We start from the raw sequence: 46474 nt of genomic DNA on the forward strand, positions 1-46474 counted from the left end.
CGGGCGTGTGGCCTGGCCGGACGGCCACTTCCAGGGTGGTCGTGTGGCCCGGCGATTTGCCCGGGCGTCATGCGGGATCCGCTCGGGGCGCGCAGCGGCCGTCCTGCGGGCGTGGGCTTTGGCCCCCCATGTCCGCTTACGGGTGCTGGCGCACGCAGAACACGGTGCCCTGCGGATCGGCCAGGGTTGTCCGGGGCGCGTCGCCGTCCCAGCATCGGCGACCCTCGGGCAGGCGGCGCGCGCCGGCGGCCTCCAGGCGCGCGACCTCGTCGGGCAGGTCGCGGTCGGGGCCGGTCACGACATCGAGGTGGACGCGCGCCGCACTCGCGGTGTGGTCGGGGACCTCGAGCAGCTCGAACCAGGTCGTCGGCTGGCGCGCGTGGCGCAGGGCCGCGTACCCGTCGCTGTAGCGCAGCGCCGGCCAGGCCGTGGCCTTGATCCAGAAGTTGGCGAGCGCGATCGCATCCGAGCAGTCGACCAGGACCGCGGCGATCGGTCCGGCCTCGACGTAGTCCTGGCGCGGATCCAGCACGCACAGCTCGTTGCCGTCGGGGTCGGCCATCACCACCCACGGTGTCGCCTCCTGGCCGATGTCGACCCGGCGGGCGCCGAGAGCCTGCAGCCGTTCCACGGTGGCCCGCTGGTCGGCGAGGGTCGCGGAAGCCAGGTCGAGGTGGAGGCCGTTCTTGGCGGACTTGGGCGTGGTCGCCGCCAGGAAGACCAGCCGTACGGGGCCGCCGTCGCCCCACACGTCGGCGCCTGGCACACCGACGGTGACCGAGCCGGGCTGCTCGTCGAGCATCGACCAGCCGAGGGCGTCGGCCCAGAACCGCCCCACCCGTCCCGGGTCGGCGGTCTCCACCGTCACCGCATCCAGTCGCGTCGCCATACGTGGCTGCAGGCTACGCCCTCCGCGCCGACGGCGGGCGGCTCGGTCGCCTCCCCGATGTGCGGGGCGCGGTGGCCTAGGGTGGCGCGCGATGGATCTCCGCCGGCTCGAGCAGCAGGCCCGCGAGCGGCTCGCGCCGGCCGCGTACGACTACTACGCGGGCGGAGCCGACGACGAGCTGACCCTGGCCGACAACGTGGCCGCCTGGCGCCGCCTGCGCTTGCGGTACCGCGTCCTGCGCGGCGTCGGTGCGGTGTCGACCGCCACGACCGTCCTGGGCACGCGGGTCGCCGCCCCGGTGCTCGTCGCACCGACGGCCTACCAGCGGCTGGCCGACGACGCCGGCGAAGCCGCCACGGCGCGGGGGGCGCGTACCGCCGGCACGGTCATGGTCGCCTCGACGCTGGCGACCGTGTCGCTGGAGGACGTGGCCGCCGCGGCCCCGGACGCGCCGCGCTGGTTCCAGGTCTACGTGCGCCGCGACCGCGGTCAGACCGCCGAGCTGGTCGCCCGCGCGGTCGCCGCGGGCTACCGCGCCCTGGTGCTGACCGTGGACCTGCCCGTGCTGGGGTTCCGCCGGCGCGACGAGCACCACCGCTTCTCCCTGCCGGTCGGCATGGAGATGGCCAACGTGGGCGCGTCCGTCCCGCAGGTGGCGGGCTCGGGGCTGCACGCCTACGCAGCCGGGGAGATCGACCCGTCGCTGACGTTCGACGACCTCGAGTGGCTGCGGTCGCTGTCGGACCTGCCGCTGGTGGTCAAAGGGGTGGTGCGCGGCGACGACGCCGCGGCGTGCGTCGCCGCGGGCGCGGCCGGCATCGCCGTGTCCAACCACGGGGGCCGCCAGCTGGACTCGGCGATCGCCACCGCCGACGCGCTGCCCGAGGTCGTCGCGGCGGCCGGCGACGCGGCGGAGGTCTACGTCGACGGGGGCGTGCGCGGGGGCACCGACGTCGTCAAGGCGCTCGCGCTCGGGGCCCGGGCGGTCATGGTCGGCCGTCCGGTGCTGTGGGGCCTGGCCACCGGTGGGGAGCAGGGGGTGGTGGCGGTGCTCGATGGGTTCGCCGAGGAGACGGCCCGGGCGTTCGCGCTGTGCGGTGCCACCACCGTGGAGCAGGTGACCGGCGACCTGCTCGCCGACCCGCCCCGCTGACGCGGCCGGCGCTACTGGCTCGCGAACCGCTCCATGGTGCGGGTGACGAACGTGGCCATCTGGTCGCGGCGAACCCCCTGGCGGGGGGCGTAGCGCAGGGTGGTGACCCCGTTGGCCAAACCGGCCACGGCGGCCTTGTTGATGTTGGACTCATGGGCGTTGCCGGCGATGTCGCCGAACTGGCGGCTGGCCGCCGGCAGCGAGGCACGGCTGACCTGACCCTGGGCGTAGTCGTGCGAGCGGACCAGGAAGGACGCCATCTGGTCGCGGGTCACGACCTCGTTCGGGGCGTACGCACCGTTGTGGCCCTCCACGATGCTCACGCTGGCGAGGCTGTTGATCGCCGTGCGGTGGACGTTGTGCGCGGACACGTCGCTGAACCGGTGCCCGCTGAAGGTGGGCAGCTCCACGCCCGAGCGGGTGAGCATCCGCGCGATGAACGAGGCCATCTGCCCTCGGGTCACCTGGCCCGCCGGGGCGTACGTGGTGGCGGTTGCGCCCTGGGTGACCTGGAACCAGTACACGCAGTCGATGGCCGGGCCGTGGCTGTTGCTGCCGACGTCGCGGAACCCGGAGCTGGGCGTGCGCGGGGCGTCGCACGGGCCCTGGCCGGCGGGGGAGCGGCTCAGGGCCGCGACGGGGTCGACCAGGCCGTCCCCCGAGGTGCGGTCACGCCCGCCCGGCGACAGGTCGGTCGCGGTGGCGCGCAGGTGCGCGGCCACGCCAGTGGGCGACAGGGACGGGTGGCGGCGGCGCACCAGTGCGGCCGCCGCGGCCACGTGGGGGGTCGCCATGGAGGTGCCGCTGTCCATGCTGTACAGGGCTGGGGCGCTGACCGGCCGGGTCGAGAGGATGTCCACCCCCGGGGCGACGAGGTCGATCCAGGTGCCCTGCCCGCTGAAGGAGGCGACCGTGTCGTCGCGGTCGGTCGCGCCGACCGCCAGCGTCCACGGGTCGACGGCCGGATGGATGTCGGGGCTGTAGCGCCCGTGGTTACCGGCGGCGGCCACGACCAGCGCTCCGTGTCGGGTCGCGTAGGCCACGGCGAACTCGACGAGCTGGGACGGCTCGATGGACCCGAGGCTCAGGTTGATGACGTCCGCACCGTGGTCGGCGGCGAACATGATGCCCTCGGCGACATCGCTGGAGTCCCCGAACCCGGCGGGATCCAGCACCCGCACCGGCATGATCGAGGCCCCGCGGGCCAGGCCCGCGATGCCGATGTCGTTGCCGACGAGCGCCGCGACGACCCCCGCGACGTGCGTGCCGTGCCCGCGGCAGGTCCCCGAGCAGGGGGTCAGCGGGTCGACCTTGCCAAGCGTGCCCACGTCCAGCGCGTCGAAGCCGTCGATGACGAGATCCTGGAGGTCGGGGTGATCGGCGTCCACGCCACTGTCCACGATCGCGACGACCTGCCCGTCGGCGTGGGTGGACGTCCAGGCCGTCTCGGCCTGCAGGCGGTCGAGGGCCCACTGCTCGGCGCGCTCGGGGTCAACGGCCTGGGTCTGGACGATCTCTTCCGCCTGCGCCGGCGCCGCCGGCTCCTCCAGGGAGTGGACCCGGACGTCGATCTCGGCGGTCACCACGTCGTCGCGGGTGCGCAGCTCCGCCACCAGCGTCTGCGCCTGCTCGGGCGACGCCGCGGTGTGGCGCTGGACGGCGGGACCGTCAGGGGTCTCGACGATGGCGGCAACCGCGACCGGCCGGTCGTTGGGTGCGGTCTCCAGGGCCCCGGCGGGCAGCACGGCCACCGCCAGCGTCAAGGCGATCACCAGCGCGGCGAGCAAGAACAGGCGCGAAGAGGCACACGACACGAGCGGTTTCCCAGCAGTCGGGGCTCGCCAGGGCACGAGCGACACGCCCCCACTGTACGGTCGGTAACCGGGCCGTTCACGGCCGGCCGGACGGGTGCGCCCGAACCAATCCGTCCCGACCCGGCAGCTCAGCCGGTGACGGCGCCACGTTCGGCGCCCGACACCAGCTTGGCGTACTTGGCGAGCACGCCGGTGGGATAGCGCGGTTCGGGGTGCTTGAGGCCGGCCCGGCGCCGTGCCAGCTCGTCGTCGTCGACGTGCAGGTCCAGACGGCGGCTGGGCACGTCAAGGCTGACGCGGTCACCGTCGGCGACCAGCGCGATCGGCCCGCCGTCGACCGCCTCGGGAGCGACATGGCCGACGCACAGGCCATGCGTGGCACCGGAGAAGCGCCCGTCGGTCAGCAGCGCCACGTCCGCACCCCGGCCCACCCCCTTGACCGCCGCGGTGACGGCCAGCATCTCGCGCATGCCGGGGCCGCCCTTGGGCCCCTCGTAGCGGATGACGATCACGTCGCCTGGTTGTGCCTTGCGGGCGAGCACCCAGGCCATCGCGTCGGCCTCGCCGTCGAAGACCCGCGCGGTGCCCTCGAACCGGTCGGTGTCGAGGCCCGCCACCTTCACCACGGCCCCGGCCGGCGCCAGCGAGCCGTGCAGCACGGCCAGACCGCCGTCGGCGTGGATGGGGCGGTCGACGGGGCGGATGACCTCCCCGTCGGGGGCGGGCACGTCACCCAGGGCATCCAGGTTCTCGGCCATCGTCGCGCCGGTGACCGTGAGCTGATCGCCGTGCAGCAGCCCCGCGTCAAGCAGGGCGCGCATGACCGTCGGGACCCCCCCTGCCCGGTCGATGTCGCTCATCAGGAACCGGCCGTGGGGCCGGGAGTCCACAATGTGCGGGACCCGCCGGCCGATGCGGTCGAAGTCCTCCAGGGAGAAGTCGACGCGGGCCTCGGCCGCGATGGCCAGCAGGTGCAGCACGGCGTTGGTGGAGCCCCCGATGGCCATGACCACGGCCACGGCGTTCTCCAGCGACTGCTTGGTGATGATCCGCCGGGGGCGCAGGTCGGCTTCGAGCAGGCCGATCACGGCCTCGCCGGAGCGGGTCGCGAGCTCGGCGCGCCGGGGGTCGATCGCGGGCGGCGACGCCGAGCCGGGCAGGCTCATCCCGAGCGCCTCGATGGCGGCGGCCATGGTGTTGGCGGTGTACATGCCCCCGCAGGACCCTTCGGTGGGGCAGGCCCGGGACTCGATCTCGTGCAGCTCGTCATCGTCGATGGTGCCGGCCGCACGGGCACCGACGGCCTCGAACACGTCCTTGATGTCGATGTCGCGGCCCTGGTAGCGCCCCGGCATGATCGTGCCGCCGTAGCAGAACACGGCCGGCAGATCCAGGCGTGCGGCGGCCATCACCATGCCCGGCAGGGACTTGTCGCAGCCCGCGAAGGTGACCATGGCGTCGAAGCGCTCGGCGTGCATCACCGTCTCGACCGAGTCGGCGATGACCTCCCGGGAGACCAGCGACGCGCGCATGCCCTCGTGGCCCATCGAGATGCCGTCGGACACGGCGATGGTGGTGAACTCGATGGGGAAGCCCCCCGCGGCGCGCACGCCGTCCTTTGCCAGACCGGCCAGCCGTGCCAGCGGCAAATTGCAGGGCGTGACCTCGTTCCACGACGACACCACGCCGACCTGCGCCTTGTCGAAGTCGTCCTCGGTCATGCCGACCGCCCGGAGCATCGCCCGGGCCGGTGCGCGCTGGAAGCCGTCGGTGACGTCGGTGCTGCGGGGTCTCTTCATCTGGGCATTGAACCAAACTCGGTGAGCGCGTCGAGCACGGTGTCGACGGGTGGCGTGTCGGCGACGGTGTCGCCGCGCCACGCGAACGCCACGGTGCCCTCCGGGCGGATGAGGTGGGTGGCGCTGAGCATCAGCTGCGCCTGGCCGGGCCGCCCTTGACGGACCCCGCGGGCGAGCGCCCGCACGCTGCGGGCAATCACGGTCGGGCGGGCAAGCCCCACGAGGGAGGTGCGTCCGGCCTCGACGGCGCGGTAGGAGGCGCGCGTGTCGTCGACCAGCAGCGGGAAGGCGATGTCGGTGGTGGCCTTGAAGTCGCGGGCGTAGGCGGGATCGCCGGTGCCCACCGCGGCGATGCCGACGCCGGCGCGCGTGATGTCGTCCTGGACGGCGCGCAACTGCGCGACCTGCTCGCGGCAGAACAGTCAGCCGAAGTGGCGCAGGTGCACGAGCAGCAGCGGCTGCACGGCCCACAGCGAGCCCAGCTCGACGGTGCCGCCGTCGGCTTCGGGCAGCACCATCGGGGCCAGGCGGGCGGCGAGGTCGGGGGCGGGGGTCACGGCAGGCATAGGCCCATACTGCCTCGCTGGCCCGCTGGCCCGCTGGCCTGCTGGGACAAGCGGCCGACGGGGCCGGCGCCCCCCGGCGGCCGACCGGGTGAGGGGTCTGGCGCACTGCTGCGGTGCGCCAGACCCCTCACTGATGGTCCGCGATGGGTCAGTCCTCCCGGGATCGCAGCGAGGCCAGGATCGCCACGCCCACCGCGAGCGCGAGGTCCTGCGCCTGATCGCCCGCGGCTACGCCTACAAGCAGGTGGCGTCGCGGCTGCACCTGTCCGTCAAGACCGTCGAGACCCACGTCTCGGCGGTGCTGCGCAAGCTCCAGCTGTCCAGCCGCTACGAGCTCACCCGCGGGGCGAGCGACCGGCGGCTGATCTGAGCGCGAGGACTACCTGGAGGGCCGCGCCCCGCCGTGAGCCCCGAGCCGTCCGCAGCATGCGCAGCTGGCGCGGCTCACCCGTCCGGGTCGATGCCAGCGCCGCGCAGGAGCGCCTCCAGCCGCTTGGCGCGGGCGGCCTGCCCGTCAGCGCGGGCGGCTTCTCGGTCGGCGCGCTCCCCCTTGGTGCGGGCAAGGCGGAACGCCTCGGCGGTCGTGGGCCAGCGCCGGTCGTCGGCGATGACCTGCAGTTCCTCACCGCCGGCCATGCTGACACCGAGCGAGTCGATGACGACGAGCTGGTCCTCGGTCGAGGTGGACGCGACCGACCGGAAGCGCTCATCGACGCCGCGCAGGTGCTCGACGCGCACACCCCCCACGGCGAAGGGGTCCACGATGACGACCTCATCCACCCCGTAGGCCCGCGCCCTGGCGAGCCGACGCCGGTCGTCCGCGTCGGTGTCATCGTCGGACCACACCTCGATGAGCACCGCGGGTGCGACACCGGCCTCCTGCCACGCCTTGTCGCTCTTGCGCGGCCCGGGCGGCCGGCCGAACACGACCATCACATCGGGTTCGAGCCGCACGCGCGTGTCGCCCCGATCCGGAAACCAGGCGAGCCGGGAGAACACCGCGACGTCGGCGCGATCGGTGAAGCGCTCGACCAGCCCCGCCGCGAGCAGGTCAACCAGCACGCGGTGGAGGTCGTGCTCGGGCACGGACTCCTCCTCGGGGGCGAGCAGCGCGACGTCGTCGAGATCCATCGGTGACGGCATGCCCGGCACGCTAGCCATATCCGGTCACCTCCGGTCCGATGGGTGCTGTTCGCCTGTGGATGAGCCTACGCTCTGGGCGTGCGACCGGCGGCTGATCTGCGCACCGTCGCCGCCGCCACGGTCGGGCGTTCGGCAGCGAGCCGCTGCCGTGGAACCATGGGGGTCGTGCAATCCACACGGGTCGACCGCTGGCTGTGGGCCGTGCGCCTGTTCAAGACGCGGGCGGCGGCCAACGAGGCCTGCCGCGGCGGGCACGTGCGCGTCGGCGACGCGCGGGCCAAGCCGTCCACGCCGGTGGCGGTGGGCGACACCATCCGGGTGCGCGTCGGCGACCGCGAGCGCATCGTGGAGGTCGCGCGGCTCCTCGACAAGCGGGTGGGCGCAACGGTTGCCGCCGAGTGCCTGGTCGACCACAGCCCGCCACCGCCGCCCCAGGACCCCCTGGCGGGGCAGGTGCCCGTGCGCGACCGGGGCGCCGGGCGCCCCAGCAAGCGCGAGCGCCGCCAGCTCGAGCGCGCGCGCGGGCGGCAGAAGCGGTGACCGACGTGCCGGCGTCCACCCGCCTGACCGACCACCTGCCGCCCCGCGGGGAGCCGGCCGATCCCGACGCGCTCTTCGAGGCCTTCACCGGATGGGCCGGTGAGCGCGGGCTCACGCTCTACCCCGCGCAGGAGGAGGCGCTGATCGAGATCGTCTCCGGCTCGCACGTGATCCTGTCCACCCCGACGGGCTCGGGCAAGAGCCTGGTGGCCATCGGGGCGCACTTCGCCGCGCTGGCCGAGGACCGGACCTGCTTCTACACCGCGCCGATCAAGGCACTGGTCAGCGAGAAGTTCTTCGCCCTGATCGAGGTCTTTGGCGCGGACAACGTCGGCATGATGACCGGTGACGCCGCGGTCAACGCCGACGCCCCCATCGTCTGCTGCACCGCCGAGATCCTGGCGAACCTCGCGCTGCGGGAGGGGGCCGACGCCGACATCGGCCAGGTCGTCATGGACGAGTTCCACTTCTACGCCGACCCGGACCGCGGCTGGGCGTGGCAGGTCCCCCTGCTGAGCCTGCCGCAGGCGCAGTTCCTGCTCATGTCCGCCACCCTCGGCGACGTCAGCCACCTGCAGGAAGACCTGCACCGGCGCAGCGGTCGGGAGGTCGCCGTGGTCACCTCCGTCGACCGGCCCGTGCCGCTGCAGTTCCGCTACGTCACCACGCCGGTGCACGAGACCATCGAGGAGCTGCTGGAGACCAGGCGCGCCCCGATCTACGTCGTGCACTTCACCCAGGCCTCAGCGGCCGAGCGCGCGCAGGCGCTCACGAGCATCAACGTGTGCACCCGCGTGGAGAAGGACGCCATCGCCGAGCTCGTCGGCGGGTTCCGGTTCACCGCGGGCTTCGGCAAGAAGACCCTGTCGCGCCTGGTGCGCCACGGCATCGGCGTGCACCACGCGGGGATGCTGCCGAAGTACCGCCGCCTGGTCGAGCAGCTCGCCCAGGCCGGGCTGCTGAAGGTCATCTGCGGCACCGACACCCTCGGCGTCGGCATCAACGTGCCGATCCGCACGGTGCTGTTCACCGCGCTGACCAAGTACGACGGGATCAAGACCCGCCACCTGCAGGCCCGCGAGTTCCACCAGATCGCCGGGCGTGCCGGGCGCGCCGGCTACGACACCACCGGCACCGTCGTCGTGCAGGCGCCCGAGCACGTGGTGGAGAACACCAAGGCCCAGGCCAAGGCCGGCGACGACCCGAAGAAGCGGCGCAAGGTGACCAAGAAGAAGCCGCCCGACGGGTTCGTGAGCTGGGCCGAGCCGACCTACGAGCGGCTCAGGAACGCCGAGCCCGAGCTGCTCACGTCACGCTTCGACGTCACCCACGCGATGGTGCTGAACGTCATCGCGCGTCCCGGCGACGCGTTCGCCACCATGGCCACGCTGCTGACCGACAACCACGAGGACCGTGCCGCGCAGCGCGGCCACATCCGCCGGGCGATCGCGCTGTACCGGGAGCTGCTCGCCGCGGGGGTCGTCGAGCGCCTGGAGCAGCCCGACGACGAGGGCCGGCGTGTCCGCCTGACGATCGACCTGCAGCCCAACTTCGCCCTCAACCAGCCGCTCGCCCCGTTCGCGGTGACCGCCTTCGACCTGCTCGACGCGGAGTCGCCGACCTACGCCCTGGACGTGCTGAGCGTGGTCGAGGCGATCCTGGAGGACCCGCGCCAGGTGCTGCGCGCCCAGGTCCACAAGGCCAAGGGTGTCGCGGTCAACCAGATGAAGGCCGACGGGATCGAGTACGCCGAGCGCATGGAGCTGCTCGAGTCGGTCACCCACCCCATGCCCCTGGCCGAGCTGCTCGACACCGCCTACGAGTACTACCGGCAGGGCCACCCGTGGGTGGGCGAGCACGCGCTGTCGCCCAAGTCGGTGGCGCGCGACCTGTACGAGCGGGCGATGGGGTTCGCCGACTACGTCGCGTTCTACGAGCTGACGCGGTCGGAGGGGCTCGTGCTGCGCTACCTGTCCGACGCCTACAAGGCGCTGCGCCAGACGGTGCCCGACGAGCGCAAGACCGAGGAGGTCGACGACCTGGAGGCGTGGCTCGGCGAGCTGGTGCGCCAGACCGACTCCAGCCTGCTCGACGAGTGGGAGACCCTGCTCAACCCCGACCTCGCCGGGTCCGCGGTCGGCGCGTCGGTGGTCGACCAACCGCCCCCGCCGGTCACGGCCAACGAGCGGGCGTTCCGGGTGCTGGTGCGCAACGCCCTGTTCCGCCGCGTCGAGCTGGCCGCCCGCCGGCGGTGGGCGGAGCTCGGCGAGCTCGACGGCCGCGACGGCTTCACCGCCGAGGCGTGGGCGGAGGCGCTCGGGCCCTACTTCGACGACCACGACGAGATCGGCACCGGCCCGGACGCGCGCGGGCCGCAGATGCTGGTGATCGACCAGGAGCCGGGCGTCTGGCGGGTCCGCCAGGTGCTCGACGACCCGGTCGGCGACCACGACTGGGCGATCACCGCCGAGGTCGATCTCGCCGCCTCCGACGAGGCCGGCACCGCGGTGGTGCGCGTCACCGACGTCGGCGCAGGCTGAGCCGCGGGTCGGTCTGCCCGTAGCATGACCGGCGCCAGTCCACCGGCCGAGGTCTGCCCGGCCCGGCCCCAGGCGAGGATCGCCCATGTCCAGCACGAGCGCGTCCTACTCGATCACGATGCGGCTGCATCTCGACCCCGAGGACCAGCGGGTGCTCGGGCGGGTGACGACGGCGGTCGGCGAGGCGGGCGGGGCGGTGACCGCCGTGGACTTCGTCGAGACGGGCGGCGGCCGGCTGACGGTCGACGTCACCGTCAACGCCGCCGACACCGACCACTCCGAGCGGATCTCGACCGCCGTCGACGCGGTGGAGGGCGCCGAGGTGCACCGGGTCAGCGACCGCACGTTCCTGCTGCACCTGGGGGGCAAGCTGGAGGTCACCTCCAAGATCCCCCTGCGCTCCCGCGACGACCTGTCGATGGCCTACACCCCGGGCGTGGCGCGCGTGTGCCTGGCGATCGCCGAGACCCCCGAAGACGCCCGCTCGCTGACGATCAAGGGCAACACCGTCGCGATCGTGACCGACGGCACGGCCGTGCTCGGCCTGGGCGACATCGGCCCGGCCGCCGCGTTGCCCGTGATGGAGGGCAAGGCCGTGCTGTTCAAGCAGTTCGCCGGCATCGACGCGTGGCCCGTGTGCCTGGACACCACCGACACGGACGAGATCGTGCGCACCGTGCAGCTGCTCGAACCCGTCTTCGGCGGCATCAACCTGGAGGACATCGCGGCGCCGAAGTGCTTCGAGATCGAGGAGCGGCTGCGCGCCTCCCTGCACATCCCGGTCTTCCACGACGACCAGCACGGCACCGCGATCGTGGTGCTCGCCGCGCTCGCCAACGCGCTGCGGCTCGTCGGCAAGGGGATGGACAACCTGGTCGTCGCCCTGTCCGGCGCGGGCGCGGCGGGGGTCGCCATCGCCAAGCTGCTGCTCGCCGAGGGGGTGGGCGAGGTGATCGTGAGCGACAGCCGCGGCATCCTGCACGCCGGGCGCGACGGGCTCAACGACTCCAAGCGCTGGCTGGTGGAGCACACCAACCCGTCGGGTCGGCAGGGCACGCTGCTCGACTCGCTCGAGGGCGCCGATGTCTTCGTGGGTGTATCGGGTCCCGACCTGTTCGCGCCCGCGGAGCTGGCGCGCATGAACGACGACGCGATCGTGTTCGCGCTCGCGAACCCCGACCCCGAGGTCGACCCGCTCGGCGCGCTGGACCACGCGGCGGTCGTGGCCACCGGCCGGTCGGACTACCCGAACCAGATCAACAACGTGCTGGCGTTCCCCGGGATCTTCCGGGGGGCGCTGGACGCGCGCGCGACGAGCATCACCGAGGAGATGAAGGTGGCGGCTGCCCGGGCCCTCGCTCTGGTCGTGGGCGCCGACGAGCTGCACCCCACCTACATCATCCCGAGCGTCTTCAACGACGAGGTGGTCGTCGCCGTCGCCGAGGCCGTGCGGCGGGTGGCCTCCGGCGAGGATCTCGCCGACGCCGTCGGCGAGGTCGTGCCCGACCAGTAGGGCGCCGCTACAGCGCGCCCTGGAGGGTCTCCAGGACCTTGGGGTCGTGGGTGCCGAGGATGAGGGTGTCGACGCGGGAGGCCTTCCACACCTCGAGCCGCTCGAGGATGTGCTCCATCGGGCCCACCAGGGCCATCTCGTCGACCAGGGCGTCGGGCACCTCGGCGGCGGCCTCGGCCTTCCTGCCGTCCAGGTACAGGGTCTGGATGCGGTCGGCAGCCTCGCCGAAGCCGTAGTTGCTGGCGAGGTCATGGTAGAAGTTCGTGCCCCGCGCTCCCATGCCGCCGATGTAGAGGGCGAAGAACGGGCGCAGCTCGTCACGGCAGGCCGAGAGGTCGTCACCCACGGCCACGTACACCGACGCGGCGATGTCCAGCGAGTCCCGGTCGCGCCCCGCGGCGGCCAGCCCCTTGTCGACGTGCTGGGCGAACACGTCCTCGCGCTCGGGTGAGTAGAAGATGGGCAGCCAGCCGTCGGCGATCTCGGCGGTCAGCGCCACGTTGCGGGGCCCGATAGCGGCCAGGTAGATCGGCACGGCGTCGCGGACCGGATGCAGGATGGCCTTCAGGGGCTTGCCCAGGCCGGTGGCGTCCTCGCCGGTGTAGGGGATCTGGTAGTGCTCCCCGTCGTGGGTGAGCGGAGCGGTGCGCGCGATGGCCTTGCGCACGATCTCCACGTACTCGCGGGTGCGCGCCAGCGGGCGGCCGTACGCCACGCCGTGCCACCCCTCGACCACCTGCGGACCGGACATGCCGAGGCCCAGCAGGGCCCGGCCCCCCGACAGCGCGTCGAGGGTCATCGCGGTCATGGCGGTGTTCGCGGGGGTGCGGGCCGGGATCTGCAGGATCCCGCTGCCGAGCTTGATGCGCTCCGTGCGGGCGGCCAGGTAGGCCAGGACCGTCACCGCGTCCGACCCGTAGGCCTCGGCCGCCCAGACCGAGTCGAGCCCCACCCGGTCGGCGTGCTGCACCAACGGCAGCACCCGGTCCATCACCGCGCCGGCATAGCCGAGGTTCAGTCCGAGCCGCATGCGGCCTCCTGTCGTGGGGTCGGGGCCGAGCCTACCCAGCATCGCCCCGACGAGCGCGGCGCGGTCGCCGCGTACGATCCGTGGCCATGTTGCGTCCACGAAGCTGGATCGAGCCTGCGGGTGAGAGTCCCGCCTGGGTAGGTACCGGAGCGCCCAGTAGCAGGCCCCGGTCCCGAGGAGAGATCCGAGGGGCTGAGCGGGGTGTCGAAAGCCTCTTTGGGAGGGAGCAAGCGCGCGGGCTGCGACTGCAGCCTCGACACATGAACAATCGGGGAGCCGAGCCGCTCATGTCACGGCGAAGGCCATGTCCGCCATGCCCTGTTCCGGGGTCAGCCTGGCGGGTCCCTGCGGGGTACGGGAAGTTGCACGCGCGCACGGTTCGGTTCGGAAGTGGAGAGACCCGTCTGCCTGGCCTTCGTCGGGCAAAGACCACTGCGATAAGCCGATGGTGAAACGCAGCGGAGGGCAGCGGGAGTCCGACGGGGTCGTAGTACCGATGATCGGTGTGCAGAACAACGCACCAGGAGGGAAGGGCCCGGACTTTGGTCACGTGAGCGGAGCAGGTACGCGCAAGGGCATGGCCGGGACCGCCCGGTCCAACCACCCCGGGGAGCGATCGCTTCTCGTGGACCTCAACGGCTTGCCGCCGGTGGGGTCGAACGTGCAACGACTGCAACGCAAGCTATGGGCTGCGGCCAAGCAGTCCCCGGAGCGGCGTTTCCACGCCCTGTATGACCGCATCTGTCGGGGTGACGTCCTGATGGAGGGGTGGAAGCGGGTCCGGGCCAACAAAGGCGCGGCTGGTGTCGACAAGGTGACGCTGGCCGATGTGGAGTCCTATGGCGTGGACCGCATGCTGCGTGAGTTGCGCCAGGACTTGCAGGCAGGTTCGTATCGTCCGGCGCCCGCGCGGCGTGTGGACATTCCCAAGCCGGCTGGTGGGGTGCGCCCGTTGGGCATCCCCACGGTGCGCGACCGGGTGGCTCAGGCGGCGGCGAAGGTCGTCTTGGAGCCGATCTTTGAGGCTGACTTCTTGGCGTGCTCGTATGGGTACCGGCCGAAGCGGTCGGCCACCGACGCCAAAGAGGCCATCCGGACGGCGTTCCCCAAGGGCTATGGGTGGGCGGTCGAGTTCGACATCGCGGACTTCTTCGGTTCCATCGACCACGATGTGGTCATGGGTCTGGTGGCCCGGCGGGTGTCGGACCGGCGCGTGCTCAAGCTCATCGGGGGCTTTCTTGGGGCCGGGGTGATGGTCGACGGGGCGTGGCAGCAGACGGTCGCTGGCACGCCGCAAGGCGGGGTGATCTCGCCGTTGTTGGCCAACATCGTGTTGCATCAGCTCGACCGGGCTATGGAAGGCATCCACGGCATCTTTGTCCGCTATGCGGACGATGGGGTCGTCATGTGTCGCACCAGGGCGCAGGCCGAGCAGGCGCTGGGCGTGGTCAGGGACATCCTGGCCGGTATGGGTCTGGCGTTGCATGCAGACAAGACGAAGGTTGTTGACCTGCGGCAGGGCCGGGAAGGCTTTGACTTCCTCGGGTGTCACTTCAGAGCGCGCATGTCGGGTCGGTTGTGGGAGCAGAAGCGGCGACGCGTCTACTACCTGCACCGCTGGCCCGCACAACGTTCGATGAAGCGGGCACGCGCCAAGATCAAGGCGCTGACCGGCCGCAACCGTTGCCACCAGGACATCAGGGAGATCATCGCGATGATCAACCCGATCCTGCGTGGCTGGGGCAACTACTTCAGAACCGGCAACGCCGCTCGCAAGTTCAACCAGCTCGACCGGTATGTGGCATGGCGGCTGAGGCGCTTGATGGTCAAGCGCTACGGCCGCAACCTGCACGCCGGACGCGCTGACGCGTGGACCCGCGAGTGGTTCGAAGCACACGGCCTGCATCGCCTGCGAGGCACCGTCCGCTACCCGGGAGCTGCGTAACCATGCCAAGACGACCATCGGAGAGCCGTATGCGGGAAAACCGCACGTACGGATCGAAAGGGGGATGGGGAACCGGATCCGCTCTGCGGACACCGCGCCCCTGACTACCAATGGTCGCCGGGTACGCGCTGGTCGGGACGGCGGTGGTGCTGCTCGCGACGAGCGTGCTGACGGCCCGGCCTGGTGCGCCGGTGCTTGACCGCGACGGCTACCTGGACCGCTGGGCGGCGTTGCACCACGGGTACGACCCCCGCGCCAACGCCTGGGTGCGCGGGCTGTTGACCGTGTCCTTCGTCGTCGCCCGCCCGCTGGCCCGGCGGGGCGTGACCCCCGACGTCCTGACGCTGTGGGGGGTGTGGCTGGCCGGGGCCGTGTACGTCGCCGCGCAGGCGGGCGGCCGGTGGCCGCTGCTCGCCGCGGTCCTGGTGGTGGTGTCGGGCTTCGGCGACACGATCGACGGTGCCGTGGCGGCCATGAGCGGACGGGCGACCCGGTGGGGCGTGGTCCTGGACTCGCTGGCGGACCGCATCAGCGACCTGGCCTACGTGCTGGCGGTGTGGGCGGTGGGCGCGCCCGCGGGCCTGGCGGTGGCGTGCGGCGTGGCGTTCGGCCTGCTGGAGTACGTGCGCGCCAGGGCCGGCGTGGCCGGCATGGACGAGATCGGCGTGGTCACCGTCGGCGAGCGCCCGGTGCGGGTCATCTGCTGCGCCGGGGCGCTGCTCGGCGCGGGCGCGCTGGTCGCCCACGCTCCTCAGGCCGCGACGCTCGGCCTCGCGGCGCTCACCACGCTGAGCGCCGTGGCGCTGGTGCAGCTGGTGGTGGTCGTCCGCCGGTCCCTGGCGGCGACGCCGCCGCCCCGGGGATGAGACGTCCGTGGGATTGCGTTTCACGCGGTGGGGAACAAGGGGGGGATGAGCACTCCTGCACCGACTTCCGAGTCGGACCACGGTGGCGTGCGCGACGAGCAGCTCCAGAGCGCGTTCCGCCAGTCCGTCGACGATGGGCAGACCAGGCTCGGGCGCAGCTGGCCCAACCTGCTCGCGACCGGGTTCATCGGCGGCATCGACATCGGCATCGGCGTCCTGGCCCTGCTCGTGGTCGAGGCGGAGACCGGGTCGCGGGTCCTGGGCGCGCTGGCGTTCGGCATCGGGTTCATCGCCTTGACGCTGGGTCGCAGCGAGCTGTTCACGGAGAACTTCCTCGTCCCGGTCGCGGCGGTGGTCGCCGGCCGGTCGACCCTGCGGTCCCTGCTGCGCCTGTGGGCCGGTACGGCCGTTGCCAACCTCCTCGGGGGCTACGTCGTCGCGAGCCTGATCATGGGTGCGCTCCCCGGTCTGCACGAGACGGCGGTGAAGGCGGCCCGCTTCTACCCCGAGCTCGGCATCGGCTGGACGTCGTTCTCCCTGGCCATGGTCGGTGGCATGGTCATCACCGTCATGACCTGGATGGAGCGGGGCAGCGAATCGGAGTTCGGCCGCATCGTGGCCGCGTTGGGGGCCGGATTCCTGCTGGCCGCAACCCCGCTCAACCACGTGATCGTGGTGTCCCTGGAGATGTTCGCCGCCTTGCAGGTCGGCGCGCCGTTCGGCTACGCGGCGTGGGCCGGGGTCGCGGCGTGGGCGGCGTTGGGCAACCTTGTCGGCGGCCTGCTGCTGGTCACGGTGCTGCGGCTCGTCCAGGTCGGCGGTGGCGAGATCTCCGACCAGCGCCGGCAGGCCGCGAAGGACACGCAGTCCGGGTCGGCGGGCCCGCGCTCTCGCTGAGCACGACGACCGCACGATGTGGCCGTGTGATGTGGCCGTGCCAGGTCACGGGATCACCGCGGCCGGTGGGGGTCCTTGCGCCGTTCGATGGCCAGCCCGATGACGGTGACGGCGACGGCCAGCAGCGCGAGGCTCGCCAGGAGCCACACCCGGCCCGCCGGTGCGGCCGGGTTGCCGGTGGCGTCGAGGATGAGGTAGCCGACGTAGCCGAGGTAGGCGGCGAGCAGCAGGATGCCCTCCCACCGGGCGACTGACAGGCCCAGGGCCAGCGCCGGCAGGGCGATGCACGTCACGAGCAGGGTGACGGGCAGGTCGGTCATGATCGCGCCGGTCGGGACGTCGATGCCGCCACCGGCCAGCGCCGACGCGCCGAGGACGGCCAGCAGGTTGAAGAGGTTCGACCCGATGATGTTGCCGACGGCGATGTCACGCTCGCCGCGGCGGGTCGCGATGACCGAGGTCGCGAGCTCCGGCAGGGAGGTGCCGGCGGCCACCACGGTCAGCCCGATGATCAGCTGGGACACCCCGAGGTCCTCAGCGATCGACGTGGCCCCCGACACCAGCAGCTGCGCGCCGAGGACCAGACCCACCAGGCCGATGCCCACGAGGCCGGCGGCGACGGGCCACGTGCGGCCTTCCCCGCTCGGCAGGGTACCGAACTCCTGCTCGAACTCCTCGGTCACCGCAGCCGGCTCGCGTCGACCCAGCAGGTAGGAGACCACGCTGTACACGACGATGCCGGCGACGAGCACCCCGCCCTCAAGGCTGCCGATCCTCCCGTCAGCGGCCAGCCACCAGACACCTACGGTCACGGCGAGCAGCAGCGGCACATCGACACGGACGAGCCGGCGGTGTACGACCAGGGCACCGACCGCCGCGGACACGCCGAGGATCGCCAGGACGTTGAAGATGTTCGACCCCACCGCGTTGCCGACCGCGACCTCGCCGCTGCCCGAGATGGCGTCACGGACGCTGACGGCGAGCTCCGGGGCGCTCGTGCCGTAGGCCACGACCGTCAGCCCGATGACGAGCGGGGACACGCCGGCGGTGGCGGCCAGGCGCGACGCGCCCCGCACGAGGGCCTCGGCGCCGACCACCAGGACGGCCATGCCGGCGAGCACCGCCCCGATCGCCAGCACACTCACCGCGGGCCCCCGACGCCGTCCCCCACCGCGAGCCAGGACTCCTGCATGTGGTCACTCCTCGCATGTGTCGGGTCACCGCTCGGCGCAACAGCAGCAGGAGGGTCAGCGGCGGCACCAGGAATACCACAGCAGCCGAGCACCGCCGGGTCGGGGGATACCGTCGGCGTCTCCGCTGGCGCTCCGGCGATTCCCATGGCCTCAGGCGGGGCCGACCAGGCCGGCGACGATGCGGGCGGACAGCAGCACCAGGGGCAGGCCACCGCCGGGGTGGGCGGACCCGCCGACGAGGAACAGCCCGGCCACGGGGGAGCGGTTGGCCGGACGCAGGAACGCCGCTCGCGGGCCGTGCGCGGCGGTGCCGTAGATGGCGCCCCCCACGGCCCGGGTGCGCAGGGCCAGCTCGGCGGGGGTCAGCACCCGTCGGGCGGTGATCCGGTCTCGGATGTCCAGGCCGCGGGCAGCGAGCAGACCGACGACGTGGTCGGCGTAGGCCCCGGCCATGCCGGGTGCGGCCCAGTCGACCTGATCGCTGCGGGGCGCGTTGGCCAGGACGAACCAGGCCTCCCCGCCGTCGGGGCGCACGGCCGGGTCCGCCGGTGCGGACACGTACAACGTGGGGTCGGCCACCGGACGGGGGTCGGGGCCGAACAGCGCGTCGAACTCCGCGTCGTAGTCGGCGGGGAACAGCACGCTGTGGTGGGCCAGGCCGGGGGTGCGTCCCCGCAGGGCCAGCAGCACGACGAAGCCCGACAGCGACATCGGGGCGCGCGCGATGCCCCGGCGCGCGCCCGCCGCCGCCGGGTCGCCGACGAGGTCGCCGTACAGGTGGGCGGCGTCGGTGTTGGCGACGACCACGTCGGCGGTCACGAGGGCCCCGTCGGCCAGTCGCACGCCGGTCACCCGCCCCCCGGCGGTCTCCACCGCGGTGACCGGGCAGCCCAGGCGCAGCGCCGCACCCCGCTCGACCGCCCGCGCGGCCAGGGCCTCCGCGATGCGGTACAGCCCGCCGGACACGTACCACGCGCCGAAGGCCTGCTCGACGTAGGGCACCACGGCCAGCGCAGCCGGCGCCCGCCGGGGGTCGGAGCCCGTGTAGGTCGCGTAGCGATCCAGGAGCATCCGCAGGCGCGGGTCGCGCAGGTAGCGCCGGCCGAGTCCGCGCAGCGTGCGGTGGGGCGCCACCGCCGCGAGGTCGCCAACCCGCACGGCCAGTCGCGCGAGGTCGCCGGCACCACCGAGGGCCCGTTCGAGGAACGGTTCGCGCACCGCGCCCCAGATGCGCGCCGCCCGGCCGAGGAACGCCGACCAGTCCGCCCCGGCGCCGGGGCCGAGCGCCTGGTCGAGGGCGGTGACCATCGCCGGCAGATGCCGGGTCGAGGTGAACCGGGTGCCGTCGGCGTAGCGGTAGGCGGCGATCGGCTCGACGGGCTCCAGGTCGAGCAGTCCGTCCATCGGGGTGCCCGTGGCCGCGAACGTGTTCGCGAGGACGTGGGGCATGGTGAGCAGCGATGGTCCGGTGTCGAACACGGCCCCGCCGAACGCCAGCCGACCGAGCTTGCCCCCGACGGCAGGCGCCTGCTCGCAGATGGTCACCGTGTGGCCGGCCGCCGCGCGCCGCGCCGCCGCCGCCGCCCCCCCCACCCCCGCCCCCCCCACCCCCGCCCCCACCACCGGCGGCCCTTCCACGTGAGCCGGCCGGCCGCATGCCGGCGCACGCTGGTGGCGGTCAGACCGGTGAGCGCCGCGACCGAGGCCGGGTGGGCGAGCGCGTCGGCGGCCCGTCCGCCCGTGCGCCGGGCGGCCATCACCCGGCCGGCCACCGCCGCTGCGTACCCGGTCAGGCCCGCCACGGCCAGCGGCCGGCGTCCCCGCGCCAGGCCGACCACCGCGGCAGCCGGTGGCAGCAGGTACAGCCAGGCCAGGAGCCCCACGGCCGCGGCGGCCCCCCGTGGCGAACCGAACGCCACCCACAGGCTCTTGGTGTACCCCTCGACCAGCGCCGGCCAGTCGGCGTACATCCGGCAGGTCGCCACATGGGTGCCGTCGGCGACCGTGGCGCGGTAGCCGGCGCGCTTGAACTCCCGCGCCAGCTCGAGGTCCTCCAGCACCCGGTCCCGCACGGCAGCGTGGCCACCGGCCGCGCGGTAGGCGGCGGCCCGGCAGGCCAGCACCTGGCCGTTGGCGGCAACCAGGCTCGGGGAGGCGCCGCGCTCGGCGAGCCGCAGCGGGAGGAACGCGAGCCACGACCACTGCAGCAGGGGCTGCACCAGGCGGGGACCGGCACCGTCGGCGAGCTGGCGCGGGTAGGGGCAGACGAGGTCGAGGTCGTGCGCGGCCAGCAGCCCGACGGTCGCGGCCAGCCCGCCGGGTGCGACACGGACGTCGGCGTCGACGAACACCAGCGTCTGACCCCGTGCGGCGGCGGCCAGCTGCGCGCAGGCGTGCGGCTTGCCGAGCCAGCCTGCCGGCAGCGGGGCGCCGGCGAGCACGCGCACGCGGGGATCGCCGGCGGCCACCTCGCGCACGGCCCCGGCGGTCCCGTCGGTCGACCCGTCGTCGAGGACCAGCAGCTCGACGTCGATCCCGGTGCTGGCCAGCAGCGAGCGCACGCACGGCCTGATGCGGTCGGCCTCGTTGCGGGCCGGGACCAGGACGCTCACCGCAGCCGCATCGATGACGGGCGCGCCGGTCACGGGGCCGTCCGCCGGCGGGCGCCGCAGCAGCCGCAGGTTGACTGCGACGTGGGCGGTGACCGCGGCCGCGCCCACTGTCGCCGACCAGACCAGGCGGCTCATCGCCGCCGCAGCGACCACAGCAGCGCCACGACAATCGCCCCCATCCCCACCCCGCCGAGCAGCGCCGACCCCGCCAGGCCGAAGAACGCGAGGTGGGCCAGGACCGAGGAGGCGTACACCCACAGGTACAGGGCGTAGAGCGGGCGGTCGTCGGGACGGGGCGCCCCGCGTGCGGGCACCCGCCACAGCACCGCCATCATGGCCACCGCGACCAGGGTCCAGCCGGCGAAGTTGGACAGCGGGATGCCGAGGATCGTCGGGCCGTCGGCCGCCCACACCCAGTGGCCGGCGTCGACCATCTGCGGGTCGAGGAACAGGTCCCAGCTGGCCAGCGCCCAACCGGCGACGAGCGGGCCGGCCCAGCGGTGGGTGGCGATCGTCCGCCCGACGACCAGCGCGGGGTAGGCCATCATCGTCCACGCCAGCGGGATCACCAGTGGCACGCCGGCCGGCTGGGGGCCGAGCGTGCCGGTGTAGGCGTAGGCCCCGAACGGCCAGCCGGTGCTCACACCCAAGGCCTCGACCGCGAAGCCCCCGCCGGCGGTGACGGCCACGAGCGCCGCGGTCCAGCCCCGGCCCCGCCAGACCACGGCGTGGGTGATCGAAGCCGTGAAGAAGACCACGACGGTCACGACCGTGAGGCGGTTGCGCGCCGTGCCCTCCACCAGCGGATAGACCACGTGCAGCGCGACCACCGCGGCGGCCAGCCCCACCGGCAGGGCACGGGCCAGCCGACCCGTGACGGTCGGGCGCGCCGCGAGCGCGGCTGGCGCGCTCACTGCCGGTGCTCACCCCCCGCGGGATGGCGGGTCATGGCCGCCGCCCGCAGTCCCGCACGTGCCGCAAGCCCGCGCAGCCGGTCGGGCACCCAGGCCGGCGCGGTCGCGGCCGTGCGGTCGGCGAGCACCACCTTGGCCGCCGTCCGACCGCTCGCCCCGAACACCCCGCCGCCGGGGTGCGTCGACGCCCCCGTGAGGTACAGCCCCGCCAGCGGCGTGCGGTAGCCGGCGAGCTCGGGCAGCGGCCGCCACCCGAACATCTGGTTCAGGCTCATCTCGACGTGCATGACGTTGCCGCGCCGCAGGCCGAGCTCGCGCTCGAGATCCAGCGGCGTCTGGACGTGGACGTGCTCGACGCCGGCCGCGAACCCGGGGGCGACGGCGTCGACCGCGGCGATCAGCTTGGCCCCCTCGCGCTCGGCGATGGTGTCCCAGCGCTCGCCGTTGGACAGCTCGTAGGGATGCCATTGGCCCCACACGGAGATGTTGTGCTTGCCCGGTGGGGCGATCGTGTCGTCGAAGGCCGAGAACGTCATGGCGAGGACCGCGGGCCGGTCGGGCGGCAGGCCGGCGTTGAACTGGCCGTGGGCGTGCCGCAGGAACTGGCGGGAGGGGGCGATCAGCTGGAGTGCCCGCCATTCGGCGCCGCCGATGCTGCCCGGGTACGCGGGCAGGGCGGAGGCCCCCAGGCGCACGACCATGCCGATGCCGTTGCCCACACGCACGGTGCGCCGGGCCCGGTCGGCGCAGCGCATCCAAGCCGCGCCGGCGCCGTCGCCGACGAGGTCGACCGCGGTCAGCACGTGGCAGCCGGCCACGACCGCGGCGGCCTCGACGCGCTCGCCGGAGGTGGTGCGCACCCCGGCGGTGGCCTCGCCGTGGACGAGGATCTCCGCGGCGCCGTCGCCGAGGCGCAGCGTCCCACCGAGGGCCTCGAACCGTCGGGCGAGGGCGACCGACAGCATCCCGCTGCCGCCCCTGGGATGGCCGGGAGCGACGCGGTGCAGCATGGTGTTCCAGCCGACCAGGTCGGCGGTGGCGACCTCGTGGGTCGGCGGACCCGACTGCGCACCGAGCCACGCCAGGGCGGTCTTGAGACGCTCGTCGTCGAAGTGCTCGTCCAGCAGCGCGTCCCCCGAGCCCAGGAACTGGCGGGACAGCTCCATGCCGTCGACGGCAGGCCCGCCCGTCGCCCGACTGCTCGCCTTGCCGACGGCCCACAGGTGCCGCCCGAGGTTGGCACCGCTGGGCGGTGCCTGGAACGCGTCGAAGACCCGGACGTTGCGCTCGCCCCAGTCGACCGCGAAGCGCCGGTACGCCTCGGCGTCCCGGCCCCCGCACATGGCCTCGATCGACGAGCAGGTCGCGTCGAGGTCGACCGAGAAGACCAGCGCCTGCTCCCCGAACGGCGCGAACCCCCACGGGTCGAGGTCGTCGTACTCGAGGCCCATCGCCGCGAGGTCGAGATCCTCGACGATGCCGGTGTGGCGCACCATGATGTGGGCGCTGGAGCCCACGTCCATCCGGTAGCCCGGGAAACGCTCCACGGTCGCGACCGCGCCACCGACCATGTCGCGCTGCTCGACCACCTCGACATCGAGGCCGTCGCGGGCGAGGTAGCACGCCGCCACCAGCGCGTTGTGCCCGGCTCCGACCACCACGACGTCGCGCATGCCCGCAGTGTATGGCCGGTCAGGCGGCGGCCGGGTCCCGGCCGTCGACCGTGCCGGTGGTCTGCAGGACGCGGAACCGCGCGAAGCACTCCTCGGCGTACCAGCCTTCCGTCGCGGTGCGGGTCACGGCGCCGCGGTGGGCGGCGCCGGCGTAGGCGTAGGCGGTCAGCGCCCGCTCCTGGTCCCAGAGGCTGAACGTGCCCTGCAGACCGATCGGCGCCTCGCCGATGCCGACGGCGAGGCGCAACCCCCGGGCGTCCTGCACGGCGGCGGACACGGGCGGCACCGCCCGCCAGAACGTCCGGGCCTTGGCGGCGGTGAGCCGCGCGCGGGTGATGGCGGCGACGGGCCCGACGTCACCGCCCGCGGCCAGGGGCCGGAACGGCTGGCGACCCGACCACGTTCCGCGAACCCGCACCGGAAGGAGGTCGGCGCGCCACCGCTCGTCCGCGATCCGACGCCACGCCGCCGCCACCGGCGACGTGCGTTCGAAGGTGACGAGATCGCCGGGATCAGACCACACCGCCAGCAGGCCCCAGCGGCGCAGGTCGGCGTCGCGGACGGTGAAGGTGCGCCCGTCGCCGGTTCCGAGCAGCTTCCAGAAGCGGCAGCCGGGCGTGGCAGCCAGGTGGCGCCGGTCAAGGGCCATGCGGGCCAGCGCGGCGGGGACCCGCGAGGTGCCGACGCCGAACAGGTGCATGGTCACCAGCGGGGGGGCGGCGGTCAGGTACGCGCCGGCGGGCTGCCACGGGCTCACCGGCGAGCCACCGTTCGCCACCGGCAGGAGCCGCTACGGCGCAGGCAGGGCGACCAGCGTCGCGCGGTCGCTATCGCCGTCGGCGGCGACGAACAGCCCGCCGGGACCCTGGATGGAGGCGCTGACCGTGATGGTGCCGGCGCCGGTCGCGGAGAACGTGAACGTGGCGTCGCCATCGGCGTCGGGCTCCACGGTCTGCTCGGCGGGGCTGGCGCCCTCCACCGCGACGGTGACCGTGCAGCGGCGGGAGTTGAAGAAGCGCACCTGCTCACCCTCCGTCGCGCAGCGGTCGGGTGTGACGGGGCGACCGAACTGGTCGAGGACCGTGGCGGTGGCCGTGACAGTCTCGCCGACCGGGATCGTCGGGCCCGGCACGTCGGTGAGGTCGACCGCCGCCGGCACGGCCAGGAAGCGCAGCAGGCGCACCGCGAAGGAGGCGGCATGGTCGCGGCGGGTGGACAAGGCCGGCCGGAAGGTGCCGTCGTCGAAGCCGCTCACGAGGCCCGCGGCAGCGGCCTGGTCGATGGTGGTCGCGTGGACGCTGGTGGGCGCGACATCGGAGAACACCGCGGAGGCGCCGGACCAGGTCGAGGCCTGGGCGCCCTCGGGGGGCAACCCGAGGAACGCGATGGTCGCCGCCCGGTCGAGCAGCGAGGCCATCTGGTCGCGACGCGTGGACAGGGCCGGCCCGAACTGGTCAGCGGGGAGGCCCAGTGGCCCACCGGTGACGATCCCGAGCGCGGCCAGGCGCCTGATGTTCTCGCGGTGCGGGTTGTTCTCCCCGACGTCGGTGAACTGCGTGCCCTCCTCGGCGGGTGGCAGCACGAGCCCCGCCGCGTCCAGCGTGCGGGCGATCAACGACGCCATCTGGTCGCGCCGCACCGGCAGGTGGGGCGCGAAGCGGCCATCGTCCAGGCCGGTGACGATGTCGAAGGCGTCCGCGCAGTCCACGTTGCGCACGTGCGCGGGGGCGATGGCGTCGCGGTCGGTGAAGTCGGCCTCGGGCACGGACACCGGGCAGGCATCCGCCGGGTCGAACCCGCTCGTCTGACCGTGGGCCGTGACCGGTAGGAGCGCCGCGACCACCGCCGTGAGCACCAGCACGGCGGCCGTTCGTGCGACGACCGCTCGGGACCGCGCGCAAGCATCCATCCGTGTGACCTCCCGCCTGTCGATTCCCGCCTTTGGACGTCCCCGGCCGGCGGGCCGGCCACGATCGCCTCCGGGATTCTAGCGCCGAGCGGCACCCGTGGAGGCAGCGTCAGCCCTTGACCGAGCCTGCGGTCAGGCCACGGACGAAGAACCGCTGCAACGAGAAGAACACGATCATCGGCACCGTCATCGTGACGAACGCGCCCGCGGTCAGCAGGTGCCAGTCCTGGCCCTGGCTGCCCACGAGGTTGGCGAGGTTCAAGGTGACGACCTCCACGTCGCTCTGCCCGCCGAGGAACACGAGGGCGACGAGCAGATCGTTCCACACCCACAGGAACTGGAAGATGGCGTACGCGGCGAGCGCGGGGATCGACAGGGGGATGATCAGGCGCCAGAAGGACTGGAAGTGGCTCGCGCCGTCCACCTTGGCCGACTCGATGACCTCGCGCGGCAGCGATCCCATGTAGTTGCGGAACAGGTACACCGCCAGCGGCATCCCAAAGCCCGCATGGGCGAGCCAGACCGCGAGGAAGGTGCCGTTCCAGCCGAGGATGTTGTACACCCGGAACAGCGGCACGAACGCCACCTGCAGCGGCACCACCAGGAGGCCGACGAAGACGACGAAGATCACCTCACGGCCCCGGAACTCCATCCACGAGAAGGCGTAGGCGGCGAACGCCGCGATCGTGATCGGGATGACGGTCGCGGGAATCGCCACGACGAGGCTGTTGATGAACGCGTTGCCCATCCCGCCGCCGAAGATCACCTGGTCGTAGTTCTCCAGGGTCCACTGCGTGTAGTCCAGCGGACTCAGCAACACCGTCCACCACCCGCTGGTCGAGACCGCCTCGCCGGTCCGCAACGAGGAGATCAGCAGGCCGATGGTCGGCACCGTCCACGCCAGGATGATCAGGAAGAGCGCGAGCCGGACCAGCAGCTTGCCGCGGCCCGTCGCCGGCGCACCACCGGTCGTGATGCCGGACCCGGCCACCTCGACAGGCTCCTTGTCTTTGACGACCGGCGTGGGCGTCACCTGGCTCATCGGACCGCCTCCTCCTGTCGGAACCTGCGGACGTTGATGACCATGAACGGGATCGTCGCGACGATCAGGAAGACGACCAGCACGGCAGCCTGCCCGAACTGGCCGAAGGTGAACAGCTGCTTGATGAACAGGTTCGCGATCACCTCCGTCCCGAAGTTGCCGTTGGTCATGACGAAGACGATGTCGAACACCTTCAGGACCAGGATCAGGATCGTCGTGCCGACGACGACGACGGTGGACTTGATCTGTGGCAGCACGACGCGCCAGAACACCTGCGACTCCGACGCGCCGTCGATGCGCGCGGCTTCGAGGGTGTCCCCGGGGACGTTCTTGATGGCGGCGGACAGCAGCACCATCGCGAAGCCCGCCTGGAGCCACACCATGATGAACATGAGCGCGAAGTCGTTGAAGCGGGTGTCCTGCAACCAGGGGATGGGGTCGCCGCCGAACGCCGTCCAGACCGCGTTCAGCACACCGATCTGCGCGGTGCCCGGCACGCGCCAGGCGTAGACGAACAACCAGATGGTGCTGGCACCGACGAAGCTGATCGCCATGGGCAGGAAGATCATGGACTTGGAGACGTTCTCCCAGCGGGCGGTCAGCTTGTCGGCGAGCACCGCGACGGCGAGGCCGATGGCCACGGAGACGGCGGGCACGAACACGATCCAGAGGAGGTTGTTCCAGATCGCGCTGCGCACCGACTGGTCGGTCAGCAGGAACTCGTAGTTGTCCAACCCGACGAAGTCCACGGAGTTGGGTCCCTGGAAGCTGCGGCGGAAGGTGTCCAGCGCGGGAAAGAGCAGGAACAGCCCGACGACGAGCAGGGCAGGCCCCACGAAGACGTACGGTTTCAGCCGCTGCTCGACCCGTTCGGGCAGGCGCTCCACGGCGGCGTTCAGCAGCCAGAAGAGCACCATCACCCCGCCGACCCCGACCAGGATGGCCGTTGCGACGCTGACGATCTGGCTCATCGGATCCTCCCCGGAGGTACCAACGGGGCGGCCACCACCCCCCCCCCCCCCCGACGCGTCACCTGCGACTGCCGGTCACTCCTCCTCCTGCTCTTCCCCCTCCTCGGGCCAGGCAGCGTCGATGTTCTGCAACGTCGTGTCGAGGTCCTGTGAGCCGCTCACCCATGCGACCACTTCCTCCCAGAACGCGCCCGCGCCGACCTGGCCGGGCATCTGGTCGGAACCGTCGAAGCGGGCGACGTCGGCGCTGGCGAAGATCTCGCCCTGGGCGGCCAGTCCCTCGTCGGGGTAGGAGGCGCTGTCGAAGTCGGTGCGAACCGACAGCGAACCGGCGCCTTCGTGGCCCATCCACGCCTCCTGGCCCTCGGCCGACACGAGGAACTCGACGAACTCGACAGCAGTCGGGTTGTCGGTGTGGATGGCGGCGAGGTCGCCGGCGAACAGCGCCGGGTTCTCCTCCCCGGTCCCCGGCAGGTAGGCCACGTCGTAGTCGGTGCCCAGCTCGGCGTCCGGCGGGAAGTTGCCGGCGATGAACCCGGCCTGGCGGTGCAGGAAGCACCCGGCAGGATCCTGGAACATGGGTGCGTTGGCGTCACCGAACGGTGTCTGCAGGATGCCGGTGGTGCCCCCGAGGACGAACTCCTCGTTCATCCAGATGGTCTCCAGCTCCTCGAACGCCTCGCGGACCTCGGGCGAGTCGAACATGATCTCGTGGTTGACCCACTGGTCGTAGACGTCCGCGCCGTGCAGCCGCAGCATGATGTCCTCGATCCAGTCGGTGGCGACCCAGCCGGTGGCGTCGGCGCTCTCGATGCCGATGCACCAGGGCGCGCGCGTCGTGTCCTCTTCCGTGTCGGTGGCGATCGTCTCGGTGAGTGTGAGCAGCTCGTCCCATGTCTGGGGCACCTCGTAGCCGGCCTCCTCGAAGTCGTCGGCCGGATACCACAGCAGGCTCTTCAGGCCGAGCTTGACCACCACGCCGTGCACGGCGTCATCGAAGGTGCCCGCGGTCAGCATGCCATCCACGAGCTCACTCTCGAGGGTGGCCACGTCCACGCCCGCGTCCTCCAGCGGGATGGAGTCGTCCTGCACGCGCTGCAGCAAGCCGGGCTGGGGGTACAGCCCGACGTCGGGGGGGTTGCCACCCTGCACCCGGGTCAGGACCACGGTCTCGAAGTTGGGGGAGGCCTCGACCTGCACGGTGTTGCCCGTCGCCTCCTCGAAGGCGTCCACGGCCTGCTGCAGCGCCGCCTGCTCCTCCTCGCCGCTGATGCCGTGCAGGAGGCTGACGGACCCGGCCCCGCCGTCACCCCCGTCGTCTCCGTCTCCGCCGCAGGCCGCGGCCGCGAGGGCTATCGAGATGAGCAGGACGGCGAATCGGAATGTGGGCCTTGCGGTGAGGGTCACGTGATCTCCTATGCGCCTGGCCTGCACCCACTGTGCACGGCGAAACGAGCACCAACTATACCCCTAGTAACATCTCCGGTGTGGCGATCAACGCAACGCCAGACCCCCATCCATGTCGAAGAAGTGCAGCTGCCCGGTGCGAAAGCCCAGGGACATCTGCTCGCCGACCTTGGGGAAGCCCTTGGGCTCGAGGCGCGCGGTGAACGTCTGACCGCCTTCGGCGGCCGAGCGCTCGAGCTCGGCGAAGGCGTCCTCGCTGTCGACCGCTTCGCGCATGTCCTCGGTGATCACCGGCGGCGCATCGGACTGGAAGTGCACCAACAGGTCCGAGCCGAGCGCCTCCACCAGCGCGACCTCGATGTTCAGCCGCTGGTCCTCCGGAAGGTGCTCACCGCGCGCGAAGTGCTCGGGGCGCATGCCCACGATGACCTTGCTGCCCGTCTTGTCGGCGGCTTTGGGATAGTGGTCGAGCGCTTCCTCGTCCACGGCGAGGCGCTGCGATCCGACGGTGACGAACAGCTTGCCGTCCTCACGTTGCAGGGCGCCTTCGAAGATGTTCATGGCCGGGGAGCCGATGAACCCGGCCACGAACAGGTTGTCGGGGTTGTCGTAGAGGGTCTGGGGAGCGTCGGCCTGCATGAGCTCGCCGCGCTTGAGCACCGCGACCCGATCACCCATCGTCATGGCTTCGATCTGGTCGTGGGTGACGTAGAGGGTCGTGACGCCGAGGCGGTCCTGCAGCTCGGCGATCTCGGCGCGCATCTGCACGCGCAGCTTGGCGTCGAGGTTGGACAGCGGCTCGTCCATGAGGAAGGCCTGGGGGTTGCGCACGATGGCCCGGCCCATCGCCACCCGCTGGCGCTGCCCGCCCGAGAGAGCTCTGGGCTTGCGGTCCAGGTGCTCGGTCAGGCCGAGGATCTCGCCCGCTTCCTCCACACGCTTCTTGATCTCGGACTTGTCGACCTTGGCCAGCTTGAGCGCGAATCCCATGTTGTCGGCGACGCTCATGTGGGGGTACAGGGCGTAGCTCTGGAAGACCATCGCGATGTCGCGCTCTTTGGGCGTGAGGTCGTTCACGACCTTGTCGCCGATGAGCATCTTGCCCTCCGAGATCTCCTCGAGCCCGGCGACCATCCGCAGGGCCGTGGACTTCCCGCACCCCGAGGGGCCGACGAGTATGACGAACTCGCCGTCCTCGATGTCGAGGGACATGTCCTTGACGGCCTCGGTGCCGTCCGGGTAGCGCTTCCAGACTCCGTCGAACACGACCTTGGCCATTGCCCCTCGCTTCCTGCGGACGCTGTGCTGGACGCGGCATGGGTTGCGCCTCGATCATGCTGGTCTCCGAGTGGTCCCCGCAAGCCTTTTCGCCGCGGTCTGCTGCGCCCTCGTGATGTCTTGGGCAAACCGGGGCGCTCCACGGTCCGTGGCCATCCATGGCGGGTCCGGTCGCGAACCCACATCCACACCCGCAGATAAGGGGTAGGTAGGGGGCTAAAGGAAATGCCTCGGACCGACGACGGTAAGGCCAGACAGACCCGAGACGCGAGGCGACGAGACCATGACCGTGATCGGCAACGAGATGATCGAGGAGATCGACCCACGCCAGATGGCCGATGAGCTGGCGGAGCTCCAGCAGCGCCTCGACACGCTGGCGCGTGAGGGCACCAACCCCTACGAGATCAAGCGGTTGCAGCACGTGCTCGACGCCGCCCGCGCGGAGTTCGACGACCTCTTCGCGGTGCAGTCAGCCGTCTGACCCGTCGTCGGGCCACCGCCCGCCTCGCCCGTCCTCCGCCCTCCCTCGCGCCGGCGCAGCCCCGTGCCTGCGAGTCTGGTGCCTGGCTCTCCGGCCGGTCGGCCGCGGGATTCCCAGGTCCCGCGCGATGATTGACCCGGCCGTGACCCTCCCGGCCCGCAAGAATCCCGCGGCCGCGCGGGAATCTCGACCCGCTCAGGTCGCCGCGGCCCCCTCGGCCCGCGAGAACCCCGCCACCGCCGGGCCCGACCGCCATCACCGGAGCACCGTCAGCGGATCGCCCGGCATGCCCGGTTCGCGGTCGACGACGCCGGCCGGTGGTCTTCGCGCACTACGGGCCCCAACGGGAGCGAACCACACGAGGTCGGCGGCGGCGAGCGCCGCACACACCGCCGGCGAGGCCGCATCGGCGCGGCCGGTGAGCCCGGGTCGACCGGGTTGACCGCCCCGGCACCTCGCAGGAGATCCAGCTGCGCGGCGCGCTGCGCCGTGGTCGGCCGCGTGGGCCAACTGAGATCGACGAGCACGTCCGGGTGTACCGACAGCCACCGAACTGCCGTGTCATCGCCCTCGCCGGACAGCGGGCGTCACGCCCGCAGGTGGCGACTCGGCCAGCGTGCCGGCAGGCCGGCCCTCGCGGTGCGCGCTCGCACCCTCCCGCCAGCCGAGGACACCGACGATCTGGTCGCGCCAGTCGAGCGGGTCGACACCGAGCGTGGTGAGGAGCGTGTGCGCGGCGTCCTCGGGGCGGGCCAGGACCAGGGCGAGGTGCGCAGCCGCCAGGGACCGGTCCCCCCGCCGGCGGGCCTGCTCGCCGGCCGCTGCGAGGAATCCGGCCAGCCACGAACCACGGCCCAGCGTCTCCATCACCCGACCCTACGGGCGCAACCGCGGTGCGCGTAGCACTGGATCGAGTAGTCCGCGTTCCCGGCGAGGTCAGCGGTGTATCGAAGCGATGTTGCACCTGCAAGCTGAGACGTACGCGATGGACTTCGATCACGTGCGCGGCGAGAAGGTGGCTGCTGTTTCAGTCCTGGTCAGCAAGGGGGGAGCGTCGGAGGAGATCATCCGTGATGAGCTTGCGAAGAGCTTGCGAAGTGATGCTATTCTGATGCCTTTGTGTGCCCCCGGCAGGATTTGAACCTGCGCAAACCCGGCTTAGGAAGCCAGTGCTCTATCCCCTGAGCTACGGGGGCGCTCCGAGGCCCAGTGTAGCCAGGGCGCTGCTGGCGGCGGCTGCTAGGCTCCCCGCGATGATGGGTCCACCCGAGCTCGACGACGGCGACGCGCGGGCGGTGCTGTCCGCCGCCCTGGCCACCGGCGGGGAGTTCGCCGAGATCTACGCGGAGAACCGCGTGGGGCGCAGCCTGCAGTTCGACGACGGCAAGGTCGAGGACCTGACGTCGGGCTTCGACCGGGGGGCCGGCATCCGCGTCGTCCAGGGACGCCGCACGGGCTACGCCTACACCAACCTGCTGACCCGCGAGGCGCTCGTCGAGGCCGCCGCGGTGGCCGCCGCCGGCATCACCGGCAGCGGCCGCGTGCAGCCCGCGGACCTGCGGGTGGTCGCGCCGGCGGTCACCCACCCCGCCGCCAAGGACCCCCGCAGCGCCGACCGCCCCGACCTGGTCGACATCGTCGCCGGGGCGGACGAGGCGGCGCGCGGCGTGGACGGGGCCGTGCGCCAGGTCACGGTCAGCTACGCCGATGCGCTCCAGGGGATCCTGCTGGTCAACTCAGAGGGGCACCGGTCCACCGAGAACCGGGTGCGCACGCGTCTGGTGGTGCAGGCCGTCGCCGTGCGCGACGACGTCATCCAGATGGGCTTCGAGGGGCCGGGCGGCAGCGTGGGCCTGGAGCTGCTCGACGCGCATCCCCCCGACCAGGTCGGCCGCCGCGCCGCCGAGCAGGCGGTGACGATGCTCGACTCGATCCCCGCCCCGAGCGGGGAGTTCAGCGTGGTCCTGGCCGCCGGCAGCGGCGGGGTGATCTTCCACGAGGCGTGCGGCCACGGCATGGAGGCCGACATCGTGGCGAAGGAGGCCAGCGTCTACCGCGGCCGCCAGGGTGAGCGCATCGGCACGCCCCTGGTCACGGGGGTCGACGACGCCACCGTGCCCGGCGGGTGGGGCAGCGTCGGGTTCGACGACGAGGGCACGCCCGCCCAGCGCACGGTGCTGTTCTCCGAGGGGGTCTGCACCGACTACATGACCGACCGCCTGCGCGCCGCCGAGCTCGGCATCCCGCGGACGGGCAACGGGCGCCGCCAGTCCTACGCGCACCTGCCGATGGCGCGCATGACCAACACCTTCATCCTGCCCGGCACCGACGACCCCGACGGCATCGTGGCCGGCGTGGACCGCGGGATCTTCTGCAAGGCGCTCGGCGGCGGTCAGGTCGATCCCGCCTCGGGCGACTTCGTGTTCGGCATGACCGAGGCCTACCTGATCGAGGGCGGCCGGATCACCCGCCCGATCCGGGGCGCGAACCTCGTCGGCGACGGCCCCACCGCCATCAGCCGGATCGAGGCGCTGGGCAACGACTTCGAGATGCGCCAGGGGGTGTGCGGCAAGGAGGGCCAGGGCGTGCCCGCCGGGCTCGGCACGCCGACCCTGCTGATCAGCCGCATCACCGTGGGGGGCACCGAGGCATGAGCACCGAGCTGCTCGAGGTGCTCGACCGCATCGTCGGCCGTGCCGGCGCCGGCGAGGGCGTCGAGGCGTACGGGGTCGACGAGACCGAGACCTCGGTCAGCGTGTACGGCGGCGAGGTGGAGTCGCTGTCGAGCGCACGCACCAGAGGTGTCGGCATCCGCGTGGTGGACGGCGGGCGCATCGGCTACGCCTACGCCGCCGACACGAGCGAGGCCGCCCTGGGCGACGCGCTCGACGAGGCCCGGGCCAACGCCGCGGTCGGCACCCCCGACGAGGCCAACGTGCTGCCCGGCGGCGGCGCCTTGCCTGACATGCCCGAGCTCTACGACCCGGCGTTCGCGGAGGCCACCACCGAGGAGAAGATCGACCTCGCGTTGCGCCTGGAGGCTGCCGCCCGCGCCGGGGACAAGATCAAGGGCATCGATGCGGCCCGCTACGGCGACGGGGAACGCACGGCGGCGATCGCGTCGACCACGGGGGTGCGCGGCGCGTACCGGCGGGCCGACGCCTTCGTGATGGTCGAGGCCCTGGCCGAGGCCGACGGCGCCACGACCAGCGCCTACGGCCTCGACGTCCGCCGCACCCCGGCGGCGCTCGACGTCGACGCGGCCGCCGCCGAGGCCGCGCAGCGGGCCGCGCGCCTGCTCGGCGGTCGCAAGCCGGCCAGCGCGCGCATCCCGGTCATCCTCGACCCGTTCGCGACCGCGTCGCTGCTCGGGGTGATGGCCGGCGGCCTCGTCGCCGAGGCCGTGCAGAAGGGCCGCAGCCTCTTCGCCGACAAGGTCGGCGAGCGGCTCGGCGGGGACCACCTGACGCTGGTCGACGACGGCCGCCTGCTCGACGGTCTGGCGGCGGCCCCGTGGGACGGCGAGGGCGTGCCGACGGGCAGGACCGCCCTCATCGACGCGGGCGTGCTGGCCCGGTTCCTGCACAACACCCACTCGGCGGTCAAGGACGGCGTGGCCAGCACCGGCAACGCGAGCCGGTCGGGTTTCAAGTCCCCGCCCGGGGTGAGCCCCAGCAACCTGTTCCTCGCGCCCGGTCCCGACGGGCCCGAGGCACTTCTCGCCCGGGCCGGCACCGCGTTCTACTGCCAGCAGATCATGGGGGTGCACTCGGGCGCGAACCCTGTCACGGGTGATGTCAGCGTCGCGGCGGCGGGACTGATGGTCCGCGACGGCGAGTTCGCCGAGTCCGTCCGCGAGGCGTCGGTGGCCGGCACGATCCCGGGCATGCTCGCCGGGATGGTCGCCATCGGCTCGGACCTGCGCTTCCTGCCGATGGGCGGGGGCATGGGCGGGGTGACCCTGCTGGTCGAGGGCATGACGCTGTCGGGCGCCTGAGGGGGGAGGCCATGGCTGAGCCGGCGTCGGCGGCCACGGAGGCCGTCGGGGAGGGGCTGGGCGAGGATCCGGTGCTGGCCTGCGACGGCCTGCGCAAGTCCTTCGGCGATCTCACCGCCGTGGACGGGATCTCCTTCGCCATCGCCCACGGTGAGGCCTACGGGCTGCTCGGTCCGAACGGGGCCGGCAAGACGACCGTCATCTCGATGCTGTGCGGCCTGCTGGTGCCGGACGGCGGGACGGTCACCGTCGCCGGACACTCGGTGACCGCCGACGCCCGGCACGCCAAGGCCGCGATCGGCTACGTCCCCCAGGACGTCGCCCTGTTCCCGGACCTGACCGCCCGGGAGAACCTCGCCTTCTTCGGGCGTCTCTACGGGCTGCGGGGCGCGCCGCTGCGCGATCGCGTCGAGTCCACGCTCGCGGTCGTCGGGCTCACCGACCGCGGCGGCGACCGCGTCGAGACCTACTCGGGCGGGATGAAGCGGCGGGTGAACATCGCCGCGGGCCTGCTCCACGAACCGCAGCTGGTCGTGCTGGACGAGCCGACCGTCGGCGTGGACCCCCAGAGCCGCAACGCGATCCTCGAGTCCGTCGCCGCCCTGTCGGGCGCCGGCACCGCCATCCTCTACACCAGCCACTACATGGAGGAGGTCGAGCGCCTGTGCGACCGGGTCGGCATCATCGACTCCGGGCGCATGGTGGCCGAGGGGACCCGCCGCCAGCTGGTCTCCCGCCTCGGCCAGCGCGATCGCGTCGAGCTGGTCGTCGATGGTGACGCCGCGGGCGTCGCGCGGGCGTGCGAGCGCCTCGAGGGCGTCCACGAGGCGATCACCACCGACCAGGCCGTGACCCTGCTCGTGACGAACGGGCGCGGGCTGCTCGCCGACGTCATGGGTGCCGCCGCCGCGTCGGGGTCCACGGTCACCAGCGTCGAGGTGATCGAACCCGACCTCGAGGCGGTCTTCCTGCACCTCACCGGCAAGGCGCTGCGGGACTGATGCGCGCGGCCTTCGACATCGCCGTGCGGGACCTCCGCGCCCGGCTGCGCGACCGCTCGGCGCTCATCACGGCGTTCGTCGCCCCGCTCGGCCTCGCGGTGATCCTGTCGCTCGCCCTCGGCTCGACCGGCGGCGTGTCCGTCACCATCGCCCTCGCCGACGAGGACGGGGACCGGATCGGCCAGGCGATCACCGGGGCGCTCGGCGCCGACGTCTTCACCGTCGTCGAGGTCGCCGATGCGGCGTCGGTACGCACCGCCGTCCGCGACGACGAGGCCGGCGCGGGGATCGTCGTGCCCGCCGGAACCTCCGAATCGGTCACCGCGGGAGACCCCGCCGCCCTGCAGGTCATCGGCCCCACGGGCGGGCTGGCCGGAGACCTCGCTGTCGCCGTCGCACGCGGCGTCGCCGCCGGGTTCGAACGTGGCCGCCAGGTCGTGGAGATCGCGGTGCGCTCCGGGGAGGTGGACCCGGCCGCCGCTGCCGCCCTGGTCCCGGCCGCGCTGTCCGCCGACCCGGTCGTCGCCCTCGTGGACGAGCCCGTGGCCGGCTCGCTGCCCGACGCGGCGAGCTACTTCGGCCCGGCGATGGCGGTGTTCTTCGTGTTCTTCGTCGTCGGGGCGGGTCCCCAGGGGCTGCTGCACCAGCGCAAGCAGGGCAGCCTCGCCCGCCTCGCCGCGGCCCCGATCCCACGCGCGTCGATCCTCGTCGGCACCGCGCTGTCGGTCTTCGTGCTCGCGCTGGGTTGCATCGCCACCCTGTGGCTCGTCATGAGCGTCGGCTTCGGCGCGACCTGGGGCCACCCGGTCGGGGTCGTCGTGCTCGCCGTGGCGATCACGCTGGCCGCCGCGGCGATCACGACGCTCATCGCGACCCTGGCGCGCACCGAGGAGCAGGTGAACGGGTGGACGTCGGTGATCGTGTTCACCCTCGCCCTGCTCGGCGGCTCGTTCGGTTCGCTGCCGGCGGGCCTGGAGCCGTTGTCGCTTGCGACCCCGAACGGGCTCGCCCTGCGCGGGTTGGTCGACCTGGCCTCGGGCGGGGGCCTGGAGGTCGTGGTGGTGCCCCTGGTCGGCATCGCGGCGTTCACCGTGGTTGCCCTGGCGGTCGCCCTGCCGCGCGCGGACCGGTTGGTGACGCTGTGAGCGTGACCGCCCCCCCACTTCCACCGGCGCGGGAGCCGACTCCCGTGCGACCGTCTGCGCCGCGAGCCGTGGCGGCCATCGTCGTGACGGCGCTGCGCCGCGTCGTCCGCGACCGCATCGGTCTGTTCTTCATCGTCGTGCTGCCGTTCATCGTGATCCTGCTGTTCGGTGCCGGCGCAGGCGACGGCCGGGATTCCTCCTTGCCCGTCGGCGTGGTCGGCGACGCGTTCGGCGGTGCGCTCGTGGAGGCGCTGGAGGCCGAGCCGGCGCTCGCGATCCGCGACTTCGACGATGTCGACGCGCTCACCGGCGCGGTGCGCCGCCGCGACGTCGTCGGCGGTGTCGTGGTGCCCGGCGCGGCCGAGGGCGCTGACCCCGGCGCAGCCGGCACGATCCAGGTGCGGTGGGTCGGCGACCCCGCGTCGCAGGACGCACCGGCCGCGCGCATCGCGGTCGAGTCGGCGATCGCCGAGCTCGACGCGCGACGTGTGGCGCTGCGTGTGGCCGTCGACGAGCTCGGGCTCTCCGCCGCGGCGGCCCGCGCGGCGGCCGCGGGCCTCGGCGAGGAACCGTTGCTGGCGGTGGAGCAGGAGCGCACCGACGAGGAGTCGCTGTCCTTCGGTGTCGACGAGTCGTCGCAGCACAACCTCGTGCTGTTCGTGTTCATCACCTCGCTGACGGGCGGGGCGGCGCTCATCGAGTCACGCCGGCTCGGCACGGCCCAGCGCATGCTCGCCTCACCGGCCTCGGCGGGGACCGTCCTCATCGGCGAGGCGGCCGCTCGGTTCGCCATCGCCCTCGGCCAGGCGCTCATCGTGCTCGCCGGTGCGTCGCTGCTGTTCGGCGCCGATTGGGGAGACCCCGTCGCCGTCGCCGCGGTCATCGTGGTCTTCTCCCTCGTCGGCACCGGCGCCGCGATGCTGTTCGGTGCGGTGCTCGACAACACCGAGCAGGCGTCGGCGATCGCCGCGCCGCTGGGCATCGGGCTCGGCATGCTCGGCGGGGCGCTGTGGCCGCTGGAGATCGTGCCGCCGGTGATGCAGACGATCGGCCGGGCGGTGCCCCACTCGTGGGCGATCGGGGCGCTGCGCGAGGTCGGCACCCACGGCGGTGGCCTCACCGATGTGCTCGGGGCGCTCGGCGTGCTCGCCGGCTTCGCCGTCGTGCTCCTCGCCGTGGCGACCTGGCGCCTGGGCATCAGCCTCCGCGGCGGCTAGACGGAGCTCGGCGGCCCGAGCGCGGCGTAGGCCACGAGCCCCAGCACCCCGGCGACGACGAGGTAGCGGGCGAACACCACCAGGCTCGTGCGAGCCACAAGGCGCACCAGGAACGCGATCGCCAGGTACCCCGAGACGAACGCCGCCAGGACCCCGGCGGCGATGGCCCCGCCAGGGACCGGGCCCGGTTCTCCGAGGTCGGGCAGGCTCACGATCGAGGCGCCCACCATCGCGGGCAGGGCCATGAGGAACGAGAAGCGCGTCGCCGCCTCGCGCGTCATCCCCGAGGCCACACCGGCCATGATGGTGGCCCCTGACCGCGACATCCCGGGGAGCAGCGCGAGGGTCTGGGCCAACCCCACGGTGACCGCCTCGCGCACGCTCATGGCCTCGAGGTCCTTGCCGTCGGGGTCGGCGGCGTCCGCGCCCACGGCGAGGTCGTGGGTGACGATCGGGGCGGCCCGCTCGGGTGTGACGACCGTCGCCGCGGGCAGCTCCGCGTCGTCGTCCGCGGGGGCGCGCGGTGGCGTGGCGGCGCTCACCCGGCGGGATCGCAGCTTCTCGCCCCCGATCAGCACCGCGGCCGTGACGAACAGCATCACCGCCGCCACCAGCGGGGTCTCGAACAGCTCCTCGACGGTCGACTTCAGGGTGAGCCCGACGACCGCGACCGGCAGGCTCGCCACCGCGAGCAGCACGACCAGCTTGCGGTACAGGCGGCTCTCGCGGTCCGACCCGCGGCGGAGCACCGCGGTCGCCATGCCGCCCAGCTCCGTGCGGAAGTAGACGACGATGGCGCCCGCCGTGCCGGCGTGCAGCGCCACGTCGAACGCGAGGCCCGGCCGTTGCCACCCGAGGACGTAGGGGATCAGCACGAGGTGCCCGCTCGACGACACCGGGATGAACTCGGTCAGGCCCTGGACGACGCCGAGGGCGATGGCCTGCAGCCAGTCGGTGATCACGGGGGTGTGCTCCTTCGGGGCGCGACGGCGCGCGCGGCGCGGATCTTAGTCCAGGTCGCCGGTGGCCTGCGGCGCGGGGACGTGGGTGAGCAGCAGGCGGCCGAGGGCCAGGCCGGTGGTCGCCGGTCCGACCTCGGTGTCCCCGTCGAGTGCGACGAGGGCCGTGGGGGAGGAGCCGTCCTCGCGGACCTCGAGCACCGGCCGTGACCGGGCGACCAACGAGGCGGGCTCCTCACCCGGGCCCAGCACCCACACGTCGACCCACCCGCCCGCCGTGACACGCCAGCCGTCCTCGATGGGGACGGGGACGGCCCGCTGGCCCTCCGCCAAGCCGGCTGCCGGGCCCCTGGGGTCGAGATGGCTGGTGGTCAGCACGGCGCCCTCGGGCAGCGCCAGCGCCAGGACCGCGCCGTCACCAGGCGCCCTTGTGACCGCGGTGGGGGGCACGGCATCGGGCGGGAGCCCGACCTGGCGCACCGCGGTCACCGCGGCGCCCACGGCCAGGTCGCTGGTGGCGACGAGCACCCGGACCGGTGCCCCGCCCCAGCGGTGCTCGGCGGCCACGATGCGGGCCTGGACGCCCGCTGCCGTGATCGCCAGGACGAGCACGACGACCAGGACTCGCCTGCGTGGCCGCAGGGACGACCAGCGCTCGGACGCCGCATCGAGGGGGCGGGGCAGCACCGGGTACGGGCCGTCCATCCCGGCGCGCAGCCGGTGGAGGACCGAGGGGCGATGGGGCGCGGGGGGGGCCATGCGGACAGCATGACGCCGCCGCCCCCACCGCGGGGACCACGGTCCCCCCGGGTGTGGAGAACTACGCGGACTCCGCCGTCCCGCGGTGCTCGGAGGACTTGGAGCCGCTCGACTTGCCGTCGCCCGACTTGCCGTCGCCTGCCTTGGCGTCGCCGGCCTTGGCGTCGCCCCCCTTGGCGTCGCCCGACTTCGCGCTGTCCGACCCCGAGGTGCTCGGCGTGGAGTCCCCGCTGCCGGACTTCTTGGCGTCCTTGCCGTCCTTTGCGGCCGGGCCATCGCCCGACGACTTGGCCTGCTTCTGGCGGGTGTCGGTCACGTAGTAGCCCGAGCCCTTGAAGATGATCCCCGCGGCGCTGAAGACCTTGCGCAGCGAGCCGCCGCAGGTGCCGCAGGTGGTCAGCGCCTCATCCTTGAACGACTGCACGACCTCGAGGTGTTGGCCGCACTCGCGGCACGCGTACTCGTAGGTGGGCAAAGGGTCCTCCCTGGTTGCGTCGGGGCCGGGACGGCCCGGTCAGGCGTCGACCCGAATGATGCCCGATTCGGTGACGAGGGCGTCCACGGCGGCGTCATGCGTCTCCGTGGGCACCGCGTCGACCAGCTGCACGTCGAAGGCGGCGCCGACCACCACGGTACCCGGCCCGACCTGGGCGAGCAGCCGGTCGAAGTGCCCGCCGCCGTAGCCGAGGCGGTGGCCCCGCCGGTCGAAGGCGAGGCCCGGGACGACGACGGCGTCGAGGATCGCCGGGTCCACCGGCCGCCGACACCCCGCCCGCGGCTCCGGCACCCCGCGCCAACCCGGGGCCAGGTCCCGGTCGAGGTCGGTCACCCGTCCGACCTCGAGCCGGTCGCCGTCGACCCACGGCAGGCAGAGGGTCCTTCCCGCCCGTAGGACGGACCGCAGGTAGGCGGGCAGGGCCACCTCGTGACCGAATGCGGCGTAGGCCAGGACGGTCTCGGCCGCCGCCAGCTCGGCGACCTCGGGCAGGTGGCGTGCGATGGCGGCGGACGCCGCCGCCCTGGTCGCTTCGGACAGGGCGGCGCGCTCGGTGAGCATGCGACCCCGCAGCGCCGCCTTGCGCGCCGCCGCCTGCTCCGTGTTGTTCACTGCGTCACCGCCGAATCACCCTCCGCGAGCGCATCGTCCATGGGGCTGTCATCATGCCGAGTATGGGACTGCGCGGCCGCCTGGCTCTGTTCTTCGTCGTGATCACCATCGCGCCCATGACCGTGGGCATGGCAGGGGTGCAGGCCCAGAGCACCGCCCAGCTGCGCGACCGCCTGGCCGGCGAGCTCGCCCGGGCCGGCGCCTCCGCCGCGGCCCTCGTCGAGGCGGCGAGGCTCCGGGCGGACGACCTCGCCGACGACCTTGCGATCCGCGACGGGCTGGCCGGCGCGCTCACCGGTCCGGCCGCCGCGGAGGCGTGGCTCGACCGCCAGCCGGCGGTCGCGCGTGCCGGCGTCACCGTCCTGGCCACCCCCGAAGGCCAGCTTCTCGCCGCCCGCCGGCCGGAGCCGCCCGGGGGGCAGGCGCCCGAGACGGTCGCGGGGGCGGCTGCCGTGGTCGCCGCGCGTCCCGACGCTCCCGCGGGGGAGCTCCTGCTGGCGGTGCGCGTGGTGGCCGATGCCGGGCTCGTGGCGGTGGCGGTATGGCTCGACGAGGCGCTCCTCGGCCAGGTCGCCCACGACCCCCCCCCGGGCAGCGGCGCGGCGTTCGTCGCGGACGGCCGCGTGCTGGCCGCCACCGGCCCCGCGCCCGCCGTGTCGCAGCTGCCGCCGGCAGGGCAGGTGGAGGACCTGGCGGTCGATGGCGAGTCGACCCTGGTCTGGGTGCAGGACCTTGTGAACGCCCCCGGGTCGCAGCTGGTCCTCTGGGCGCCGCGACCCGGTCCGCCCGGTCTGGGGCTCCGGATCGCGGTCCTGACGCTGGCGGTGGTCGCTGCGGCGGGCATCGGGTGGTGGCTCGCACGGTCGGTGATCGCCCCGGTGCAGCGGGCGGCCGACGTCGCTCGTGCTGTGGCCGGCGGGGACCTGTCGCAGCGTCTGCAGCCGTCCGGCGGCCGGGAGCTCACCGACCTGGGCGAGGCGCTGAACACGATGACCACCGAGCTGGCGACGCGCCTGGCCGAGGTCGAACGCAGCCGTGACGAGCTGCGCCGCTCGCTCTCGCGCCTGGGCGACGCGCTGTCCGGAAGCCTCGACCTGGACCGGATGCTGACCGTGGTGGTGGAGACCGCCGCAACCACCCTGCGTGCCGACGGTGCGGCCATCCTGCTGCCGACCGGCGACGGGGACGCCCTGGACGTCAAGGCCGCCCGCGGGTGGGGTGCGACCGGACGCGTCGACCGCTACGAGGAGGTCGCCGCCGGCGTGGTCCGCACCGGCCAGCCCGTCCTGCTGGCGGACCGCGCGACGGCCTCGCCTGCCCGTGCGGCCACCGAGCCCGACGAGCCGTACCTTCTCGCGGTCCCCTTCCAGGGGCGCGGCCGCACCAACGGCGCGCTCGTCCTGGTGCGCGACGAGGCCGCCGGCCCCTTCGACGAGGTGGACCTCGACACCGCTCGGGGCATCGCCACCGGTGTCGCCGTGGCGATCGACAACGTCCGTCTCCACGAGGAGACCGAGCGGCTGTCGCTGACCAACCCGGTGACCGGCCTGTGGAACATCCGCTACTTCGAGCCGCAGGCAGACAAGGAGCTGGAGCGGGCTCGGCGCGCCAACGAAGGAGGCGATGGGACCCGGACTGTCTCGGTCCTGGCGATCGACCTCGACCACTTCGGTCGGATCAACAAGGAGTACGACCAGGCGGCCGGCGACGCGGCGCTGGCGGAGGTCGGCCGGCGTCTCCAGGAAGCCACCCGCGACCCCGACGTGGTCACCCACCCTCACGGGGAGGAGTTCGCCGTGCTGCTGCCTGACACGGGCTACGACGGTGCCCTGCAGGTCGCCGAGCGGATGCGCTCCGCGGTCGGCCACACGCCGCTCGCGCTGCCCGTCGGGTCGCGGCCCGGCACGGTCGATCTGCGTGTCACCTGCAGCGTGGGGGTCGCGACGTTCCCACAGCACGCCCATGACCGCGCCACCCTCTACCGGGCGGCGGACCGGGCGATGCAGCGCGCGAAGGAGCAGGGACGCGACCGGGTCGTCGGTGCGGAGGAACTCGGTCCCGCCGAGTAGCCGGGGACCTGCGGGGATAGGATGCCCGCATCAGCGAGCAAGGAAGGGTCGAACGCGTGCGTGCACGCAAGGCGGTCATCCCCGCTGCCGGGCTCGGGACACGGTTCCTGCCGGCGACCAAGGCGCAGCCGAAGGAGATGCTGCCGGTCGTCGACAAGCCGGCGATCCAGTACGTCGTCGAGGAGGCAGTCACCGCGGGTCTGGAGGACGTGCTCCTGGTGACCGGCCGCGGCAAGCGGGCGCTGGAGGACCACTTCGACGAGGCGGTGGAGCTCGAGCGCCAGCTGGCGGCGGCAGGCAAGGAGGATCTCCTCGCCGCTGTCCGGGCGGTGTCCCAGCTCGCAGCGGTGCACTACGTGCGGCAGGGCCAGCCCCTCGGGCTCGGTCATGCCGTCGGCTGCGCGCGCCACCACGTCGGCAAGGAGCCGTTCGCCGTGCTGCTCGGCGACGACCTCATCGGTGAGGACGAGCGTCTCCTGACCCGCATGGTCGACCTCTGCGAGGAGAGCCAACGGCCGGTGGTCGCCGTCATGGAGTTCGATGATGCGGCGCTGTCCAAGTACGGGGTGATCGACGCGCAACCCGACCCCGAGCGCCCCGACGTGTTCGAGGTCCACGACATGGTCGAGAAGCCGGGCAAGGCCAACGCGCCGAGCAGGCTCTGCATCATCGGTCGCTACGTCCTCACCCACGACATCTTCGACCACATCGCCCAGACCCGTCCCGGACGCGGCGGGGAGATCCAGCTCACCGACGCGATGAAGGCCCAGTGCCGCGAGGAGCCGATCCGGGCCATCAAGTTCAGCGGGGTGCGCTACGACGTGGGCGCCAAGCTGGAGTACCTGCGGGCGACGGTGGAGATCGCGTGCGGACGGCGAGACCTCGGGCCCGAGTTCCGCGCCTTCCTGGCCGACTACGTCAAGGGCTTCTGAGCGTATGGGAGCGCCCGAGACCACGACCGGGGGGCACCACTCCCACGGGGACCCGGCCGAGCTTGCCCCCCTCGCGGGCTACCGCCGGTCGGTGCTGGCCCGTGTCGAGCCGTTGGAGCCCATCGAGCTGCGCCTGCTGGAGGCCCACGGCAGCGTCCTCGCCGAGGACATCGTGGCGCCGGGGCCCGTGCCCGGCTTCGACAACTCGGCGATGGACGGCTACGCCGTGCAGGCCGACGACGCCGACGCCGGCGCCGCCCTCCAGATCGTCGGGGAGGTCGCGGCGGGCACCGGTGACCTGCCGCGTGTCGGACCGGGCCAGGCCGTGCGCATCATGACCGGGGCGCCGCTGCCGCCGGGAGCGGACGCGGTCGTCCCCGTCGAGGACACCGAGGAGCGCGACGGGCGTGTGCACCTGCGTGCGGGCGCCACGCGGTCCGCCCACATCCGGTCCGCGGGCGAGGACGTGGCCGCCGGCGACCAGATCCTCGCCACCGGGCGGCGGCTCGGGTCGGCCGACGTCGGGATGCTCGCCGCCGTCGGGCGTTCCCTGGTCCGCGTGCATCCCCGGCCCCGGGTGGCGGTGATCTCCACCGGCGACGAGCTCGTCGAGCCGGGGGCGCCCCTGGGGCCCGGCCAGATCCGCGACACCAACTCCTACACGCTCACCGCGCTCGCACGCGAGGCCGGTGCCACCGCCTTTCGGCAGGCGATCGTGGCGGACGACGAGCGGGCCCTGGTCGAAGCCTTCGACGGGGCCCTCACCCACGCGGACCTGCTGGTCACCAGCGGCGGGGTCAGTGCGGGCCGCTACGACCTCGTGAAGAAGGTGCTGGCAGACCTCGGCGACGTGGCCTTCACGAAGGTGGGCATGCGGCCCGGCATGCCCCAGGCCTTCGGCTTCCTCCAGGGACAGGCCCACCAGGGCCCGCCGATCCCGTGCTTCGGACTGCCGGGCAACCCCGTCAGCGCCTATGTCAGCTTCGAGATCTTCGTCCGTCCGGCCATTCGCCTGATGCAGGGGCGCACCGACCTCAACCGCCAGCGCGTCCGGGCCGTCATGGAGACCGCGGTGCGCAGCGCACCGCACAAGGTCGAGTTCGTCCGCGTCCAGCTGCGCGACAGCCCCACCGGCTGGACGGCGCGACCGACGGGGGAGCAGGGCAGCGGCATCCTGCGCAGCCTGGTCGACGCCGACGGGCTGGCCGAGATCGCCGAGGACTGCACCGACGTGGCCGCTGGTGACCCCGTGGTCGTGCACGTCCTGGTCGAGCACCCGGGCGGCAGCCGGTGAGCGGTCGGCACCTGACCCACGTCGACGACCAGGGCCGTGCCCGGATGGTCGACGTGGGTGGCAAGGACCGCACGGCGCGCCGCGCCGTGGCCAGCGCCCGCGTGCGGATGACGCCCGGGACGGCCGCGCTGCTGGTCGACGGGCGGCTGCCCAAAGGTGATGCGCTCGGGGTCGCCCGCCTGGCCGGCATCATGGCGGCCAAGCGCACCCCGGAGCTCATTCCGCTCTGCCACACGGTCGCGCTGACCAGCGTCGACGTCGAGATCGACGTGGATGCCGCCGACGGCCTCGCCACGGTCACGACCGTGGCGCACGCAACGGACCGCACCGGGGTCGAGATGGAGGCCCTGGTCGCGGCCAGCACGGCGGCGTTGGCGCTGTACGACATGGTCAAGGGCGTCGAGCGGGGCGTGGTGATCGAGCACGTGGCCCTCCAGGAGAAGACGGGCGGCACCCACGGCGACTGGACTCGCGGCCAGCCGGCCGACCCCGATGACGAGGGCTGCGCATGAGGGCCGTGGTCGTGACCGTGTCGACCCGGGCGGCGGCCGGTGTCTACGCCGACGAGGCCGGACCCCGGGTCGCGGAGCTGCTCGCGGGGGCGGGCTTCGAGGTGGGTGAGCCGGTCGTGGTCCCCGATGGCCGCGACGGCGTGCGCCAGGTCATCGTCTCGGCGTGCGAGCAGGCCGACCTCGTGGTGACCAACGGCGGCACGGGCCTGCACCCCAAGGACCAGACACCCGAGGCCACCCTGGACGCCGTGGACCGCCTGGCCCCCGGAATCCCCGAGGCGATGCGGGCGGCCTCGCAGGCGATCACCCCCATGGCGATGCTGTCGCGGGGGGTGGCGGGGCTGCGCGGCCAGACCCTGGTGATCAACCTGCCCGGTTCCCCGAAGGCCGCCGCCGAGAACCTCGCCACGGTGCTGCCGACCCTCGGTCACGCGGTCGACCAGCTGCGCGGCGGGGACCACGCCCGCTGATTCTCTGCGGTGCCGGTCCGTGCGGTCAGCGCATGCCGGAACGGACCGGCCGGCGAGGGGGTCCGGCAGGCGGGAAAGCGGGGTCCTGCACGGGTTCCATCGGATTCGCGGCTCGCTCGACTACGGTCACGTTCCATGAGCGTTCTGGTCGTGGTCTTGCTCGGTGGAGTCTGGGCTCTGATACTCCTCCCTGGCCCGTGGCAGGCACGGCGTCTCGGGTCGCCCCTGAACTCCATCGACGCATTCGAGCAGAGCATGAGCAGGCTTGCCCCACCCCGCACCCCGCCAGGGGGCCATGTCGTGGTGCTCGGCCGTCCCGATCGGGATGGGCCGCAGCGGCCGGTCTCCATCCCGACGCCGCCATCGCCGTCCCCGGTCGCGTCTCGGACCCCGCGTGCACCCGGGCCGCGTCGTCCGTCGCCGCAGACGCTGGAGCGCCGACGCCAGGTCCTCGGTGTGCTCGCCATCGCCACGGCCGTGACCGGTCTCCTCGGTCTCCTGGTCGGCGGGTGGGCGTGGGTGCTGTTCGTGCTGGCCTACGCGTCGCTGTCCGGGTACATCGCGTTGCTGGTCCAGATCCGCACCCGTCGGGAGGAGGCGCACGACAAGCTGCACTACCTCCCGCCGCAGCCCGCCGTGCCACCCCTCACCTCCGGCGTGCGCATCCGGACCGCCCGCGGCGCGTGACGCACGGGGGCGCGTCGGCGGCTGCCGGCCGGGTGTCCCGCTGCTAGCATCACGGTGCGCGCACGCCGCGTTGCAGGGGCTGTAGCTCAGTTGGTAGAGCGCCTCGGTCGCATCGAGGAGGCCTGGGGTTCGATTCCCCACAGCTCCAC

At 73.1% G+C, this 46474-nt stretch carries 44 protein-coding genes and 2 tRNA genes; 22 read left to right on the plus strand and 24 right to left on the minus strand.

Features of this window, described 5'->3' with window-relative positions:
• Nucleotides 1-136: 136 nt before the first annotated feature.
• On the minus strand, nucleotides 137-889 hold the full coding sequence (locus WD250_00815; protein ID MEX2618735.1) for a VOC family protein: 753 nt from the start codon (nucleotides 887-889) through the stop codon (nucleotides 137-139).
• A gap of 91 nt (nucleotides 890-980) precedes the next feature.
• On the opposite strand from WD250_00815, the gene WD250_00820 reads away from it, so the two are divergent.
• Entirely contained in the window at nucleotides 981-2042 is a 1062-nt protein-coding gene (locus WD250_00820; protein MEX2618736.1) for an alpha-hydroxy acid oxidase, read from the plus strand.
• Between the two features lie 11 nt (nucleotides 2043-2053).
• Here the strand turns inward: WD250_00820 and WD250_00825 are convergent, their stop codons facing one another.
• The 4 genes from WD250_00825 to WD250_00840 form a co-directional block, all read right to left on the minus strand.
• Complete coding sequence (locus WD250_00825; GenBank protein MEX2618737.1) at nucleotides 2054-3856, minus strand: S8 family serine peptidase; 1803 nt, start codon at nucleotides 3854-3856, stop codon at nucleotides 2054-2056.
• Nucleotides 3857-3984: 128 nt separating this feature from the next.
• Complete coding sequence (gene ilvD / locus WD250_00830; protein MEX2618738.1) at nucleotides 3985-5655, minus strand: dihydroxy-acid dehydratase; 1671 nt, start codon at nucleotides 5653-5655, stop codon at nucleotides 3985-3987.
• A complete protein-coding gene (locus tag WD250_00835; GenBank protein ID MEX2618739.1) occupies nucleotides 5652-6077 on the minus strand; it encodes a peroxiredoxin-like family protein in 426 nt (141 codons plus the stop codon). Before WD250_00835 ends, ilvD begins: the two co-directional genes overlap by 4 nt.
• Nucleotides 6078-6221, minus strand: coding sequence for a hypothetical protein (locus tag WD250_00840; GenBank protein MEX2618740.1), 144 nt, complete (start codon nucleotides 6219-6221; stop codon nucleotides 6078-6080).
• A 133-nt stretch (nucleotides 6222-6354) separates the two neighbouring features.
• Here WD250_00840 and WD250_00845 point away from each other — a divergent pair, with 133 nt between their 5' ends.
• A complete protein-coding gene (locus tag WD250_00845) occupies nucleotides 6355-6591 on the plus strand; it encodes a LuxR C-terminal-related transcriptional regulator (GenBank protein ID MEX2618741.1) in 237 nt (78 codons plus the stop codon).
• Nucleotides 6592-6665: 74 nt separating this feature from the next.
• On the opposite strand, the gene WD250_00850 is transcribed toward WD250_00845, so the two are convergent.
• The gene (locus WD250_00850) at nucleotides 6666-7382 is read right to left on the minus strand and encodes a Uma2 family endonuclease (GenBank protein MEX2618742.1); all 717 of its coding nucleotides are present in this window, start codon (nucleotides 7380-7382) and stop codon (nucleotides 6666-6668) included.
• Between the two features lie 147 nt (nucleotides 7383-7529).
• Here WD250_00850 and WD250_00855 point away from each other — a divergent pair, with 147 nt between their 5' ends.
• The 3 genes from WD250_00855 (at nucleotide 7530) to WD250_00865 (ending at nucleotide 11957) form a co-directional block, all read left to right on the plus strand.
• Complete coding sequence (locus WD250_00855) at nucleotides 7530-7904, plus strand: S4 domain-containing protein (protein MEX2618743.1); 375 nt, start codon at nucleotides 7530-7532, stop codon at nucleotides 7902-7904.
• Nucleotides 7901-10444 carry a DUF3516 domain-containing protein gene (locus WD250_00860; GenBank protein MEX2618744.1) on the plus strand — a complete coding sequence of 848 codons (2544 nt, stop codon included), beginning with the start codon at nucleotides 7901-7903 and terminating at the stop codon, nucleotides 10442-10444. The genes WD250_00855 and WD250_00860 overlap by 4 nt, the downstream gene beginning before the upstream one ends.
• 85 nt (nucleotides 10445-10529) lie before the next feature.
• Nucleotides 10530-11957 carry an NAD-dependent malic enzyme gene (locus WD250_00865; GenBank protein ID MEX2618745.1) on the plus strand — a complete coding sequence of 476 codons (1428 nt, stop codon included), beginning with the start codon at nucleotides 10530-10532 and terminating at the stop codon, nucleotides 11955-11957.
• Between the two features lie 7 nt (nucleotides 11958-11964).
• On the opposite strand, the gene WD250_00870 is transcribed toward WD250_00865, so the two are convergent.
• Nucleotides 11965-12987, minus strand: coding sequence for an LLM class F420-dependent oxidoreductase (locus WD250_00870; GenBank protein MEX2618746.1), 1023 nt, complete (start codon nucleotides 12985-12987; stop codon nucleotides 11965-11967).
• A gap of 577 nt (nucleotides 12988-13564) precedes the next feature.
• On the opposite strand from WD250_00870, the gene ltrA reads away from it, so the two are divergent.
• The 3 genes from ltrA to WD250_00885 all read left to right on the plus strand — a co-directional run bounded on the left by ltrA (nucleotide 13565) and on the right by WD250_00885 (nucleotide 16695).
• On the plus strand, nucleotides 13565-14932 hold the full coding sequence (ltrA, locus tag WD250_00875; protein ID MEX2618747.1) for a group II intron reverse transcriptase/maturase: 1368 nt from the start codon (nucleotides 13565-13567) through the stop codon (nucleotides 14930-14932).
• 110 nt (nucleotides 14933-15042) lie between these two features.
• The gene (locus tag WD250_00880) at nucleotides 15043-15798 is read left to right on the plus strand and encodes a CDP-alcohol phosphatidyltransferase family protein (protein ID MEX2618748.1); all 756 of its coding nucleotides are present in this window, start codon (nucleotides 15043-15045) and stop codon (nucleotides 15796-15798) included.
• A 45-nt stretch (nucleotides 15799-15843) separates the two neighbouring features.
• Entirely contained in the window at nucleotides 15844-16695 is an 852-nt protein-coding gene (locus WD250_00885; protein ID MEX2618749.1) for a formate/nitrite transporter family protein, read from the plus strand.
• Nucleotides 16696-16748: 53 nt separating this feature from the next.
• On the opposite strand, the gene WD250_00890 is transcribed toward WD250_00885, so the two are convergent.
• The 11 genes from WD250_00890 to ugpC all read right to left on the minus strand — a co-directional run bounded on the left by WD250_00890 (nucleotide 16749) and on the right by ugpC (nucleotide 29694).
• The gene (locus WD250_00890) at nucleotides 16749-17840 is read right to left on the minus strand and encodes a calcium/sodium antiporter (protein MEX2618750.1); all 1092 of its coding nucleotides are present in this window, start codon (nucleotides 17838-17840) and stop codon (nucleotides 16749-16751) included.
• Nucleotides 17841-18038: 198 nt separating this feature from the next.
• Nucleotides 18039-19508 carry a phytoene desaturase family protein gene (gene crtI, locus WD250_00895; protein MEX2618751.1) on the minus strand — a complete coding sequence of 490 codons (1470 nt, stop codon included), beginning with the start codon at nucleotides 19506-19508 and terminating at the stop codon, nucleotides 18039-18041.
• Nucleotides 19430-20635, minus strand: coding sequence for a glycosyltransferase family 2 protein (locus tag WD250_00900; protein ID MEX2618752.1), 1206 nt, complete (start codon nucleotides 20633-20635; stop codon nucleotides 19430-19432). Before WD250_00900 ends, crtI begins: the two co-directional genes overlap by 79 nt.
• Entirely contained in the window at nucleotides 20632-21414 is a 783-nt protein-coding gene (locus tag WD250_00905; protein ID MEX2618753.1) for a carotenoid biosynthesis protein, read from the minus strand. Before WD250_00905 ends, WD250_00900 begins: the two co-directional genes overlap by 4 nt.
• A complete protein-coding gene (locus WD250_00910; GenBank protein MEX2618754.1) occupies nucleotides 21411-23087 on the minus strand; it encodes an NAD(P)/FAD-dependent oxidoreductase in 1677 nt (558 codons plus the stop codon). The genes WD250_00905 and WD250_00910 overlap by 4 nt, the downstream gene beginning before the upstream one ends.
• Before the next feature lie 19 nt (nucleotides 23088-23106).
• On the minus strand, nucleotides 23107-23844 hold the full coding sequence (locus WD250_00915) for a hypothetical protein (protein MEX2618755.1): 738 nt from the start codon (nucleotides 23842-23844) through the stop codon (nucleotides 23107-23109).
• A gap of 33 nt (nucleotides 23845-23877) precedes the next feature.
• Nucleotides 23878-24948: an S-layer homology domain-containing protein gene (locus WD250_00920; protein MEX2618756.1), complete on the minus strand. Its 1071-nt coding sequence runs from the start codon at nucleotides 24946-24948 to the stop codon at nucleotides 23878-23880.
• A gap of 157 nt (nucleotides 24949-25105) precedes the next feature.
• Nucleotides 25106-26038, minus strand: coding sequence for a carbohydrate ABC transporter permease (locus WD250_00925; protein ID MEX2618757.1), 933 nt, complete (start codon nucleotides 26036-26038; stop codon nucleotides 25106-25108).
• Nucleotides 26035-27009: a sugar ABC transporter permease gene (locus WD250_00930; GenBank protein MEX2618758.1), complete on the minus strand. Its 975-nt coding sequence runs from the start codon at nucleotides 27007-27009 to the stop codon at nucleotides 26035-26037. The genes WD250_00925 and WD250_00930 overlap by 4 nt, the downstream gene beginning before the upstream one ends.
• Before the next feature lie 75 nt (nucleotides 27010-27084).
• The gene (locus WD250_00935; GenBank protein MEX2618759.1) at nucleotides 27085-28416 is read right to left on the minus strand and encodes an ABC transporter substrate-binding protein; all 1332 of its coding nucleotides are present in this window, start codon (nucleotides 28414-28416) and stop codon (nucleotides 27085-27087) included.
• Between the two features lie 87 nt (nucleotides 28417-28503).
• Nucleotides 28504-29694, minus strand: a complete 1191-nt coding sequence (ugpC, locus tag WD250_00940) for a sn-glycerol-3-phosphate ABC transporter ATP-binding protein UgpC (protein MEX2618760.1) — start codon at nucleotides 29692-29694, stop codon at nucleotides 28504-28506.
• 283 nt (nucleotides 29695-29977) lie between these two features.
• Between ugpC and WD250_00945 the strand changes: the two genes are divergently transcribed.
• Nucleotides 29978-30175, plus strand: a complete 198-nt coding sequence (locus WD250_00945; GenBank protein ID MEX2618761.1) for a hypothetical protein — start codon at nucleotides 29978-29980, stop codon at nucleotides 30173-30175.
• A gap of 561 nt (nucleotides 30176-30736) precedes the next feature.
• Here the strand turns inward: WD250_00945 and WD250_00950 are convergent.
• Nucleotides 30737-31042 (minus strand): hypothetical protein, encoded by a 306-nt coding sequence (locus tag WD250_00950; protein MEX2618762.1) that lies wholly within the window; start codon nucleotides 31040-31042, stop codon nucleotides 30737-30739.
• A gap of 118 nt (nucleotides 31043-31160) precedes the next feature.
• On the opposite strand from WD250_00950, the gene WD250_00955 reads away from it, so the two are divergent.
• Nucleotides 31161-31316, plus strand: coding sequence for a hypothetical protein (locus tag WD250_00955; protein ID MEX2618763.1), 156 nt, complete (start codon nucleotides 31161-31163; stop codon nucleotides 31314-31316).
• On the opposite strand, the gene WD250_00960 is transcribed toward WD250_00955, so the two are convergent.
• Nucleotides 31298-31371: transfer RNA gene (locus tag WD250_00960), tRNA-Arg, on the minus strand. The two genes, WD250_00955 and WD250_00960, sit on opposite strands and share 19 nt — an antisense overlap.
• A 57-nt stretch (nucleotides 31372-31428) precedes the next feature.
• Here WD250_00960 and WD250_00965 point away from each other — a divergent pair.
• From WD250_00965 to WD250_00985, 5 genes are read left to right on the plus strand one after another with little or no spacing between them, the layout of a single operon-like run.
• Nucleotides 31429-32829 (plus strand): TldD/PmbA family protein, encoded by a 1401-nt coding sequence (locus WD250_00965; protein ID MEX2618764.1) that lies wholly within the window; start codon nucleotides 31429-31431, stop codon nucleotides 32827-32829.
• The gene (locus WD250_00970) at nucleotides 32826-34172 is read left to right on the plus strand and encodes a TldD/PmbA family protein (GenBank protein ID MEX2618765.1); all 1347 of its coding nucleotides are present in this window, start codon (nucleotides 32826-32828) and stop codon (nucleotides 34170-34172) included. The genes WD250_00965 and WD250_00970 overlap by 4 nt, the downstream gene beginning before the upstream one ends.
• A gap of 11 nt (nucleotides 34173-34183) precedes the next feature.
• On the plus strand, nucleotides 34184-35173 hold the full coding sequence (locus WD250_00975) for an ABC transporter ATP-binding protein (GenBank protein MEX2618766.1): 990 nt from the start codon (nucleotides 34184-34186) through the stop codon (nucleotides 35171-35173).
• Nucleotides 35173-36318, plus strand: a complete 1146-nt coding sequence (locus WD250_00980) for an ABC transporter permease (protein ID MEX2618767.1) — start codon at nucleotides 35173-35175, stop codon at nucleotides 36316-36318. The genes WD250_00975 and WD250_00980 overlap by 1 nt, the downstream gene beginning before the upstream one ends.
• A 44-nt stretch (nucleotides 36319-36362) precedes the next feature.
• Nucleotides 36363-37535, plus strand: a complete 1173-nt coding sequence (locus WD250_00985) for an ABC transporter permease (GenBank protein MEX2618768.1) — start codon at nucleotides 36363-36365, stop codon at nucleotides 37533-37535.
• Here the strand turns inward: WD250_00985 and WD250_00990 are convergent.
• From WD250_00990 to WD250_01005, 4 genes are all read right to left on the minus strand, one after another.
• On the minus strand, nucleotides 37532-38497 hold the full coding sequence (locus WD250_00990) for an undecaprenyl-diphosphate phosphatase (GenBank protein ID MEX2618769.1): 966 nt from the start codon (nucleotides 38495-38497) through the stop codon (nucleotides 37532-37534). The genes WD250_00985 and WD250_00990 overlap by 4 nt on opposite strands.
• A 45-nt stretch (nucleotides 38498-38542) precedes the next feature.
• Nucleotides 38543-39253: an SAF domain-containing protein gene (locus tag WD250_00995; protein ID MEX2618770.1), complete on the minus strand. Its 711-nt coding sequence runs from the start codon at nucleotides 39251-39253 to the stop codon at nucleotides 38543-38545.
• Nucleotides 39254-39314: 61 nt separating this feature from the next.
• Entirely contained in the window at nucleotides 39315-39728 is a 414-nt protein-coding gene (locus WD250_01000) for an FmdB family zinc ribbon protein (GenBank protein ID MEX2618771.1), read from the minus strand.
• A 39-nt stretch (nucleotides 39729-39767) separates the two neighbouring features.
• Nucleotides 39768-40361: a 5-formyltetrahydrofolate cyclo-ligase gene (locus WD250_01005; GenBank protein ID MEX2618772.1), complete on the minus strand. Its 594-nt coding sequence runs from the start codon at nucleotides 40359-40361 to the stop codon at nucleotides 39768-39770.
• 53 nt (nucleotides 40362-40414) lie between these two features.
• Here WD250_01005 and WD250_01010 point away from each other — a divergent pair, with 53 nt between their 5' ends.
• The 7 genes from WD250_01010 to WD250_01040 all read left to right on the plus strand — a co-directional run bounded on the left by WD250_01010 (nucleotide 40415) and on the right by WD250_01040 (nucleotide 46473).
• Nucleotides 40415-42430: a diguanylate cyclase gene (locus WD250_01010; protein ID MEX2618773.1), complete on the plus strand. Its 2016-nt coding sequence runs from the start codon at nucleotides 40415-40417 to the stop codon at nucleotides 42428-42430.
• 56 nt (nucleotides 42431-42486) lie between these two features.
• Nucleotides 42487-43362, plus strand: a complete 876-nt coding sequence (galU, locus tag WD250_01015; protein MEX2618774.1) for a UTP--glucose-1-phosphate uridylyltransferase GalU — start codon at nucleotides 42487-42489, stop codon at nucleotides 43360-43362.
• Between the two features lie 4 nt (nucleotides 43363-43366).
• The gene (gene glp, locus WD250_01020) at nucleotides 43367-44656 is read left to right on the plus strand and encodes a gephyrin-like molybdotransferase Glp (protein MEX2618775.1); all 1290 of its coding nucleotides are present in this window, start codon (nucleotides 43367-43369) and stop codon (nucleotides 44654-44656) included.
• On the plus strand, nucleotides 44653-45168 hold the full coding sequence (gene moaC / locus WD250_01025; GenBank protein ID MEX2618776.1) for a cyclic pyranopterin monophosphate synthase MoaC: 516 nt from the start codon (nucleotides 44653-44655) through the stop codon (nucleotides 45166-45168). Before glp ends, moaC begins: the two co-directional genes overlap by 4 nt.
• Nucleotides 45165-45638 (plus strand): MogA/MoaB family molybdenum cofactor biosynthesis protein, encoded by a 474-nt coding sequence (locus tag WD250_01030; protein MEX2618777.1) that lies wholly within the window; start codon nucleotides 45165-45167, stop codon nucleotides 45636-45638. Before moaC ends, WD250_01030 begins: the two co-directional genes overlap by 4 nt.
• A gap of 456 nt (nucleotides 45639-46094) precedes the next feature.
• Complete coding sequence (locus tag WD250_01035; protein MEX2618778.1) at nucleotides 46095-46325, plus strand: hypothetical protein; 231 nt, start codon at nucleotides 46095-46097, stop codon at nucleotides 46323-46325.
• A gap of 75 nt (nucleotides 46326-46400) precedes the next feature.
• Nucleotides 46401-46473 (plus strand) — tRNA-Ala (locus WD250_01040).
• Nucleotide 46474 lies beyond the last annotated feature (1 nt).

The sequence above is a fragment of the Egibacteraceae bacterium genome (assembly GCA_040905805.1).
In the GTDB taxonomy this organism is placed as follows: Bacteria; Actinomycetota; Nitriliruptoria; order Euzebyales; family Egibacteraceae; genus DATLGH01.

What these genes read in the sequence shown, in the direction of transcription:
- WD250_00870 (MEX2618746.1), bottom strand. Translation starts at nt 12,987, where the DNA reads ATGCGGCTCGGACTGAACCTCGGCTATGCCGGCGCGGTGATGGACCGG.
- WD250_00850 (MEX2618742.1), bottom strand. Translation starts at nt 7,382, where the DNA reads ATGGCTAGCGTGCCGGGCATGCCGTCACCGATGGATCTCGACGACGTC.
- WD250_01030 (MEX2618777.1), top strand. Translation starts at nt 45,165, where the DNA reads ATGAGGGCCGTGGTCGTGACCGTGTCGACCCGGGCGGCGGCCGGTGTC.
- glp (MEX2618775.1), top strand. Translation starts at nt 43,367, where the DNA reads ATGGGAGCGCCCGAGACCACGACCGGGGGGCACCACTCCCACGGGGAC.
- ilvD (MEX2618738.1), bottom strand. Translation starts at nt 5,655, where the DNA reads ATGAAGAGACCCCGCAGCACCGACGTCACCGACGGCTTCCAGCGCGCA.
- WD250_00880 (MEX2618748.1), top strand. Translation starts at nt 15,043, where the DNA reads ATGGTCGCCGGGTACGCGCTGGTCGGGACGGCGGTGGTGCTGCTCGCG.
- WD250_00910 (MEX2618754.1), bottom strand. Translation starts at nt 23,087, where the DNA reads ATGCGCGACGTCGTGGTGGTCGGAGCCGGGCACAACGCGCTGGTGGCG.
- WD250_00815 (MEX2618735.1), bottom strand. Translation starts at nt 889, where the DNA reads ATGGCGACGCGACTGGATGCGGTGACGGTGGAGACCGCCGACCCGGGA.
- WD250_00845 (MEX2618741.1), top strand. Translation starts at nt 6,355, where the DNA reads ATGGTCCGCGATGGGTCAGTCCTCCCGGGATCGCAGCGAGGCCAGGAT.
- WD250_00995 (MEX2618770.1), bottom strand. Translation starts at nt 39,253, where the DNA reads ATGGCCCCCCCCGCGCCCCATCGCCCCTCGGTCCTCCACCGGCTGCGC.
- WD250_00840 (MEX2618740.1), bottom strand. Translation starts at nt 6,221, where the DNA reads ATGCCTGCCGTGACCCCCGCCCCCGACCTCGCCGCCCGCCTGGCCCCG.
- WD250_00925 (MEX2618757.1), bottom strand. Translation starts at nt 26,038, where the DNA reads ATGAGCCAGGTGACGCCCACGCCGGTCGTCAAAGACAAGGAGCCTGTC.
- WD250_00820 (MEX2618736.1), top strand. Translation starts at nt 981, where the DNA reads ATGGATCTCCGCCGGCTCGAGCAGCAGGCCCGCGAGCGGCTCGCGCCG.
- WD250_00945 (MEX2618761.1), top strand. Translation starts at nt 29,978, where the DNA reads ATGACCGTGATCGGCAACGAGATGATCGAGGAGATCGACCCACGCCAG.
- WD250_00975 (MEX2618766.1), top strand. Translation starts at nt 34,184, where the DNA reads ATGGCTGAGCCGGCGTCGGCGGCCACGGAGGCCGTCGGGGAGGGGCTG.
- ugpC (MEX2618760.1), bottom strand. Translation starts at nt 29,694, where the DNA reads ATGGCCAAGGTCGTGTTCGACGGAGTCTGGAAGCGCTACCCGGACGGC.
- WD250_00900 (MEX2618752.1), bottom strand. Translation starts at nt 20,635, where the DNA reads ATGAGCCGCCTGGTCTGGTCGGCGACAGTGGGCGCGGCCGCGGTCACC.
- WD250_01010 (MEX2618773.1), top strand. Translation starts at nt 40,415, where the DNA reads ATGCCGAGTATGGGACTGCGCGGCCGCCTGGCTCTGTTCTTCGTCGTG.
- ltrA (MEX2618747.1), top strand. Translation starts at nt 13,565, where the DNA reads ATGGCCGGGACCGCCCGGTCCAACCACCCCGGGGAGCGATCGCTTCTC.
- WD250_00885 (MEX2618749.1), top strand. Translation starts at nt 15,844, where the DNA reads ATGAGCACTCCTGCACCGACTTCCGAGTCGGACCACGGTGGCGTGCGC.
- WD250_00930 (MEX2618758.1), bottom strand. Translation starts at nt 27,009, where the DNA reads ATGAGCCAGATCGTCAGCGTCGCAACGGCCATCCTGGTCGGGGTCGGC.
- WD250_00865 (MEX2618745.1), top strand. Translation starts at nt 10,530, where the DNA reads ATGTCCAGCACGAGCGCGTCCTACTCGATCACGATGCGGCTGCATCTC.
- WD250_00965 (MEX2618764.1), top strand. Translation starts at nt 31,429, where the DNA reads ATGATGGGTCCACCCGAGCTCGACGACGGCGACGCGCGGGCGGTGCTG.
- WD250_00970 (MEX2618765.1), top strand. Translation starts at nt 32,826, where the DNA reads ATGAGCACCGAGCTGCTCGAGGTGCTCGACCGCATCGTCGGCCGTGCC.
- WD250_00980 (MEX2618767.1), top strand. Translation starts at nt 35,173, where the DNA reads ATGCGCGCGGCCTTCGACATCGCCGTGCGGGACCTCCGCGCCCGGCTG.
- WD250_00950 (MEX2618762.1), bottom strand. Translation starts at nt 31,042, where the DNA reads ATGGAGACGCTGGGCCGTGGTTCGTGGCTGGCCGGATTCCTCGCAGCG.
- WD250_00955 (MEX2618763.1), top strand. Translation starts at nt 31,161, where the DNA reads ATGGACTTCGATCACGTGCGCGGCGAGAAGGTGGCTGCTGTTTCAGTC.